This is a genomic window from Actinoplanes cyaneus (assembly GCF_016862095.1).
In the GTDB taxonomy this organism is placed as follows: Bacteria; Actinomycetota; Actinomycetes; order Mycobacteriales; family Micromonosporaceae; genus Actinoplanes; species Actinoplanes cyaneus.
Genome location: NZ_BOMH01000018.1, coordinates 224467 through 281527 on the forward strand (window position 1 = coordinate 224467; position 57061 = coordinate 281527).

The following is a 57061-nucleotide window of genomic DNA, read 5'->3' on the forward strand; positions in this document are numbered from 1 at the left end:
GTCACGCCAGAGCTTGGTCGGACCGTACCGGCCCGGCGACGGGTCGACCGCGTCCTTGTAACAGGTCACCACCCGGCCGGCGGCCTCCACGCGGACGTTCCAGTAGACGTTGTTCGCCCCCAGGAAGGCGCAGTGCGTGCCGCCACGGAACGCTCGCTCCACCACGTCGCGCATCGCGCCGGACCAGTACTCGTCGTGCCCGGAGAAGACCAGCCCCCGGTGCCGTTCCGGGTCGACCCGGCCCTCGTGCAGGTCGACGTTGGTGGCGTAGGTGACGTCGTAGCCGTTGCGCTCCAGCCACTGGGCGGCGGCGACGTCCATGGCGAACAGCTTGGGCCGGCCGCCGTTGGCGAACGGGCGGTTGAACGACACCCGGTACGCCCGGTTCTTGATGTCGCCCACCTTCCCGGGCGCGGCGTATCCGCGGTAGAGGTTGCGCCCGGTGCGCCCGTCCATCGGCCACATGTTGTACGCCGCGTACGTGTTGAACGGCAGCACCATCAGGAAGTCCGACCTGCGCTGATCCTCGCGCACCACGAATGGGGTGACGGCGCGATGCCCACCGGCGGTCTCGAAGACCGCCACATACACCCCCGACGTCCAAGACGCCGGGACGTGCAGGGTCCACGAGACCGGCCAGTCGCAGTCGACCAGCCCGGTCACCGGGTCCGGCTTCGGGACCGGGCGCGGCTGTCCGGGCAGCTCACCGCTGGAGGCGGCCGGGCGGCTCTTGCCGGCGCCGATCCGGAACACGGTGACGGTGAACGGCTGCGGGTCGGCGACGGTCACGTGGAAGCCGATCGTGCCACCGGCGTTCACCGAGGTCGCGGACGCGTACCCCTGGATCTCCCGGGCCCGGTCGGTGACGTTGACCGGCAGCCGCAGGACGTCCACCGCGGCCGGCTCCGCGCGCGGGGCAGGCCGCGAGCGCTCGAGCACGGCGGCGCGGGGCACGCTGTTCGCTTCGGCGGGAACTGACAGTCCCGCGACCACCGCTCCGGTGCCCAGAGCGAAGAACTTCAGCACGGTACGACGACCCGAGCGCGACAAACCGAGATACCTTCCCCGTGGCAGCCGCTCCTCACGGGGAGCCGACGACCGGCCCCGCCCGTGGCGGCGAGCCGAAAGCTAGCACAGGAAAGCAATAGGAAAGCCGGGCGTCGATCCGCCCTCAGAGACCGAAGTGGCGGGTTCCGGTGAGGCCGAGCAGCTCGGTCAGGCCGGTGACCCGCAGCTGCCGGTGCACGAACTCGCTCGGGTTGCGCAGCTGGAAGCCACAGCCGATGTCCCGGGCCGCGCGCTGCCCGGCGACCAGCGCGCCGATGCCGACCGAGTCCATGAAGGTGACATAGGTCAGGTCCACGATCAGCACGGTCGGGCGGTCGCGCTGCAGCGTCTCCAGGAGAGCCTCGCGCAGCGACGTGACGGTGGCCGAGTCCAGGCTGCCGCGCACCTCGACGACAGTGGCGCCGTCGGCCTGCCGCCGTGTCGTGATCACGGCCTCGCCCATTGGACCCCGCCCCACCGATCATCCGAGTCGGGCGATTTGCCCGATCTGAACACCGTACCCGCCGCGATGCAACCCTCGCAGGCTGCCGCGCGGTTTACCGGGGGCGCCGGACAAGCCGTACGCCAAGCCGGTTTTGCAAGTTGAGAGAGCGAAGTTGTCACATCGCGCCGATCACCTCAGTGCCCGGGTTGCGCCCGGATGAACCCGGGACGACGGTGATCTGACGCGTCGAAGGGGGAACGGCATGGCCAGGTCAGGATTGTTCGCGATCCGGGACGTCGGGTCGTTGATCCACGCGACCGCCGAGGAAGGCACCGAGCTCAAGAAGGCGGTCGGGGTCACCCAGCTCACCGCGATGGGCGTCGGCGCGATCATCGGCACCGGCATCTTCGTGGTGATCGGCAAGGGCTCCGGCATCGCCGGGCCGGCGGTCATCCTGTCCTTCGTGCTGGCCGCGGTGGCGTGCGTGTTCTCCGCGCTGTCCTACGCGGAGCTGTCGTCCTCGATCCCGGTCTCCGGCAGCGCGTACACCTACACCTACGCGACCATGGGTGAGATCGTCGCCTGGATCATCGGCTGGGACCTCATCCTGGAGTACGGCGTGTCCGTCGCCGGCATCGCGATCGGCTGGGGCGGCAACCTCAACGCGTTCCTCGACTCGGCGTTCGGCGTGGCTTTGCCGGACGCGATCGCCAAGTCCCCCGAGGACGGCGGCATCGTCAACCTGCCGGCCGTCTTCATCGTCCTCGCCATCACGTTGCTGCTCGTCCGGGGCGTGACCGAGAGTGCCCGGGCGAACCTGGTGATGGTCATCGTCAAGCTGGCCGTGCTGATCTTCTTCCTGGTGGTGGCGTTCGCGAACTTCAGCACCAAGAACTTCCACCCGTTCGCGCCGGCCGGCATGGACGGGGTGACGGCGGCCGCGGCGATCATCTTCTTCGCGTACATCGGGTTCGACGCGGTCTCCACCGGCAGCGAGGAGGCCCGGAACCCGGCCCGTGACCTGCCCTGGGCGATCATCGGCTCGCTCGCCATCTGCACGGTCTTCTACGTCCTCACCTCGGTCGGCGCGCTCGGCATCGCCAGCCCCGACCAGATGAAGGACAGCGACGCGCCGCTCGCCGCCGCGCTGGACCAGGGCGCCGGGATGAGCTGGGCGGCCGGGATCCTGGCGCTCGGCGCGGTCGTCGCGATCACCAGCGTGGTGCTGGTCATCTTCTACGGCCAGACCCGGATCTTCTTCGCGATGTGCCGGGACGGCCTGCTGCCGCGCCGGATGGCGAAGGTCAACCAGCGGTACGGCACCCCGGCGCGGCTGACCGTCACGCTCGGTGTGCTGATCGCGATCCTGGCCGCGCTGGTCCCGCTCGGCACCATCGTGGAACTGGTCAACATCGGCACGCTGTTCGCATTCGTGCTGGTCAACATCGGGGTGATCGTGCTGCGCCGGACCAAGCCGGACATGCCACGGCCGTACCGGGTGCCATGGTCGCCGGTCCTGCCGCTGCTCGGGGTGGCGTTCGCGATCTACCTGATGTCGGATCTTCCGCTGGACACCTGGATCCGGTTCGTGATCTGGCTGGCGGCCGGTCTGATCATCTACGGTCTGTACGGCTACAAGCACTCCCTCGTACGGCAGCGGGCCCGGGACGGGCAGTCATGACCGCGCCCGTCATCGTCGGGGTCGATCACAGCCCCGGCGCCGCCGGCGCCCTCGCCCTCGGCCGGTGGCTCGCCACGGCATCGGACGCCCCGCTGATCGTCGCGGTCGTCCACCCGGCCCCGTCCGCGATCGGCTCCGGCCGGGTCGACGCCGAGTGGGTCGCCGACCGCTACCGCGCCGCGGAGCGCATCCTCGACGAGGCGCGGTCCACCCTGGAGGATCCGCCCGGCGTCGACTACCGGGTCGTCGCGTCCACCTCGGCCGCGCACGGCCTGCACGACCTGGCCGAGCAGTCCGGCGCGGCGCTGCTGGTGGTCGGCTCCGGGGCGGCCGCGCCGGCCGCCCGGATCTTCGCCGGCAGCACCGCCGAGCGGCTGCTGGCCGGCAGCGTCTGCCCGGTCGCCGTCGCCCCGGCCGGTGGCGCGGCGCCGGGCGCGGCCGGCCGGATCGGCGTCGCCTATGTGGACACCCCGGACGGGCGGGCGGCGCTGGCCGCCGCGGCGGAGCTGGCCCGGCGGACCGGGAGCCCGTTGCTGCTGGTCACCGTAGTGGCCGGTGGGGACGCGGCACTGCCGTTCATGATCGGCGACGATGCCGAGCGGGCCTTTCTGGACACCGCCCGGGAGACGTACGAGGAGGCCCTGCGCAAGGCCGCCGCGAGCGTCCCCGACGTGCCGGTGACGTGCGAGCTGCGCTCCGGTGACGTGGTCGAGGAACTGGCCGCGCTCGACGATGTGGACCTGCTGTTCTGCGGGTCCCGCGGTTACGGCCCGGCGCGCCGGGTGCTACTCGGCGGCGTGTCGAGCCGGCTTCTGCGACGGGCGGGCCGTCCGCTCGTCGTGGTGCCGCGGGCCTGAGTTCCCGGCCGCCGTGACAGCCGGTGGCGGGCCTGCCTGTCCACCGGCGAACGTGGGCTCCTCCGCCGCCCGCTCGTCCCAGGCGGGCGGCGCCGGGTTGAGCTCGACCATCGGCACGTAGACCTGCGCGTCCACCGCCGCGGCCAGCAGCAGCGCCGCGACCATCGCGGTCGGCCGGTCCGCCGGGTCGCGGCGCAGGCAGCGGTAGCACAGGTCGAGCACCTCCGGCGGCAGCCCGTCCATGGCCGGCAGCGGCTCCGGGTCCCGGTAACGCTGGGCGTGGATCAGTTCGGTGGGTGACCTCGTGGTCCACGGCACCCGCCCGGCCAGGCAGTGGTAGAGCAGCGAGCCGAGCCCGAACATGTCACTGGCCGGGGTCGCCGGGAGCCCCTCGAAGCGCTCCGGGGCGACGTACGCCGGGGTGCCCATGACCGGGCCGTCCGGATCGGGCTCGGGCGCCCCGATCGAGGCCGCGATGCCGAAGTCCAGAACCTTGGCGCCGCTCGGGGTGAGCATCACGTTGGCCGGCTTGATGTCGCGGTGCACCACCTGCTCGGCGTGCGCGGCGGCGAGAGCGGCCGCCACCTCGGCGCAGATCCGCACCCCGATCCGCCAGTCGAGGCGGCCACCGGCCAGGTGCTGGCTGAGCGTCTGCCCCTCGACGAGCTCCATCACGATGTACGGCACGTCGGGCCGCCCGGGCGCCGGAGAGGTCCCGAAGTCGTGCACGCCGGCCACGTTCGGGTGCGCGAGCCGCGCCGCCGAGCGGGCCTCGGAGCGGATCAGCTCCACCCCGGCCTCGCCGAGCGTGCCCTCCACGGCCGGAGCCATGATCTTGACGGCGACCGGCCGGTCGAGGACCTGGTCGTGCCCACGCCAGACCTCGGACATGCCCCCCAGGCCGATCCGATGCACCAGCTGATAGCGCCCACCCAGCATCCGCACAAAGCTCCCCTCGCCGTGCAGCCCTCGATACCCCTGCACCTACAGGCACAAACGCACGAAAATGGCGGAACCGAGCCTTGTGGGCCCGGTTCCGCCATGTAAACGTCCGCTGCTGTACGCAAGCTCCCGACGCCTGATCAACGCTAGGGCACCGACCTCCGGTCCACGCACGGACCCCACCGAGAGTGACGATCCTTACAGCCTGAACCACGCCTGAGCAGGCATTAAGGTAGGCGCGAGCATCACGGAAAGCGATCAGACCCTTTCGGTACGGAGATCATGCGCCCCGTCCGCCCGGGTCGCCTCGTAGTAGATCCGGCGTCCGCCGTCCGGCAGATCGACCAGGCTCAGATACCGCAGCCCGTACGGCCGGTGCGGGCTGCCGACCGGTTCGTGCTCCTCGGCCACCAGCGGCGAGAACGTGCCGTCCGGCAGCCGGGTGCCGCGGGCCACGCCGGTCCGCTCCTCCCAGTTCTCCCCCGCCGTGGCGCGCCCGTCGTAGGCGACGGTGATCTCGTCCCCGTTCACCTGGACGGAGGACACCCGCACGCCGCGCGCGTCCCACCGGCCGGGCCGCGGGGCGAGCGCGGTCCGCCGCCTGGTCCAGTGCACACCGTCCGGGCTGGTTGCATACTCCGTGGTCATCCGGTCGGCGTCGTCCCACGACTCGAGCGGGTGCACCGACGCCCACAGGTGCCAGCCGTGCTCGTCGTGGTGCAGCACCGGGTCCTTCCAGCCGGCCGTCTCGTCCCCGGCGAGCACCGTCACCGGCTCGGCCGTGGCCAGTTCCTCCGGGGTGGCCGCCTCGAGCAGGTCGACCCGCCAGTGCTTGGTGCCGGGGGTGGCCGCGCTGACGTAGAGCCGCCACCGCCCCTCCGGCGTACGCACCAGGGCCGGCCGTTCCAGCGACTCCGCCCCGAACATGTCCTTGCCGATCTCGGCCACCACCGTGAAGCTCACCCCGTCGGCGGAGCGGGCGATCACGTTGGCGATGCCGCGGCCGGCCCCGATCGGCAGCCGCACCCGGTAGGCGAGGTAGACGTGGCCGTCCGCCACGATCGAGCTGGGCGCCCCGGACCACGCGCCCGGCTCGGTGCCCGGCGGCTCCACCACCACTGTGGCGTCTTCCCAGCTGGGCAGGGGCAGGGTGGCGGTTCCGACGGTCACTTGACCTCCTGTGGATCGATGTCGGCCCGGGCGTGCCGGTCGACGCTCAGCCAATCGTCGAACCGTTCGCCGGTGAGCTCGTGGAGCAGCGCGATGTCCGCGCTGAAGTGTGGCAGCAGCGCGGCCCGCTCGGCGGGCGTCGTGACCGGGCGTGTCCCCTTCTTGCGGTGCAGCAGGGTGAGCAGCGGCCCGCGGGCGGCCAGCCGCAGCGGCACCGGGAAGTGCTGACCGACGTTCCCGCCGGTCCGCAGCAGGCCGCGCAGCACGGCGTTGACCGCGTTGTCCTCGACGACGTGCCGGTTGACGTTCTCCTTCGGAATGGCGGTGAGCACGCCCGTGCGCACCCCGAGGAACGAGCAGACCCGGTCGAGCGTCGCGGCCGGCGCGTCCTTGAGCTCCTTGTACCGCAGCAGCAGCACCTGCTCGCGCGAGAACCTCTCGTAGAGGTGCTCGAGCTGCCGCCCGTAGAGCCCCAGCCCCAGGTAGTGCCAGAACTGCGCCCAGCCGGCCGCGATCCGCTCCGGTTCGGCACGGCAGGCGGCGAGGAAGTCGGCCTCCGGCTCCAGGCCGGCGTTCCACAGATGCGTCCAGTTCGAGTGCGCGCGGTCGACCGGGTCACGCAGCAGCAGGATGATCCGCACGTCCGGCGTCAGCTTCCGGATCCGGTCGTGGGACTCGAGATCGTGCAGGTAGAACGGGGTCGCCTCGCCGAGCCGCGCACCGGCCGGCGCCTTCGCGAACAGCGCCTCGTAGTCGTCGCGGCGCCAGATGTGCTCCTGATACGTCTGCACGTCGCCCGGGCCGCCGTGGCTCGGTGGCGGCCCGTCGGAAAGGAAGAACTTCGGCTCCTTGACCGGCGACAGGTAGAGATCGGGATGCCCCACGAGCGCGGCGTGCAGGGCGGTGGTGCCGGCTTTGGGCACGCCGGCTATCAGAAAGTCGGGAAGTGCCATGATTCCTCCTCACCGTCAAAGTGAGGTAAGCCTACAGAACTACTAGGGTTTCGCATCCCCGTCGGCTCATGTCACGCCGCCGGACCCGCCAGCCACCGCCGCCACCAGCGCGACCGGCGATACCGCGAGCACCGCCCCGGCGCGCAGATCACACACTCGCTGCCGGCCCGGTAATGCTCGTGCGCCGCGGCCGGATGCCCGCACACGCAGGAGACGTCGTCAGTCCTCATCACCCGTGAGAATACCCCCGCCATCTAGCCAATTCTCATTACACCGCGTAATCTCTGCATGCTCCTGGAACGCCTGCCAGCGCAAATGTCGTCACGATTCAGTGACTCACTGTAGTGACTGAACTTTTCTGCGATGGCGCGCGTACCGGGAAACGACACCGAATTCGCTTCACCCCGGGAGCGTGCACCATGTTCCGGCTCATCCAGCTGCACACCGAAGCAGGTGTGCCACGCATCGGCGTCGACCCCGACGGATACGTCAGCGCCCGCGCCGCCCTGGCCCGTTACCGCACCCAGCCCGCCACGTACTTCGCGGTCGGCCGCTTCGACCACGAGGGCACCCTCACCGAAGTGATCCTCGACCCCTCGTGCGGTCTCGACGGCGCCTGCCAGCGGCCCGCCTCGGTCATCCACGCCAAGACCTTCCAGCGGCTCTGCGAGGGCTGCGCCACCGGCATGGACGTGCTCACCGTCCCGCAGCTCGCCCGTCGCCTCGGCATCGCCTGCCGCCTCGCCCCGCCGATCGCCCGCCACCGGCAGAACACGCTCGGTGGCCTGCGCTCCCCCGCCGGCAACCGGATCGCCCGCGAGTTCGCCGACCACATCCACGACCCGGCCTGGCGCCGCGAGCTCTGCGGCGAGCTCGGCCAGACCCCCACCGCGCTCAACGGCCTGCTGATCGGCGCGGGGGCGCTCAGCCACCGCCAGGTCCTCGACCTGTACCCCGCGCTCTGCGCCCTCGGCGAGGAACTGCCCGACGGCGTCCGCGCCGACCTCTCCCGGGCGACGGCGCGCCCCCTCTCCCCGGCCGGCGTGGCAGGCCTGCGACTCGGTCTCGGCTGATCCACCCCCGCCGCGGGGCGGCTCGGTCCCCGGTCAATTCCGTTTTCCCGTACGACGATGAGCCGCCCGTCCGCAGGCGACACGACCGAGCCCCCTGCGTGCCGCACGCGATCTCCGCGCGGGCCGGGCACGCGGCGCGGTCCCGGTTCCGGCTGGTTCTCATGGGCGTTATCCGGGACGGATAACGCCCATGAGAACCAGCCGGGAGGGTGCGTCGCGGCAGGGCCGGGACCGGGGCGGGGCTCGCGTACGGCTGCCACGGCGGGGAGCCGCCGTGTCTTGATCTGGTCGCGCTACCGTCGACCGATGGTGAGCACGTTCGCGGAACTCGTGGACCGGGCCGGGGCGCTGGCCACGCCGGGGCGGCACGCGGTGCTGGGCATCGCCGGGCCGCCCGGCGCCGGCAAGACCACCCTCGCCCAGGCGCTGGTGGCGGCGCTGCCGCAGGCGTGGGTGGCGCACGTGCCGATGGACGGCTTCCACCTCGCCGACGTGGAGCTGGAGCGGCTCGGCCTGCGGGATCGCAAGGGCGCGCCGGAGACGTTCGACGCGTGGGGCTACGCCGCGCTGCTGCGGCGGTTCCTCGCGGGCGGGGACGAGATCGTTTATGCGCCGGCCTTCGAGCGCGACCTGGAGCAGCCGGTCGCGGGCGCCATCCCGGTGCCGTCAGCGGTCCGGCTGGTCGTCACCGAGGGAAACTATCTGCTGCTCGGCGAGGAGCGGTGGGCCGGTCTGCGGGACGTGTTCGCCGAGGTCTGGTACGCCGAGCTCGATCACGACGAGCGGCAGCGGCGGCTGATCGCGCGGCACGTCCGGTTCGGCAAGGAGCGGGACGCCGCGGTGGCCTGGGCGACGGGCACCGACGAGCGCAACGCCGCCCTGATCGCCACCACGCGCGGACGTGCGGATCTGATCGTGCCGTCGTCGCTGCTCGGTTCGCTCGGAGCTGATTCCGGACACGAGTTTTTGTCATGAGCCGGTGGCATGCTTGCTGGCATGTCAGTGGAAGAGGCGGTCGAGGCTTCGCCGGCGAAGCCGCGACGACGGCGGGCCGGCGCCCGGTTCGGGGTCATTCTGGTCACGGTGCTCGCGCTGCTGTTCGGCGTGCCGTGGGCCACGCTGGTGTGGTCGGGCAACGCCTGGCCGGCCCCGGTGTTCATCGTGGGCACGGCACTGTTCGTGGTGGCCGCGGCCGGTTTCCCGGTCCTGATGTTCCGCGGGCACGGGCGTCACGACGACCGCAGCTCGCGCATCGCCGACACCACGCTCGGCGTGATCTGGCAGCTCTTCGTCTGGTCCGTTCTCGGTCAGGCGCTCGGCCTGGTCCTCGCGCTGGCCGGGGTCGGCGGCCCGGTCCGCTCCCGGGTCGTCGCCGGGCTGGTCCTGCTCGTCTCGGTGGTCCTGCTGCTCTGGGGGCACCGCGAGGCCATGCGGGTCTCCCGGGTGCGCAACATCGACGTGACCATCCCCCGGCTCGGCCGCGGGCTCGACGGGCTGCGGGTCGTGCTGATCACCGACACGCACTACGGGCCGATCGATCGTTCGCGCTGGTCGCGCGGCGTGGTCGAGGTGATCAACTCGCTGAACCCGGACGTCGTGGCACACACCGGTGACATCGCCGACGGCGAGGTGCCGCAGCGGATCTCCCAGGCGTCGCCGCTCGGTGACGTGCGCGCGTCGATGGCCCGGGTCTACGTGACCGGCAACCACGAGTACATGAGCGGCGCCCAGGGCTGGGTGGAGTACATGTCGTCGCTGGGCTGGGAGGCGTTGCACAACCGGCACCTGGTCGTCTCCCGTGGCGGCGACTCGCTGATCGTGGCCGGCGTCGACGACCGGACGGCGGCGAGCTCCGGCGTCCCCGGCCACCACATGGACCACGAGGCGGCGCTCGCCGGCACCGACCCTGACCTGCCGGTCCTGCTCCTCGCGCACCAGCCGCAGCAGATCACCGGCGCGGTCGCGCACGGGATCGACCTGCAGCTCTCCGGGCACACGCACGGCGGGCAGATGTGGCCGTTCCACTACCTGGTCCGCATCGACCAGCCGGTGCTGCAGGGCCTGACCCGGCACTCCGGGCGGACCCAGCTCTACACCAGCCGGGGCACCGGCTTCTGGGGGCCGCCGTTCCGGATCTTCGCGCCGAGCGAGATCACGCTGCTGACCCTGTACGCGGAGAAGTAACCGCACGTCCGGCCCGCGCCGCCCGGCACGGCGACGCGGGCCGGCGCCATCGCCGAAGCTGCGCCCCGGGCCGGCATCGTCCTTCGAGCCGCGCCCCGCGCCGACGTCGTCCTCCGAGCTGCGTCCTGGCCGCCGTCCTCTTCGCGGCTCTGTCCCGGGCCGCGTCGTCCCCGGCGAGCGGAGACGGTGATCACTTCGGAGGCCGGGCCGGCCCGGCTGGGCGAGTTGCCGGGATTAAACCGGTTGAGCGGGATCGCCGGGACCGCACAGGATGGGGTACCGCCTCCTTCCCCATCGTCCAGAGGACTTCGTATGCGTCTGCTTCGCGACCTGTGGGTTACCTCCCGAAGTCGCACAGCGCTCGCCGCGTTCCTGATCGTGCTCGGCGCGGCCGGGTCGTCAGTGGCGCTGGCGCTGGCCGGGTCGGTGCTGGTCAACCGTTCCTACTCGCTGTTCGCCGTGCTGGCCGGCGCGCTCGGCGCGGCCGTGCTCAGCGACGTCTTCGTCGGCCTGGTCGCGGCCCGGCTGACCGCCGACTGGGCCGCCCGGGTCCGGCGTGGGCTCAACCGGGTCGCCTTCGGCCAGGACATCCCGACGCTGGAGAACACGCCCGTCGGCGAGCTGCTCGACCGGATCGACTCGGACGTCTACCAGGTCGCCTCCGAGCTGCGCGGCAGTGGCGTGCGCATCATGCAGTCGCTCGCGGTCGCCACGCTGTCGATCGTCACCGCGTTCTTCGTGTGGTGGCCGGCCGGCCTCGCGATGATCGGTGTCGTCGTCCTGCTCTTCCTCACCATGAACAAGCCGATCCAGCGCATCTCTCCCGTGCGCATCTCCGAGGAGGAGGCCTGGTCCGACCTGGCCGCCGTCATGGAGGAGGCCATCCATGGGCAGGACGACGTGCGGACGAGCCTGGCCCAGCCGTACGTGCGGCGCCTCTTCGCCGACCGTGCCCGGGAGGTGCTCGCCCGCGGGCGCCGGGTCTGGCGCGCCTCGGCGAAGATCACCATGTGGGCCGGGGCGATCACCCGTACCCTCATCGCCTCGCTCGTCGTGGTCGGCGCGTGGGCGCTGATCACCGGGCACATCGACGGCGCCCGCCTGACCGCGGTCTGGCTGCTCGCGCTCGGCTTCGGCGGCACCTTGGAGCAGGTCACCCGGATGGTGCCCGAGCTGCAGAACGCGCTCGGCGCATGGGGCCGCGTGCAGATGCTCGCCGCGACCCCGCAGGAGCCGGCCGACGGTGTGCCGCCGGTCGACGGTGACCTGGTCGTGCGGGACCTGACGTTCCGTTACGGCGAGGCGGACAGTGGACGGCCGCCGGCGTTGCGGGGCGTGAGCCTCACCTTCGCGCGCGGACGGTCGTACGCGCTGATCGGTCGCACCGGATCGGGCAAGTCGACCCTGGCCAAGGTGCTGACCCGGGCCGTCGACGTGCCGCGGGGAACGGTGTTCCTCGGTGGCGCCGACATCAACGACATCGGGGTCGAGGGGCTGCGCCGGTGGACCGCGATCGTGCCGCAGCGCACCGAGATCCTGGCCGGCACGCTCGCCGAGAACATCGCGCTCTTCGACGAGTCGCTGCAGCCGCGGGCCGGCGAGGCGATCGACGAGCTGGGCCTGTCGGCCTGGGTCGCCGGGCTGCCGGACGGCATCGACACCAGGCTCGGTGAGGGCGGCTACAAGCTCTCCGCCGGGCAGGAGCAGCTGGTGGCGTTCGCGCGGATCCTGGTCCGCGACCCGCAGGTGGTGATCCTCGACGAGGCCACCGCCCGGATGGACCCGGTCACCGAGTCGTGGGTGCAACGGGCCACCGACCGGCTGCTGCAGGGCCGGATCGGCGTGATCGTCGCGCACCGGTTGTCCTCGGTGCAGCGCTGCGACGAGGTCGTGGTGCTCGCCGACGGCCAGGTGCTCGAGGCCGGTCCGCTGCGCGAGTCGCGGCGGTTCGCGGAGCTGATGGCCAGCAGCAACCTGGCCGTCCCGGCGGCCGCGCCGGCATCGAACGCCGGCGGCGTGCTGGTCGAGGAGGACCGCGACTGGGACACCGCCGTGCAGGTCGAGCTCGGGCCCGACGCGCTGGGCAACCCGCTGCCGGCGGTCGAGCCGCCGCCGCTGCCGGAGCCGCCGCCGACCCGGACCATGCGGGAGATCGCCCGCCTGGCGACCAACGACGCGCGGTACGGCCTCGGCGCGGTCGCGCTGTTCTTCCTGATGGTCCTTTTCGGACTCGACGGCGCGGTGCTCCCGCTGCTCTGGGCGAACGTGGTCGACGGCGCCGGCAACCCGCTGCTGCCCGCGATCGGGATCGCCGCGGCGCTGCTGGCGCTGATCCCGACGCTCTACTACACCGGGGCCTGGTTCCCGGAGTGGTGGGTGCGGCAGATGCTGCGGATCAGCCTGCGCCTGGTCAACGGTCAGATCGGCCCGCGCCGGGTCAGCAAGCACACCCCGGCCGAGGTCGTCGCGCAGGGCGGTGACACCGAGCGGGTCGTGATGCTCGCCGACAACCTGATCGACAACGGCGTCGCCCTGCTCACCGTCGTCGCCATGACAGCGACCTCGCAGTCGCTGGTGCCGGCCATGTTCTTCCTCGGCACGATGCTGGTGTCCGGCCTGGCCGCGACACTGTTCGGGCCGCGGCTGGAGCAGGCCGCCCGCCGGACCGTCGCGGCCCGCGCGGCGTTCGCGACGTCGCTGGTGTCGTCGCTGTCGGCGGCGCGCACGGTCAAGCTGGCCGGCGCGACCGAGCCGGTCCTGGGTCACCTGGCCCGGCTCGACGCCAAGCGCAGCGAGCTGCAGTGGCGGGAGATCGCGATCCAGGTGTGGGCGCGGTCCACGCCGTCGATCGCGAGCGGGCTGCTGCCGATCGGGGTGTGGGCGCTCTACCTGAACGGGGGGCTCAGTGCGGCGGCGACGCTGATCGCGGTGGCGACCCTCGGGTCGGCCCGCTGGTTCGCGTGGACCACGGCGTCGCTGGTCTCGCACTTCCCGTCGGCCCGGGTGTGGACGACGCGGACGGTCGCCATGTCGGGCGCCGGGGAGTACTCCTCGGACGTGCCCGGGGTGGACATCTCGGCCGGCACGGCGCCGGACCCGCCGGCCCCCGCGCGCAATCCGCTGCGGTCACTGGAGCTGCGCGGCTTCAGCGCCGTCCACGAGAACGGCGCCCAGGGGGTACGCGACGTGGACCTGACCGTCGGCCGCGGCGAGCTCGTGCTGGTGGTCGGCCCGGTCGGGTCCGGCAAGTCCTCGCTGCTGCGCGCCCTCGCCGGGATCGTGCACCACACCGGTGACCTGCGCTGGAACGGCGAGCCGGTGCGCGACCCGGAACTGTTCCTGCGGCCGAACCAGGTGGGGTACGTGGCGCAGCTGCCCCGGGTCCTCTCCGGAACCGTCGCCGACAACATCCAGCTCGGTCACGAGGTGGACGCGGCCGACGCGGTCTCGGTGGCCCAGCTGGAGCACGACCTGACCGCCGCGGGTGGTGGGCTGCAGCTGCTGATCGGGCACAAGGGCACCCGCCTCTCCGGTGGCCAGCTGCAACGGCTGGCCCTGGCCCGGGCGCTGGCGCCGCGGACCGAGCTGCTGATCGCTGACGACGTGTCGTCGGCGCTGGACGTGACCACCGAGCTGGAGTTGTGGCGGGCGCTGCGGTCACACGGGGTGACGGTGGTCGGCTCGACCTCCAAACGGGCGGCGCTGGCCCAGGCCGACCGGGTGGTCGTGCTGATCGGCGGCAAGGTGGAGGACCAGGGCACCTGGCCGGAGCTGGAGGACCGCTGGAGTCATCTGGCCGGCTGAGGTCCTTCCGGTGGCGCGCCCCTTCCCCGGGGCGCGTCACCCTTCTTGGGGGCTGCCCGTCAGAACGTGGCGATCGGGTTGACCGGGCTGCCGGACGTGCCGGCGAACCGGACCGGCGCGACCGCCAGCTGGAAGTCCCACTGCCCGAGCTCGGCGGCGGTCGCCGCGCACGCCTCCAGGTCGCAGTTGTCGAGCAGCCACAGGCCCATCGCGACGAGCCCGACGGCGTGCACCGGCATCAGCACGCCGGCGTACCCCGACGGCTGGACGTCCTGCGGGGTGTCCGCGCCGATCAGTGCGACCTCGCGGTCCCGCAGCCAAGGCAGGCAGGACGCGTGCCACCCGGCCTGCGCGAGACCGCCGGGCGCGGCCGCCTCGTGCCGGGCACGGCCGTGACCGGTCCGCAGGAGCACCGCGTCACCGGCTCGCACCCGCACCCCTTGCCGGCGCTCGGCCTCCTCGATATCGCCGGGGAACACGCCCTGTCCCGGTTCCAGCCACGGCACGTCGCGGACCGCCGCGACGTCGAGCAGGACGCCACGCGTCACGATCCCGTTCGCCGCCGCGGTGACCGCCGCCCACGCCGAGCCGGTCTCGGCGCCGACCAGCGAGTGCGACCGCCCGTTGTACGTCGCACCGTCCCAGAAGAGGTGGCACGGCGAGTCGACGTGGGTGATCGTGTTGCCGTGGAACATCAGGCCGAGCCGCTCGTTCGAGAATCCCCAGCGCCGGTCGGCGTGGAACGCGGGCGGCATGTGCTCGGCACCCGGCATCTCGGCGGCGCACGGGCACACGGTCGTCGACCGTTCCATCTCCGCCGGGACGGTCACCTCCCACGCGCACGACACGCTCCGGCCGTGCCGGACGGCCCGCGCCGCTGCCAGCCGGACGTCGTCGGTGATGTGGTTCAGGGTGCCGCGCTCGTCGTCGTCGCCCCACCGCCCCCAGTTCGACAGCGTGTCGAAGTATCCGAGCACGTCGTCCTGCGTGGGCAGCGATCGTCGCGGCGTCATCGCGGCATCGGCTCCTCGGTCACGGGTGCGGTCGTCGCAGGCAGGGTATCCCGGGCCGCGCCCACCGAGGCGTGGGCCGGTGCTGACGGTGGTTGTCCGCCTCGAACTACCACCGTCAGCACCAGCCGACTGCTCACCGGACCGCCCGGGTGTGCTCTCAGGGCATTCCGGAGGAGCCGGGGACGAGTCTGAGACGGCGCTGAGAAAAATGCGTGGCACGCACATTTGCGGGGGACGCAAGTTTTGGTAGCGTGGATCGCATGGGACTCCGGGAGACCAAGAAGCAGGCCACCCGGACCGCGCTGAGCTGGGCGGCGGTCCGGCTCATCGCCGCGCGCGGATACGACAAAGTCCTGGTGGAGGACATCGCGGCGGCCGCCGGGGTGTCACCGCGGACGTTCAACAACTACTTCTCCAGCAAGGCCGAGGCGGTCGCGGCCCGGCACCACGACCGCTGCCTCGGCGTGGCAGCGTCGCTGCGTGAGCGGCCGGCCGGCGAGCCGCTCTGGGACGCGATCACCGAAGCCGTGCTGGCCCGGTTCACCCCCGGGCCGGAGGTCACCTCCCAGCCGCAGCCGGATCCGGACGACTGGGTGGCCGGCGTCCGCCTGATGGTCGCCGAGCCGGCCGTGCGCGCGGAGATCCTGCGCGCCGGCGCGGACGCGGAACGGGCGATCGGCGCCGCCGTCGCCGACCGCACCGGTCTCGACGTGGACGAAGACCTCTATCCGAAACTGGTCGCGGCGGCAGTGATGGCCGCCAACAACGTCGTCGTGCTGCAGTTCCTCACCACGGGCGGGAGCCGGGAGACGGTGCCCGCGCTGCTCGCCGAGGCGCTGCGGCAGATCAGGGCGGGGCTCCCCCAGCCCTGAGCCCCACGACGGGGCACCCGACAGTGAGTGTGCGCGGCCGCTCGGGCGCATCACTGTCCACATTGGACCATTAGCGCTGCCGTGCTCACGAGCCCGCCGCCCGCATCTGTGGCGCGCCCTCCGCCGGAGAACGCGCGGCTAACCACGTACCCAATAAGGAGTTTTGTCATGATTTCCGATGTTGTGATCGTCGGCGCGGGACCGAACGGCCTCATGCTCGCCTGCGAACTCGCCCTCACCGGACTGCGCCCGGTCGTGCTGGAGCGCCGCACCGGCCCCTCCACCGAGCAACGCGCGAACGGCCTGGTCGGCCAGGTCATTCCGATGCTGCACCGGCGCGGGCTCTACGAGCGGCTGACCGGCCACCCGGGCGCGCCCTCCCCCACGTCCGGTCATGTCTTCGCCGCGTTCCACCTGCGGCTGGACGAGCTCGCGGACAATCCGATGCACATCCTGCTGGCGTCGCAGCAGAAGATCGAGGCGATGCTCGGCGAGCGCGCCCGCGAGCTCGGCGTGCAGGTCCGCGGCGGGCACCAGCTGACCGCTCTGGATCAGAAGGACGACCGTGTGGTCGTGGACGTCGACGGTCCGGAGGGTCCCTACCGGGTGGAGACGCGATACCTGGTCGGCGCGGACGGCGGGCGCAGTGTCACCCGCAAACTGAGTGGCTTCGCCTTCCCCGGGGTCACCGATGACCGGTCGGTTTCCCGGACCGCCGCGGTGGACGTCCCGGAGGGGCTGCGTGATCCGGGGACCGGTGGCCTGCGCGTTCCGGGCTACGGGCTGATCCCGCCGTTCCGGCACCATCGCACCGAGCGCGGGGTGGTCGCCTGGGCGCCGTTCCCGGACGGGCGGAATCTGATCACCGCGTCGACGGACGCCCGGCCGCCCGGCGCCGAGCCGGTGACGTTCGCGGAGGTCATGGAGGCGGTGACCTACGTGCTCGGCGCCGAGGTTCCGCTTCTCCCGCCGACCGGGCCGGAGCCGCACACGCTGCGCCGGCTCTCCGGTGGCAACACGCGGATCGCGGACAGCTACCGCAAGGGGCGCGTCATCCTGCTCGGCGACGCGGCGCACGTGCATTCGGCGATGGGCGGCCCGGGGCTCAACCTCGGCCTGCAGGACGCGATCAACCTCGGCTGGAAGCTCGCCGCCGAGGTGCGCGGCCGGGCGCCGGAGGGGCTGCTCGACACGTACGAGTCGGAGCGTCGCCCGGTGGCCGAGCGCGTCATCATGCACACCCAGGCGCAGGCGTTGCTGGCCGGGCCCGGTCCCGCCGTGACGGCGCTACGCGCGCTCTTCGCGGAGTTGATGGAGGAGGAGGGGGTGGTGCGCCGGCTCGCGGCTCTGCTCGCCGGAACCGATTTCCGGTACGACCACTGCGGCCCGTTCGCACCCGATCTCGGCGCGCTGACCCACACCGGGCGTCCCCTGCTCGTCGACAACACCGGCGCGCTGGCCGGGACAGCAGCGCCGTGGCGCGACCGGGTCGACGTCGTCACCGCGCCGGGGGTGCCCGCCGTGCTGGTCCGCCCGGACAACTACCTCGCCTGGACCGACGGGTCGGCGGAAAGCTTGGAGACCGCGCTCAGCCGCTGGTTCGGGAGGCCGGCTCAGGAGACGATCTGAGCTTCGAGCTGCTTGACCACGCCGGTCACGGTGCCGGCCGGGATCGCGAAGCCGAGCCCCACGCTGCCGGTGCTGTCCCCGGAGGTGGCGATGGCCACGTTGATCCCGACGACCTGCCCGGACGTGTCGACCAGGGCACCGCCGGAGTTGCCCTGGTTGATCGCCGCGTCGGTCTGCAGCAGACCGGAGAGCTTCTCCTCACCGGTGTCCAGGCTGCGGTCCTTGGCGGAGACGATGCCGGAGGTCACGGTGCCCTCGAGGCCGAGCGGGGCGCCGAACGCCAGCACGGTGTCCCCCACGGCGACGCTGTCGTCGGTGCCGAACGTGACCGGGGTCAGCCCGGTGAGGCCGGTCGCCTGGACCAGCGCCAGGTCGTGCGTGGTGTCGGTGGCGACGACAGTGGCGGGCACCGTCCGGCCGTCGGCGAGGCGGACGCTGACCGTGCCGTCCGACGAGATCACGTGGTTGTTGGTGAGGATCAGCCCGTCCTCGCTGAGCACCACGCCGGAGCCGAGCGACGACTCGCGGGTGCTGTCGACGAGCACGGTCACGATGCTCGGCTGGACCTTGGCGACGATCGGGGCGAGCTCGTCGCCCTCGGTGACGGTGGTGGCGGCCACCGTGGTGCCGGAGGCGCTCGCCGCGGCCGTCGCCGAGCCGCCGCTCAGGTATTGCTCGGTGAGGAACGCGCCGGTGCTGCCGCCGGCGCCGATCAGCACGAGCACCGCGGCGCCGCCGGCGATCCGCCGCTTCCACCGCGGGTCACGTGGCGGCCGCACCATCACCGGAGGAATCGGGAACACGTGCGCCGGCGCCCGGTGGGACGCGACGGGAGAGGTGTGGTGCTCGTCGGCGTTGCGGTTCAGCAGATCGGTCATGCCACCAAAGGTGAACCTCGAAGATGTCTGGTCCCGATGAGCGCTCTGTGACTTCGCTGTGTGCGCCGGGTCCCCCGTACGGGTCGGTGCGGCGCCTCGCCCGTCCGGTTCGTCTCCTCTACGTTCTTCCGGTGGAATTCGGTCGTATCGCCCGTGTCACGGGTTCTGTTGTGCTGCTGCTCGGCTCGGTGACCGCCTGCTCCTCGGATGCCGACGCGATCTGGGTGGAGGGCCGCGTACTGCCGTCGGCGTCTCCCTCTCCCTCTCCCTCCGCCGCGGCGTCGCAGGCCGCGCCGTCCTCGCCGTCCTCACCGGCGCCCAGCTCGCCGGCGTCCGGCACGCCGTCGTCACGGCCGGCCGCCACGGGCGATCCGGATCGCTTCGTGGAGGCGGTCCGGCGGCAGCTGCCCGAGCTGGCCATGGACCGTCGCGACGAGGAGATCGCCGACCTGGGTTCCGAGGCGTGCGCGTCGTTGCGGACCGACGATCAGGACAACCTTTCCGCGTACGGCGTGACAGCCGCCCAGGCGCGGCAGCTCCGCGGCGTGGCCCGCGCCGACCTGTGCCCCTAGGGTTCCTACCGGTCGGCCGAAAGTAAGAGGGTTGCACAGCAGATCGGGACCCTCGGCAGATGCCGGGCACAGCCTCACCTGGGGAAGCTGTCATCACACAGCGAATCGGGGAGGTAACAATGACCGCACGAGGTGTGCTCACCGTGGTCGGCACTGCCGTCGGTGGCCTGATCGGCTGGTCGGAGACCGCACCGACCGCTGACCCGGCGAGCCTGCGCGCCCTCTTCGCCGACTTCGGCGTCGAGGTCGGCTCCGGCCCCGCCGACCTGGTGGAGGCGGTTCGCGCGTTCCAGCTCAGGATCGGCCTGCCCGCCGACGGCGAGGCCGGCCCGGAGACGGTCCATCTGCTGGCCCGCTACGCCGCGGACGCCCGCGAGCTGACCGAGTTCCGCCGGGCCGCCTGATCCCGCCGTCGTCGCCACCATCGTGGGACATCGCTGCGGCCCGGGCCGTACGGCTGGGTAGGTTGGGCGGCGATGAACGGCATGGAGCGGCGACCGGGCGAGCTGATCACCTACTACGACGACGCCACCGGGGAACGGACCGGGCTGACCGCGGCGGAGCTGGGCCGGTGGAGCGCGGCGACCGCGGAGCTGCTGACCGGCGAGTGCGGGCTGCGAGCGGGCAACCGGGCCGGGGTGCTGCTGCCGCCGCACTGGCAGACGGCGGTCGTGCTGCTCGGGGTGTGGGCCGCCGGGCTGGAGGTGTCGTTCCGCGGGTGGAGCACGGCCGGGCTGGTCAGTGGCGGGCCGGCGCTGGACGTGACCTTTGTGGAGCATCGCCGGGTGGGCAACTGGCTCGACGAGGTGCCACGGGCGCCGCATCAGTTCGTGCTCGGGGCGGCCGACGACGTACCGCACGGTTATCGTGATTTCCTGCCCGCGGTGCGGGCGCATCTGGGCGCCGAGCCGCCGGTGGACCGCGCCGGGAACGAGGCGGCGGCTGTTCCGGACGGCACGACCTTCTCGGAGTACGGTGCCACGGCCGCGGCGCTCGCCCGATCGCGCGGGATCGAGCGCGGTGACCGGGTGCTGATCGAGGCGGATGCGTCCGAGGAGCCGCTGATCTGGCTGCTGGCGCCGCTGACCGCCGGGGCGTCGATCGTGCTCTGCGCGAACCCGGACCGGTCGCGGCTCGACGATCGCATGACCATCGAGGGCGTGACCCGGCTGTACTGACGACGATCGTCTTCTACTGTGGACCGCATGGAGGTCTTCGATCAACTCGCCGAGAAGTATCAGGGCGAGCACAGCCATAATCCGTTCCAGGCCGCGCTGATCGAGAAGATCAGCGCGACCCTTCCGGCCGGCGCCTCGGTTCTCGACCTGGGCTGCGGCTCCGGCGTGCCGACTGCCAAGGTCCTGACCGAGTCCGGTCACCGTGTGGTGGGTGTGGACATCGCCGAGGGGATGCTGCGGCTGGCCCGTGAGCAGGTGCCCGCGGCCGAGTTCGTCCGGGCGAACTTCGCCGAGCTGCCCGACGACTTCGGCAAGTTCGAGGCGGTGACCGCGTTCTTCTCCCTGCTGATGTTGAGCAAGGCGGAGATCGAACGCACGCTAGACAAGGTCGCCGGGTGGCTCACGCCCGGTGGTCACTTCGCGATCGGCATGGTCAACTTCGATGCGGACAGCATCCCGATCGAGTTCATGGGCGTCCCGGTGACCGTTTCCGGTTACCTGGAGCCGGATCTGGCGGCGGTGCTGGAGGCGCACGGCTTCACCGTCCTGACCATCGAGACGGTCTTCTTCACCCCCACCGACGGCCCCCAGGAGAGCCAGATCTTCGCCCTGGCCCAGCTCCCGGAGTGACTCCCGGGCCGAGACGTTCGCCGGCGTCTCGGCCCTCGTCCCGCGGACCGTGGGCCTCACGGGGGCGGGGTCACTCGTCGAAGTCGACGACGACCTTCGGGGACGCGGCGGTGCTCTGGCAGGTCAGCACGAACCCGGCGGCCAGCTCGGCCGCCTCCAGCGCGAAGTTGCGCCGCATCGTCACGTCACCCTCGACCACCCGGGCGCGGCACGTCCCGCAGACCCCGCCCTTGCACGCGAACGGCAGATCGGGACGGGACCTCTGCAACCCGTCGAGCAGCGTGACACCGTCCTCGACGGTGACCGTGGTGGCGCGTCCGTCCAGGTGAACGGTGATCTCGCTGCTCGGCCCGCTCGCGGTGGCCTCCGGGCGGACCGGCTCGGGCGGCGCCTCGTCGACCCAGAACAGCTCACGGTGGATCCGCTCCGGCGCGACTCCGGCCCCGGCGAGCACCTCGGTCGCGTCGGTCACCATCCCGTACGGCCCGCACAGCCACCAGTGGTCGACCGCCGCCACGTCCAGCAGGTGCGGCAGCAGCGCCCGCAGCCGGGCCGCGTCGAGCCGCCCGGAGAGCAGGTCGGCCTCCCGCGGCTCGCGGGACAACACGTGCACGAGTTCCAGGCGGGCCGGATGGCGGTCCTTCAGGTCGGCGAGCTCCTCGGCGAACATCACGGTGTCGGTACGACGATTGCCATACAGCAGTGTCACCTCGGTGTCCGCCCGTCGCAGCAGGGACGCCGCGATGGAGAGCACCGGGGTGATCCCCGAGCCGGCCGCGATCAGCACGTGCCGCCCGCCGGCCGTCAGGTCCGGCGTGAACGTCCCGGACGGCGGGGCGACCTCGAGCTCGTCACCCGGACGCAGGTCACGCACGATCCAGCTGGAGATCACGCCGCCGGGCACCTCGCGCACCCCGATCCGGGGCGCGCCGCCGGCCGGGGCGCAGATCGAGTATGTCCGGCGCTCGTCGGCGCGCCGCACGGTCAGGGACTGCCCGGGCCGGAACGCGAACCGCTCGGTCAGCTCGGGCGGCACGGCCAGGGTGACCGCGACCGCGTCCGGGCAGAGCCGGTCGACCGCGGCGACCCGCAGCGTGTGAAACACGGCCTAGATCTCCTTCATGTGCTCGAACGGCTCCCGGCAGGCGGTGCATCGCCGCAGTTCACGGCAGGCGGTCGCACCGAACGCGGCGATCGCCTCGGTCCGCGCCGACCCGCACCGCGGGCACCGGATCGTGTCGTGGCGCGGCGACAGGGTGATCGGAATCGGTCCGGAGGCTCGGCGGGGCGCGGCTCCGGGTGGCGCGATGCCGGCCTCGGCGAGCTTGCGCCGGCCGCTGTCGGTGATCCAGTCGGTGGTCCACGCGGGCGCCAGGACGGTACGCACCTCGACCGCCCCGAACCCGGCCGACCGCAGCGCCGCCGCGATGTCCGCGCGGATCGTCTCCATGGCCGGGCAGCCCGAGTACGTCGGTGTGATCGTCACCGTCACCCCGTCGCCGTCCTGCCGGACCTCCCGCACGATGCCCAGCTCGGCGAGCGTGACCATGGGCAGTTCCGGGTCGGTGACCGTCCCGACGACCTGCTCGGCGATCACCACGCACCGCCGGGGACGGCCCGCGCCAGCTCCTGCATCTCGGCGAGGATCTCGGTCAGCGCCGCGGTGTGCTCGCCGTCGCGGCCCGTGGCGGGAACCTCCGGCAGCTCCGCGGGCTCCAGAGTGGCGGCCGTCAGCACCTCGGCCAGGACCGCGTCGAACTCGCCACGGATCACGGCCGGGTCGACGGCCACGCCGGCCAGGCGCAGCTCGACCTCGTGCGCCTGGAACAGCTCGCCGGCCAGGGGAAGCACGCCGGAGATCGCCGCCGCCATGCGTGCATGGGACAAGGGAGTGCCGTCCCCGATCCGGACCACCCACTGAGCCGCGTAGTCCCGGTGGTAGGTCAGCTCCTTGACCCCCTTGGCGGCGATCGCGGCCAGCATCGGATCCCGCGACCCGCTCAACCGGTCGAAGAGCGCCAGCCGCCACGTCGTGAACACCAGCAGCCGCGCCATGAGCTGCGCGAAGTCCGCGTCGTCGCGCTCGGCGAGCCGGACGTTGCGGAACTCGTGCGCCTCCCGCCGGTACGCGAGGTCGTCCTCGTCGCGCCCCGCCCCCTCGGCCGTCCCGGCCCTGGTGAGCAGCAGCCGCGCCTGCCCGAGCAGGTCGAGCCCGATGTTGGCGATCGCCAGCTCGTCCTCCAGCTCGGGCGCGCGGGTGACCCATTGCTGCAGCCGGTGCGACATGATCAGCGCGTCGTCGCCGAGCATCAGGCAGTACGCCGCGAGGTCGGCCCGGTCCACCCCGTCGGGCAGGTCGGCCGGCACCCCGGCCAACGGGTCGGTGAAGCCGGTCCCGTAGGCCCAGCGGGCATCGTCGGCGTGGTCGGTCAGCGCGCCGTACGCGTCGTCGAAGGCCATCAGATGTGCGGGACCGAGTCGGGAATGGCGTAGTACGTCGGGTGCCGGTAGACCTTGTCGGCGCTCGGCTCGAACAGCGCCGCCTTGTCGTCCGGGTCGCTGGCCACGACGTCGGAGGAGAGCACCACCCAGATGCTCACCCCCTCGTTGCGCCGGGTGTAGAGGTCACGCGCGTGCTGCACCGCCATCCGGTGGTCGGCCGCCCGCAGCGAGCCGACGTGCACGTGGTTCAGGCCGCGCTTGGCCCGCACGAACACCTCGAAGAGCGGCCATTCGTGCCGGATCTCGTCGCTCATCGTCCGCTCCCGTGTTTCGCCGCGTGTGCCGCGGCTGCCTCGCGCACCCACGCGCCGTCGCTGTCCGCCTGCCTGCGCCGCTCGATCCGCTGCCGGTTGAGCGGCCCGTCGCCGGTGATCACCCGCTTGAGCTCCGACCAGTCCGGCTCGCCGAAGTCGTAGTGCTCACGCTCGGCGTTCCACCGCAGCACGGGGTCGGGCAGGGTGACGCCGAGCGCCTCGGCCTGCGGCACCGACATGTCGACGAACCGCTGCCGCAGCTCGTCGTTGCTGTGCCGTTTGATCTTCCAGGCCATCGACTGCGCCGAGTTCGGCGAGTCGCCGTCGGGCGGGCCGAACATCATCAGCGACGGCCACCACCACCGGTTCACCGCGTCCTGGACCATCGCGCGCTGCCCGGCGGTGCCGCCCATCATGGTCATCAGCAGCTCGTAGCCCTGCCGCTGGTGGAAGGACTCCTCCTTGCAGATCCGGATCATGGCCCGGGCGTACGGCCCGAAGGAGCTCCGGCACAGCGGGACCTGGTTGCAGATCGCGGCGCCGTCGACGAGCCAGCCGATCACGCCGACGTCCGCGAAGGTCAGCGTCGGGTAGTTGAAGATCGACGAGTACTTCTGCCGGCCCTCGATGAGCCGTTTCGTCAGGTCACCCCGGTCGGCGCCGAGCGTCTCGGCCGCCGAGTAGAGGTAGAGCCCGTGCCCCGCCTCGTCCTGCACCTTGGCCAGCAGGATCGCCTTGCGTCGCAGCGTCGGGGCGCGCGTGATCCACTCCCCCTCGGGCTGCATGCCGATGATCTCGGAGTGCGCGTGCTGCGCGATCTGCCGGATCAGCGTCTGCCGGTACTTGTCCGGCATCCAGTCCCGCGGCTCGACCCGCTGGTCCTTGGCGATGGTCTCGGCGAAGGTCGACTCAGACATGGTGCCTGCTCTGCAGGGTGAAGAAGCGGCCCGCGACGAAGTAGTCGTCGGTCAGCGACGCGGTCGCCGCCGGGTTCGCCCCGGTCCCGTGCAGGTCGCTGAAGGCCGCGGTCTGGTTCACGAACACGCCACCGGTCAGGTTCTCCGACAGGTGCACGCCCGCGTCGAGCGCCGCCTCGCGGGCCGCGTCCAGCACCGCGGGCGAGGTCGAGTGCACCAGCGCGGTCAACGCCCCGTGCGCCCGTACCGTCTCGGTGAAGATCCGCAGACTGTGCTCGGTCGAGTCCGTCGTGATCAGGAAGGACACCGGACCGAACCATTCCCTGGTGTACGTCTTGTCGTCCGCCGAGTCGAGTCGCACGACCACCGGGGTCCTGATCGTCGCGCCGGGGAACTGCTCGTCGGCCACCGCCTCGGAGCCGTGCACCACGCCGGGCGCGCCGGCCGCCTCGGTGAGCCGGGCCAGCACGCCGTCGTTCACGATCGCCCCGAGTGTCCCGGCCGCCCGCTTCGGATCCCCGAGCAGCTTGCCGAGCGCGGCGGACAGGTCGGCGCCGAACTGCTCCGGCGTGCGGGCCCCGTCCTCGGTCGTGATGCCGTCGCGCGGGATCAGCAGGTTCTGCGGCGTCGTGCACATCTGCCCGCTGTACAGCGAGAGCGAGAACGCCAGGTTCCGCAGCAGCCCCTTGTAGTCATCGGTGGAGTCGAGCACGACCGTGTTGAGCCCGGCCTTCTCGGTGTAGACGACGGCCTGGCGCGCGTTCGCCTCCAGCCAGTCGCCGAACTCGCTGGAGCCGGTGAAGTCCACGATCCGTACGTCAGGATGGGTGGCGATCGTCGCGGCGATCCCGTCGCCCGGCTGCTCGGCGGCCAGGGTCACGACGTCGGGGTTGAGCCCGGCCTCGGCGAGCACCTCGCGGCAGATCTGCACGGTGATCGCGAGCGGCAGCACCGCGCCGGGGTGCGGCTTGACGATCACCGGGTTGCCGGTGACCAGGCTCGCGAACAGGCCGGGGTAACTGTTCCAGGTGGGGAACGTGGTGCAGCCGATCACCAGCGCGACGCCACGGCCGACGACAGTGCCGGTCTTGGTCATGCTGAGCGGGTCGCCGCCGCGCTGCGGCTTGGACCAGGACGCCTGCGCCGGCATGCGGGTGGTGGCCGCGAGAGCGTAGGCGATCGCTTCGAGCGCCCGATCCTGCGCGTGCGCGCCGCCGGCCTGGAAGGCCATCACGAACGCCTGGCCGGAGGTGTGCTGCACGGCGTGCGCCATCTCGAAGATCCGCGCGTTGATCCGCTTCAGGATCTCGGTGGCGATGCCGGCGCGACCCTCGGGACCGACGGCCCGCCAGCCCGAGATGGCGGCGCGGGCCGCGGCGACCAGGGCGAGCGGGTCGGCCTTCGGGTAGGAGACGGCGAGCTCGATCCCGTACGGCGAGTGCTCGGTCGACACGGTGCCGGACGCGCCGGGCACCTCGATCGGGAACGGCTTGCCGAGCAGGGCGGCGAAGGCACGCTCACCGGCGGGCGCGGCGTCCTCGCCGTAGACGGACTTGCTCGGCGACTCGGGGAACGCGGACCAGTAGTCGCGGGCTGCGGCTGCTGCGACGGCGCGCTCGAGTAGCTCACGGTGGGTGGCGTACAGGTCTGCGGGAGAGGTCACCTCACCGTTTTACCAACCCATCGGTCGGTTATTCAAGAGCCTAGAGTTTTTGGTCATGGACACCCCTCGCCGCCGCGGTCGCCCCGGGCACGACCTGGACGCGGTGCTGGCCGCCGCCGTCCGGCTCTTCAACACCCGCGGATACGACGCCACCAGCATGTTCGACGTGGCCGAGGCGCTGGGCATCACCAAGTCCACGCTCTACCACCACGTCAGCGGCAAGGAGCAACTGCTGTCGATGGCCGTGGACCGGGCCGTCGACGGGCTCTTCGAGGCGGCCGCCCACGTTCAAGACCTGCAAGGCCCCGCGACGGTACGTCTCCAGAAGCTCGTCGAGAGCAGCGTCCTCGTCCTCGCCGAGCGGCTGGAGTTCGTCACGCTCCTGCTGCGCGTGCGCGGCAACACACAGGTCGAGCAGCACGCCCTCGCCCGTCGCCGGGAGTTCGACACGCTCGCCACCGAACTCGTCAAACAGGCGCAGGCCGAGGGCGGCATCCGCGCCGACGTCGACCCGGCAACCGCGGCGCGCCTGCTCTTCGGCATGGTCAACTCACTGGTCGAGTGGTACCGCCCGGAACGCGGCCACCCGGAAGCCCTGGCCGCGACGGTGGTGCGGCTCGCTTTCGACGGACTTCGGACAATAGCCGTCACCGGTGATCAAGCCACACAAGAAGAACATTGAGTTAACCTTGCCCCGGGCGGGTCGAGATCCTGCGGGGGCACCCCGTCCGGGACCGGGTGTCACCGTCGCCAACGGCGTCGGCGGTGACACTCCCGCCCCCGGCCACCCGCCGAAGCCGAGCCGCCGCCGGCCATCCGTCGCAGCCGAGCCACGGCCGGCCACCCGCCGAAGCTTGAGCCAGCCGCGCCGACCACATGCCGAAACCCGGACCGCGGCCGACCCGGCGCCAGGCCAGGGCCACGGCGTCACACAGGCGGCGCCGACCGCCTGGACTCGGCCTCGCACCCGGCACCTTGCCCGGAGCGTCGCGTCGCCGGCCGCCGCACAGGATCCGCGCTTTCCGGCATTCATCTCCTTTTCAGCACCACCAATGGGAATTATCTTTTGGTGCGTCCCGATGCTTACATCAGCGTTTCGGGAGGGGGATAATCTAATGGTGGCGCAGATGTCGTTGTTCAGCCGGAGCGAGCTCGCGGGAATGCGGGATCGCACCCTGTCGCGCAACTATTCGGTGGAGCGCGAGGAGTTCCGGCGTGAGCATGAGCGGCATCGCGCTTGGGGTTTGCGTCAGCGTCATACACGGAAGCTGGTTCGGTCAGGATGGAGCGCTTCGGCGGCGTGGGCGGCTGTCACCGCTGGTGAGGATCAACTGCGGCAGGCCGTGCCAGCGGTCCCCGCTCCGCCGCAGACAGCGGATCCTGCCCCGCGCCCGCCGTTTTCGGTTGCTGCGCCCTCGGTAGAACGAGTTCCCGTTGGAACACCACCATCGCCGCAGCACGTGCCCGGCCCGCCGACACCCACCAGCCAGCAGCTTGCGCCCTGCGTGCCGACGCCCGCCGTCCCGCAGCTTGCGCCCAGCGCGCCCGCACCCGCACCCGCAACCGGCAGCCCGCAACTCGCGCCCAGCCCACCGGCACCCGCACCCGCCAGCCCGCAACTCGCGCCCAGCCCACCGGCACCCGCCAGCCCGCAGGTTGCGCCCAGCGCACCCGCACCCGCCAGCCCGCTACTCGCGCCCAGCTCGCAACTCGCGCCCGGCCGTGGGCGAGCTGGGCTTTTCATTGTTTTGGTGGGTTGGTGTGTGATGGTGGTCAAGGTGGCACTCGATAAGGTGGGATGCCGCCGGGTGCGCTGTGGTCACCGGGCGATGGTTCAGGTTAGAGCTATCATTCCTGCTGTTTGTTGCTGTGGACGGAAGGTGTCTGGCGGGCGTGGTCCACCGGGATTTCAGAGTGTCTTTCAACGCGTGGTTCAGTCTTTCTTCGAGCCACCTTACAACGCTTTCTTCACTACATGCCGAGTGAAGAGTTCTGAGGTGAGCAAGGTGACCGCTGGGGATCTGATTTGGCCACGAGTCAGTGGAGTTTGGGCCGGGCCGCGAGTGTGATCGGTACTCGTTCGCCGGTTCGCAGGGACTGGACCGCCGCGTCCGAGACGACTGAGGCGGCGTATCCGTCCCATGCGCCGGGGGCGTCGGGCATGTGACCGGCCACCCACTCGCGTAGTTCTACGTCGTAGGCCGGGCCGAACCGCTCGCGCCAGTCGGCGGGCACGGGGCTGGTCAGGTGCCCGGCTCGGCGTACCGTAATCGGGTTTTGATCTCCCAGCGCGGCGGTGCCGTTCTCACCCAGGATCTCGCCGCGGATGTCGTAGCCGTATCGGGCGTTGACGGAGATCTCGACGTCGACGAGCACCTCGTTGGCGAGTTCGAGCACCAGCAGCAGCGGGTCGGGGATGGCGCCCGCGTTGCGGCTGGCGCGGGGGCGCAGCACGCGGACCGCGGTGATCTCCGTGCCGAACATCCACCGCACCATGTCGATCTCGTGCACGGCGGTGTCGGTGATGATGTTCTCGGGGCGGTAGAAGTCCGGGACGGCGGCGTTGCGGTGTGCGCAGTGCATCATCAGTGGCGCGCCGATGGCGCCGCTGTCGAGGACCTTCTTCAGCGCCCGGTACGCCGCGTCGTAGCGCCGCATGTAGCCGACCTGGACCAGCCGGGTGCCGCGCGCGGCCTCCGCCTCGACGATGCGCAGGCACGCCTGGGGACTGGTGGCCAGCGGCTTCTCGCAGAACACGGGTTTGCCGGCCGCGATCGCCGCCAGCACGTACTCCTCGTGGGTGTCGCCCCAGGAGCAGACGACGACCGCGTCGACGTCCGCGGCGGCGATCACGGCGAGCCCGTCGGGGTGCACGGCGGCTCCGGTGGACGCTGCCACCAGGGCCGCCGCGCCGGCGTCCACGTCGGCGACGGCGGTGACCGTCACGCGAGAGATCACCGAGGTCAGCCGCCGGACATGATCGCGGCCGATCATGCCGGCGCCGACCACCCCGACCCGGGTCACTGGCGTTCCAGCTCGCGGGAGAGCTCGGCCAGTTCGTCGCCGCCGGCCATCTGGGTGGTCAGGTCCTCCAGCGTGACGGTGCCACGCGCGGCGTCGAGGACGGTCCCGCCCCGTTTGAGGATCACGAAGTGGTCCCCGACCAGGTACGCGTGCTGCGGGTTGTGGGTGATGAAGACGACCCCGAGCCCGGCGTCGCGGGCGGCGGCGATGTACTTGAGCACCACGCCGGACTGTTTCACGCCGAGCGCCGCGGTCGGCTCGTCGAGGATCAGCACCCGGGCGCCGAAGTAGACGGCCCGGGCGATCGCCACGCACTGCCGCTGACCGCCGGAGAGCGTGCCGATCGGCTGATCGATGTCGGCCACGGTGATGCCCATCTTGCGCAGTTCCTCGTCCGCGATCCGCCGCATGTCGCGGATCCGCATGCCGGCCAGCGGGTAGCGCCCGGCGACCAGCTCGGAGCCGAGGAAGAAGTTGCGCCAGACCGGCATCAGCGGGACCACGGCCAGGTCCTGGTAGACCGTGGCGATGCCGAGGTCCAGGGCTTCGCGCGGGGAGCCGAGCCGCCGTTCGACGCCGTCCACCGTCAGGGTGCCCGAGGTGTGCGGGTGCAACCCCGAGATGATCTTGATGAGGGTGGACTTGCCGGCGCCGTTGTCGCCGAGCACGCAGGTCACCTCCCCGGCCCGGACGTGCAGGTCCACCCCGTGCAGGGCGCGGATCGGACCGTAGTTCTTGCCCACGCCGGCCAGGTCGACGAGCTGCTCGCCGCGGCGCAGCCCACGGTCGGCGTGCTCGGACAGGGTGTCGGTCACGACGGCCGTCCTTTCGTCGCGAGACGCTTCACGTACGTGTTGACCAGCACCGCCAGCAGGAGCATCACGCCGAGGAACGCCTTGAACCAGTTGGGGTCCCAGCCGGCGTACACGATGCCCAGGCTCGTCATCCCGAAGATGAACGCACCGATCGCGGCGCCGATCGCGTTGCCGAAACCGCCGGTCAGCAGCGTGCCGCCGACGACCGCCGCGATGATGTAGAGGAACTCGTTGCCCACGCCGTTGCCGGCCTGCAGCGTGTTGAAGCGGTAGAGCGAGTGCATGCCCACGAACCAGCCGAGGAACGACACGGTCATGAACAGGCCGATCTTGGTGCGGACCACCGGGACGCCGACCGCCCGCGCGCTGTCGGCGGAGCCGCCGACGGCATAGATCCAGTTGCCGACCCGGGCCCGCTGCAGGGTCCAGGCCGCCAGAGCGACGAACAGGATCCACCACAGTACGGTGATCCAGACCGTCGCCGAGCCGAGCGTGAAACTGGACGCGAACACCTTCTGGAGCGAGGCGAAACCGTCGATCGCGCTGATGTCGCTGCTCGAGACCGAGCCTGTGACCAGCTTGGTCACGCCCAGGTTCGCGCCCTGGAGCACGAAGAACGTGCCGAGCGTGATCAGGAAGCTGGGGATGCCGGTGCGCATCACGAGCCAGCCGTTCAGGAACCCGACGGCCAGGCAGAACGCCAGCGACAGCACGGCGCCGACCCACAGGTTGACCCCGAAGTACCAGCAGAACATCGAGTTGACCAGGCCGGCGCTGATCGGCATCACCCCGGCCGACAGGTCGAACTCGCCGCCGATCATCAGCAGCCCCACGCCGACCGCGACGATCCCGATCGTCGACGACTGGTAAAGCACCGTGAAGAACGACGCCGACGACCGGAACGACGGCGCGACCAGCAGGAAGAACACGAAGATCGCCACGGCGGCGGCGAGCGCGCCCACCTCCGGACGCGCCAGCAGCGCACCCAGCCGGACCGGCCGGGTGCGCGTCCGTGGCTCGGCGGTGGCGACGGTCATCGGGTGTTCTTCTCGGTGAACGGCAGGATCTTGTCGATGTTGGCGCTGTCGACGAAGGACGGGCCGGTCAGCACCGGCTTGCCGCCGCCGAGGTCGTTGCCGTTCTTCAGGTAGAGGTAGAGCGAGCTGACCGCCATGTAGCCCTGCGCGTACGGCTGCTGGTCGATCGCGAACTCGACCGAGCCGTCCTTGATCCGCTTGGCCATCTCCTGGTTCAGGTCGAACGTGACGATCTTGGCGGGCGAGGACGCCTGCTGCTTGGCGTTGATCGCGTCGAGGGCTACCGGCGCGCCGAGCGTCACCACGTAGTCGATCGACTTGTCCTGCGCCAGCTTGGCCTGCAGGGTCGTCGTCACGGCGCTGTCGTCGGCACCGTTCACCTGCAGGTTCTCGGTGCCGGGAACAGCGCTCTTGACGCCGGCGCAGCGGGCCTCCAGGGACACCGAGCCGGTCTGGTGGATCACGCAGAGCGGGTGCTTGGCGCCCGCCGCGGCGATCCGCTGGCCGACGCTGGTGCCGGCCACGGTCTCGTCGGAGCCGAAGTACATCAGCGCGCCGAGCTTCTGGTACTGGTCGATGCCGGCGTTGAGCCCGACGACCGGGATGCCCGCCGTGGTGGCCGACTTGACCGCCCCGGCCAGCGCGTCCGGCGTCACCAGCGTGGTCGCGATGCCGTTGACCTTGGCGTCGACCGCGCTCTGGATCAGCTGGGCCTGCTTGCCGGCGTCCGGGTCGTTCGAGTACTTCAGGGTGACACCCTCGTCCTTGGCGGCCTGCTCGGCGCCGGCGCGCACCTTGTCCCAGAACGTGTCACCGGGCGTCTCGTGCGTGACGAAGGCGACCGTGTAGCCGGAGCTGCCCGCGGCGTTGCCGCCACCGGAGGTGTCCGAGTTCGTCTCCTGCCGGCCTCCGTCGCTGCATGCGGCGAGGGAGAGGACCGCCACCGCTGCGGCGGCGAGGAAAGGCCTCATGCGAAATCTCCAGTCTCTTCGAGATATCTGCGCGTTCGCGTGGCGATCGGCAGAGGAAGATCAAAGTCAACCGGGTACATATCCTGCTCCACCACGACGAACAGGTCCGCATCGAGGTCGGCGAGGGCGCCCAGGACGGCCGGGACGTCGGGCGCGCCGGCCGGCGGGGCGACGCTCACCCCGAGCGCGACGGCCTGCCCGAACGCCAGGTCCTCGGCCTCGGCGCGGGCGGCCAGGGCCGGGTCCATCTGCTTGAGGTGGACGTAACCGACGCGCTCCGGGTACCCGTGGATCAGTCCCAGCACGTCCGCCCGCCGGTACGCCAGGTGCCCGGTGTCCAGGCACAACGACACGAACCGCGGGTCGGTCCCGTCGAGCAGCCGCTCCACCTGGCGCTGGTTCTCCACCTGGTAGTCGGCGTGCGGATGGAAGCGCAGGCTCAGCCCGTACTCCTCGGCGAGCAGCCGGCCCAGCGTGTTCGTGTTGTCCAGCAGCGCCCGCCACTGCTCCGGCCCGAGCTCGGACGCCTCCAGGTACCCGCCGGTCGCGTCGTCGCGGTAGCCCGGAACCGGCACGAACACGATGTTCCGCCCGCCGGCGGCCAGGGTCAGCTCGGCGACGCGACGGGTCTCGGCGACCACCTCGCGGAAGTTGCGGTGCGGTCCGCCGACCCCGCCGACCGTGCCGGCCGCGCAACGCAGCCCGCGCGCGTCCAGCTCCTCCGCCAGCTCGGCGGGATCGGTCGGGAGGTAGCCGTACGGTCCGAGCTCCAGCCAGCGGTAACCGGCCACGGCCAGCTCGTCCAGGAACCGTGACCAGGGCGTCTGCCGGGGATCGTCGGCGTACCAGACGCCCCAAGAGTCGGGGCAGCTGCCAAGCTTCAGACGGCGCATCTCACTGACCTCCGGGTCGCAGGTGGTGGCGCTGGTCACGCTTGCCCTCGACGTAACCGGTGCGGGCGTGCCGGGTGCTGGGCAGGGTCGCCACCTCGGCCACCGGGACGTCCCACCAAGACTCGGAGGACAGGCCGCCGGCGAGCGGGTCGGTCTCGATGTGCACCACGGTGAGGGTGTCCGCGTCGCGGGCGCGTTTCAGGCCGTCGGCGAGGTCGGCTGTCGTCCGGCAGCGGATCACGGCCGCGCCCAGGCTCTCGGCGTTGGCGGCCAGGTCGACCGGGAGCAGCGCGCCGTCGTAGTCGCCGGTCTGCGCGCTCCGGAACCGGTAGCTCGTGCCGAACCGCTGGGAGCCGACCTGCTCGGAGAGCGCGCCGATCGAGGCGAAGCCGTGGTTCTGCACCAGCACCACGATGAGCTTCACCCCCTCGGCGATCGCGGTGACGATCTCCTGCGCCATCATCAGGTAGGAGCCGTCGCCGACCAGCGCGTACACCTCGCGGGACGGGTCGGCCAGCTTGATCCCGAGCGCGCCGGCGATCTCGAAGCCCATGCACGAGTAGCCGTACTCCACGCAGTACTGCTTCGGGTCCCGCGCCCGCCACAGCCGCTGCAGGTCACCGGGCATGCTGCCGGCCGCCTGGACCACCACGTCACGGGCGCCGCACGCGTCGTTCACGACACCGATCACCGCCTCCTGGGTCGGCAATTCACCCCCCTTCCTGCGGTACGCACGGTCGACCGTCGCGTTCCACGCGGCGACGTCGTCGTGGAAGTCACCGGTGAAGCGCCGCCCGTGCAGCGCCGGGCGCAACGCCTGCAACCCGGCCCGGGCGTCCGCGACGAGCGGGATCGCGGCGAGTTTGCCGGCGTCGAAGGAGGTCACGTTGAGGTTCACGAAGCGCACCTGCGGATGGCGGAACGCGGTGCGCGACGCCGTGGTGAAGTCCGAGTACCGGGTGCCGATGCCCAGCACCACGTCGGCGTGCCCGGCGAGCCGGTTCGCGACGGGACTGCCGGTCGCCCCGATCCCGCCGACCGCGAACGGATGATCCCAGCTGAGCGCGCCCTTGCCGGCCTGCGTGTCGGCGACCGGGATGCCGGTCTCCCGCGCGAACCGGTCGAGCTGTGCGGACGCCTCGGAGTAGACCACTCCCCCACCGGCGACGATCAGCGGACGGCGGGCGCCGCGGATCGCCGCCGCGGCGCGCTCCACCGCCAGCGGGTCGGGCGCCGGACGGGTCACGTGCCAGACGCGTTCGGCGAAGAGTTCGTCCGGGAACTCGTACGCCTCGGCCTGGAGATCCTGCGGGAGACAGACGGTAACCGCGCCGGTCTCGGCCGGGTCGGTCAGCACCCGCATGGCGCCGAGCAGGGCCTGCGGCAGCTGCTCCGGCCGCCACACCCGGTCGAAGAACCGCGACAGCGGGCGGAACGCGTCGTTGACCGACACGTCGCCGGCGCGCGGGTCCTCCAGTTCCTGCAGCACCGGCGTGGCGACGCGGGTGGCGAAGACGTCCGAGGGCAGGAGCAGCGCCGGGATCCGGTTGACCGTCGCGAGGGCCGCGCCGGTGAGCATGTTGGTGGAGCCCGGGCCGATCGACGCGGTGCAGGCCATCGTGGACAGCCGGTTGCGCATCCGGGCGTAGCCCACAGCGGTGTGCACCATGGCCTGCTCGTTGCGGGCCAGGCGGTACGGCATCTCCGGTGAGCCGCTGCGCTGCGCCTGCAGCAGCGCCTGACCGATTCCGGCCACGTTGCCGTGCCCGAAGATGCCGAGGAACCCGGCGACGGCCCGCTGCCGGATCCCGTCGCGCTCGGTGAACTGGTTGGCCAGGAACCGCACTGTCGCCTGCGCGACGGTCAGCCGGTACGTCACGTTCGCCTCCGCTCGCGGGCCGTGGTGAGCGGCAGCCGTGGGTCGATCTGCTGGACCGCCCAGCCGCCACGGACCCAGCCGTGTGCCGGGTCGTCCCGGATCAGCCAGCGCCGCTCGCCGGGGCCGGCCATGACGTTCAGGTAGTAGAGGTCGTAGCCCGGCGCGGCCATCGACGGGCCGTGCCAGCCGTACGGGATCAGCACGACGTCCCCGCTGCGCACCTCCGCGCAGACGTCGATCGGCCGGTCCGCCTGGCCGTAGACGCGCTGGTAGCCGCAGCCCGGCTGCCCGGACGGCGACGGGGCCACCTCGAAGTAGTAGATCTCCTCGAGGCGGCACTCGTCGTCGCTCTGCTCGTCGTGCTTGTGCGGCGGGTACGACGACCAGTTGCCGCCGGGCGTGAGCACCTCGACCGCGATCAGCGCGTCCGCCTCGAACGACTCGGGCGTGCAGAAGTTGTTCACCTGGCGGCTCGCCGGCCCGGCGCCGCGCAGCTCGACCGGCACGTCCTCGGCCGCGCCGTACCGAAAGGGCAGCTGACGGCTCGCGCGGGCGGCGGGCAGCGCGAACCGTCCACCGTTCGGCGCCCGCAGGGTGATCTCGGCGCCGCACGGCAGGTAGGCGAAATCGGTCACTCGGGAGAAGACCGACCGCCGCCCGGTGAGCGTCAGCCGCTCGTCGTCACAGGCCACGTCGCAGCCCCCGGAGAGCGGCAGGACCAGCATCTCGTCGCCGCCCGTGCCGAACCTGACCCGCCCGCCGACCGGCAGCCGGACGACGCGCAGGCCGCTGTGCGCCCAGCCGGCGTTCTCCGGGTTGACCACCACGTCGAACGGACGCTCGGCGGTCGAGCCGCGCGGCACCACCGGGTTGACCCGGGCCTCAGCCATGACCGGCTCGGATCAGGTCCCGGACCTCGGGCTCGGTGGGCATGGCGTCGGCGCAGGCCAGCCGGGAGGCGACGAGAGCGCCCGCGGCGTTGGCGAACCGGATCGTCTCCGGGAGATCCCAGCCGGAGAGCAGGCCGTGGCAGAGCGCGCCGCCGAAGGCGTCGCCCGCGCCCAGCCCGTTCACGACCTTCACCTCCAAGGCTTGCGCGTACGCCGTCGCGCCGCGCGTGTAAGCCCGCACCCCGCCCGGCCCCTGTTTGATCACGGCGAGCTCGACGCCGTGGTCCAGGAGCGCGGCGGCGGCCCGCTCCGGGTCCCGGGTGCCGACCGCGATCTCCACCTCGTCGAGGTTGCCGACGGCCACCGTGGCGTGGCGCAGCGCCTCGGCGTACCAGGGTCGCGGGTTCTCGGTCCAGAACATGGGTCGCCAGTCGAGGTCGACGACGGTGATGCCGGATCTGTCGCGCCGTCGCAGCGCGGTGAGGGTCGCCTCGCGGGACGGCTCGGCGCTCAGCCCCGTGCCGGTGACCCAGAAGACGGCCGCCGCCCGGATCGCCCCGTGATCCAATTCGGACGGGAAGATCATCAGATCCGGGGCCTTGGGGTATCGGTAGAAGTAGAGCGGAAAGTGATCAGGTGGGAAGATCTCGCAGAAGGTCACCGGCGTCGGCAGCCCGGCAACCGTCCCGACGAACGAGTCGTCGACCCCGAACCCGCGCAGCGCCACCCGCAGGTATTCACCGAACGGATCCGCGCCGACCCGGGTGATCACCGCCGCCCGCCGCCCGTACCGGGCCGCCGCGACCGCCACGTTGGACGGGCTGCCGCCGAGGAACTTCGCGAACGTCCGCACCTCCCCGAGCGGCACGCTGGCCTGCTCCGGATAGAGGTCGACGCCGATGCGCCCCATCGTCAGGACCTCATGGACAGGCATGGTCGTCCCTCCGGTCGTTCAGACACGGACGCGATGAACCGGGCCCGTCAGCACCTGGTGCTCATCCGGCGACGCTGAGTAGACCTGGTTTACATGCAATGACTCCGACTGCGTCCACGTCAATAGCTGGGGAGAAACGACGAGGGGGTACGGCGTGACGCCGTACCCCCTGATCGGATGGTGAAGCTACGAGGCGGGACGCCACATCCGGAAGAACGGGGTGCCGTCCGGCAGCAGGATCGCGAACGGGTCCATGTCGGTGTAGCCGTAGCGCCGGTACAACCGCACGTTGTTCTCGTTCGTGGCCTCCAGGTACGCCGGCAGGCCCTGCGCGTCCAGAATGTCGTGGACGTTCTTCATCAGCTTGCCGCCCAGGCCGTGGCCCTGCAGGTCCGGCCGGACGGCGAGGAACTGCAGGTGCCAGTGCTGGTCGGTGGGGTGGTTCTTCTCGAACAGCTCACCCAGCGCGCCGAAACGCTCCAGGTGCTCGCCGGCGAACGCGGTCAGCCGCTCCATGTAGCCCGGGAACTCGGGCAGCGGGTCGACCCGGTCGTACCACACGGCGGCGGCCGCGTACCCACCGTCCGGGTGGTCGATGACCTCGACCTTGCCGTGGCTGAAGGCGTACTCGGTCTCCAGCGTGAAGAACTCGGCCATGATGCGCTCGCGGTCCTCGGGGACCGGCACCAGGTACGCGTCGGCGTCCAGGTGGTCGAACGAGCGCGAGATCAGCGCGCCGATCGCGGCGAGCTCGTCCGCGCGGGCCGGCCGGATGGTGAACTCGGTCATCAGCGGTGCCCTCCGTGGCTCGGGTCGTTCGCCTCGTTCAGGGCCGCGGCGAACCCGCCGCCGCCGGTGCTGGTCGCGCTGCTCGCGCCCAGGCCGATCCCGGCGTACACCTGCGGGTTGGAGCTCTTCAGGAACAGGCCCCAGATGATGCCGAGGATCAGCACCACACCGAACGACGACGGCACGACGATCGCCGTGGTGCTGCCCGGCTCGACGCCCAGCAGCGTGGCGATGTTGTCCAGGGCCAGGTAGGACACGATGACCAGCAGGACCGCGCCGACCACCGGGGCGACGACGCGGTGCATCACGTCCTCGCCCTCCGGGTTGCGGGCGAAGTAGCCGATGACCGCGAACGCGGTGAGCGTGATCAGCAGCAGGACGCCGAGGCCACCACCGGTGCCGCCCCAGAAGAAGAGCTGGACCAGCGGGTCCCAGCCGGCGACCGCGTAGGCCACGATCACGACGAGGCCGACCGCGGACTGGGCGAGCGAGCCGTTCTTGGGCGCGCCGGTGCCCGGCACGGTCCGGCCGAACAGGCGCGGGAGCACGCCCTCCCGGCCGAGCGAGAACATGTACCGCGAGATGATGTTGTGGAACGAGATCATCGCGGCGATGAGCGAGGTCAGGAACAGGATGTGGCCCAGGTGCAGCGCGATGCTGCCGAGCGGGCCGGAGGCCAGGTTGAAGAAGAGCTCGGGGCCCTCCTCGCCGGCCCGGGCGACGACCTTGTCGGCGCCGGCCGCGGAGATCATCGCCCAGGACGCGAACGCGTAGAGGACGGCGATCAGCGCGATCGCGATGTAGGTGGCCCGCGGCACGGTGCGCTTCGGGTCGCGCGACTCCTCGGAGAAGACCACCGACTGCTCGAAGCCGACGAAGCCGGTGATCGCCATGACCAGCAGCGCGCCGGCGCCGGCCCCGGTCAGCTGGGACACGTCGACCGGTGCGGACGAGGCCTGGAAACCGTCGGAGAGGATCTCGGCGATGCTGAAGACCACGGTCAGCGCGATCTCGGCGACCAGCAGGGTGGCGAGGACCTTGCCGTTGACCGCGACGTCGCGCACGCCCAGGATGGCGACCATCGCCCAGGCGACCAGGCCGAACGCCCACCACGGGGCGTCGATGCCGAACCAGTCGACGAAGAGCGGCTGGGCGATCGCGCCGAAACCGCCGTACGAGGCGACCTGGAACATGTTGTAGGCGAGCAGTGCGACCCAGGAGGCGCCGACGCCGACCGGGCGGCCGAGGCCCCGGGAGACGTACGCGTAGAAGGCGCCCGCGTTGGAGATGTGCCGCGCCATCGCGACGTAGCCGACCGAGAAGATCGCCAGGACCAGCGCGACCGCGATGAACGCGATCGAGATGCCGGTCAGGCCGGTGACCGCGAGACCGGTGGGCACCACGCCGGCGACCACGGTCAGCGGGGCGGCCGCGGACATCACGAAGAAGACGACGGCGGCGACGCCGAGCCGGTTACGGGCCAGCGCGTTGGAGAGCTGACTCTCCGAGGGTTGGGTTGCGGTCGAAGACACGCGAATCTCCATAGTTATGAGGGGTGAGGGGGCAAAGCGAAAGGTCAGGCGCGGCGTGCCATCACGGCATCGCCGACAGCGGCCTCGGCGTGCGCCACGAGTTGCTGCAGCATCGCCGGGAACAGCCGGCGGAACTGGTCGAACAGGCGGGCCCGGTCCCGGGCGTTGAGGGTGGCGAGCACGTGCTGGTCCAGGCCGGTGGCCAGGATCAGGCCGGCCAGCAACAGGTCGGCCACGTCGAGCTGCTCGTCGCGGGAGACCTTGGTGCGGATGCGGGTGGCGGGCCAGCCTGCGGTCATCGAGTCGGCCGGCACGAACGAGATCTTGGTCCCGAGCAGGCCGCGCTTCTCCTGCCGCTTGATCAGGCCGCCCCGGGCGAGGCGGCGCTCGACCAGGTCGGTGGCGATGCCGGTGGAGAGGTAGGCGACCCAGTTGCGCACCCCGTGCTGGCCGGCCTCCCGCCGGAGTTGCTCCAGCAGGGCGGTGGTGGCGGCATCCCCGGTCGGGCGCTCGTCGATGACGATCAGCTCGGTCTCGACCAGATCGATGCGGCGCCACAACATGAGCTCGCCCAGCAACGCGGCACCGAGACCGAGCCCGAGCGTCGCCGGGGACAGCAGCGATTTGCCCCGGATCGTGTCGTGCGCGGTCAGGTAGAGATCATCCGCGGGCGGTAGCTGCGGCGGTGACGCCACGGCTCGTTCTCCTTTCGACGCTATGGGAATGCCCGCGCAAATCACCGTGCGTAATCAAGGTGAGAAACCACGAAGCAATGACGTTGCGCTCCCCGTAGCGCGACCGCGTGTAGCCTGCCAAACGCGATCGTTTCTCGCAACGTCCAGATGCGACAAATGTCGAATCCACCGTGGACGAAGTTGATCACACTGCCAGCCAGCGATTTCGAGCGTCGATCAATAACCCGGCGGGACCTGGGGTGTCAACGCCGGCTTAACGACTCAGAAATCTCGATCGACGTCGAAGCACGAGTTGATCACAGTGGCGGAGCGTCACTATTCAAGATCGAATACTACTCAGAGTAAGTTTCCCTGCGGATAGTTGAAGGATCAAGTTTCTTGGCGTACGGTGGTGGTCAGTTAGTTGAAGTTTCAACGGAGGTCACCGTGCGGATCCCCACCCTGTTCCTCAGCCACGGCGCGCCGCCCCTGGTGGACGACCCCACCTGGGTCGCGCAGCTGCGTGATCTGGCCGCCGCCCTGCCCCGCCCGAAAGCCATCCTGATGGCCTCCGCGCACTGGGAGTCGGCCCCGTTGATGCTCGGCGCGACCGACACCGTGCCCCTTGTGTACGACTTCGGAGGGTTCGCCCAGCGTTACTATGAGGTGCAATACCGCGCCCCAGGTGCCCCGGTTCTAGCGGACCAGGTCGCCGCGCTGATGCCCGACGGCGAGACCGTGGCCCGGACCCGTCGTGGTCTTGATCACGGTGCTTATGTCCCCCTCACGGTGATGTACCCCGAAGCGGACATTCCGGTCCTGCAGATGTCGCTGCCGACCCTCGAACCCGACCGGCTCCTGGAGCTCGGCGCCCGCCTCGCGCCGCTGCGTGACGAAGGTGTGCTGATCGTCGGGTCCGGCTTCACCACGCATGGTCTGCCGTTCCTTCGCGACTGGAGCCCTAACGCGGCGGCCCCCGGCTGGTCCCGCGAGTTCGACGCGTGGGCCTCCGAGACCCTCGCCCGCGGTGCCGTCGACGAGCTGGCGGACTTCCGGGCCGTCGCGCCCGGGATGCCGTATGCGCATCCCACCATCGAGCACTTCGCCCCGATGTTCCTGACACTCGGCGCCTCCGGCACCCCGGACAAGGCTCCCGAGCAGCCCATCGACGGCTTCTGGATGGGCCTCGCCAAGCGCTCCTTCGTCACCGCCTGACCCCGCAGCTCCCCTCCCGGCTGGTGCTCACCGTCGTCACGAGCACTCCACGACCACGGTCAGCACCAGCTGACGCGGGGCGCAGAGCCGAGCGCGCCGGACCGATCAACCTCTCCCCTGGTCCGGCGCGCTCCACCATTTCCGGCGCCGCGGTAGCTTCACGCCGTACCGTCGGAATCGGGGTCAGAGGGACCCACAGCGACCGGGACCTGCTGCGACAGGGTGACCCACAGGGATCTTCCAGGGAGTTCCGGGCATTCTTTGCAGGAACTTTGGGGATCCTTTGAGCATGCTTGAGGTCACCGCGCTCGGCTGGACCCTGACGATAGGTGTCATCGTCGCCCTGCTCGCCCTCGATTTGACCTTGGGGGTGGTGCGTCCGCACGTCGTCGGCTTCCGCGAGGCCGCGGGGTGGTCGATCTTCTACATCGCCGTCGCGATCGCCTTCGGGCTGGTCTTCGCGAACGTCGCCGGTTGGGGTTTCGGCACTGAGTACTTCGCCGGCTACATCGTCGAGAAGAGCCTGTCCGTCGACAATCTCTTCGTCTTCGTGATCATCATGAGCACGTTCGCCGTGCCGGAGCGCTACCAGCAGGAGGTGCTCACCTTCGGGATCATCATCGCCCTGGTCCTGCGGGTCATCTTCATCGCGCTCGGGGCGACGCTGCTCAACCTGTTCTCGTTCATGTTCCTGATCTTCGGGCTGATCCTGATCTACACCGCCGTGCAGCTCTTCCGGCACCGCGACGAGGACCCCAGCATCGAGGACAACGCCCTGGTCAAAGCCGGTCGGCGGCTGCTGCCGGTGACCGAGGACTACGTCGACGGCAAGATGATCACCCGCATCGACGGCAAGCGCATGGTCACCCCGCTGTTCCTGGTCCTGCTCGCGATCGGCAGCACGGACATCCTGTTCGCCCTCGACTCGATCCCCGCCGTGTTCGGCGTGACCGAGGAGGCGTACATCGTCTTCGTCGCCAACGCGTTCGCCCTGCTCGGCCTCCGTGCGCTGTTCTTCCTGGTCAAGGGCCTGCTCGACCGCCTGGTCTACCTGTCCACCGGGCTCGCCGTGATCCTCGCCTTCATCGGCGTGAAGCTGGTGCTGCACTGGGCGCACAAGGACCTGAGCGACTCGGTGCCGGAGGTCGGCACCCCGGTCTCCCTCGCGGTGATCATCGGGATCCTGGTCGTGACGACGGTGGCCAGCCTGATCAAATCCGGTCGCAATCCGTCGCTGAAGGCCCACGCCGGCAGCCTCCGGTCGAACCCGGAGCGCGAGCACCAGGAGTAACGCCACCCACAACTGACCGCCACCTGACCGGGCGGCGACTTGGCAGCCGAGCCTGACGCTGTCCGATCAAGCCGCGGCCCCGACGGCCGAGCCTGAACATCGTCTCAGCAGGAGCGACCCGCCGGCCGAGCAAGAGCCGCCGCCTGACCGGGCGGCGACCCGCAGGTCAGCCTGAACATGGAACCGCCCCCGGCACGCATCGCGCCGGGGGCGGTCACGGGTCGGCCCGCGAGGCCCGGGGACGGTCCGGGCCGATCGCGGGAACCCAGCGGGTCGGCCCTACGACCCGCGGTCCAGTGTGGATCACCGGCAGCGCGTCCGCCGACCGGCTCAGATCCCGAACACCTTCAAGATCCTCATGTCCCAGCTCCGCCGTGGTCCTTGCCGCCGCTCCCGCGGGGACCCCTGCGGGGTTCGCTGGCCGCTGGCGCGTCCAGAACGCGAACCCCTCCGGGCGATCTCCGCGGGTGGGCACGGTCAAGGCAGAAACCGCTCGCCGGCGTCGCGGCCGACCGGTTGCTCAGCGATGCCGCGATGCCGCTTGGGCGTTCGGCGCTTCGGCGCTTCGGCGCTCGGGCGCTCGGGCGCTCGGGCGCTCGGGCGCTCGGGCGCTCGGGCGCTCGGACCGTTCTTAGTGCTGCGGGCCGCTGAGCCCGACCGACTGGAGAGCGTGCTGGTAGCGACGCTCGGCGTCCTGCTGGTTGAGGATGGCCTCGATCTCGCGGGTCTCCTCGGCGGTGTGCCGGCCCAGGACGAGGTCCAGCTCGGTCCGCTCGGCGGCGGTACGGAACGCGGCGAGCTCGGAGGTGAGCTGACGGTGGGCGCGGCGCTCGGCGATGCGGTTGGAGATCGTCGTACGGATTTCACGAATGAACGGCATGGCGCACTCCTTAACGGATAGTGACGGAGAAAGCCTCGTCGCTTCCGGCTACAACATTGCCGGACCATCGCGTCATCCCCAAATCAACCAGGTAAAACTTGGAAGATGAAAGTGACCGCCGCCACCGTATCGCGGTAACCCAGCTCACTCTCCGTCGCCAACCCGCTGGTCAGCAACCCCTCGTGATCTCCAACACCGGCCGAGCGGGAACGGGGCTCCGCCGTGCCACAGCTCCGGCGCGCGTCACCCTCCCAGCTGGTGCTCATGGTCGTTATGAGGCATGAATAACGACCATGAGCACCAGCCGGACAGCGCGACGCGCGCCGGGACCGTGAGTTGCGGCGGCGCCGCGCCGCGCCGAACCGTCACCGCGCACCGCGCCACGCACCGCGCGCCGCGCGCCGCGCGCCGCGCCGGACCGTCACCGCAGCGCAGCGCAGCCGTCAGGCAACGCCGCGCCGGGCCGCGCCGCGCCACGCCACGCCGAACTGTCACGGCGTCGCGGCGTCACCGTAGGGGGTGGGGCTGGAGTGCTGTGGTTGTACACGGGCGTGGGCGGAGAGGGATCACGGCGGAGCTCAGGCCGGCGACGTCGGCTCCGGGAACGGCCCGCCGTCGACCGCCTGCAATCGCGACGACAACTGCGTGCGCGAGCGAACCCCCAGCTTGCGGTACACCCGGGTCAGCGTCGCCTCGACCGTCTTCACGCTCAGGTAGAGCCGGCTCGCGATCTCCCGGTTGCTGGCGCCGTCGCGCACCAGCTGGGCGATCCGCAGCTCGGTCGAGGTCAGGCCCTGCTCGGGGGCGAGGCTGCCCTCGGTGCGGGCGAGGGCGCGTTCGGTCTCCTCGGCCCATGGGCGGGCGTCGGCGGACATGAAGATCGCCAGCGCGGCGCCGATCAGCAGGCGCGCGGCGGCGTATCGGCGGCGGCGGCGTTCCGCTCCCCCGGCGACGAGCAGCGCGTGACCCTGCTCGACGGGCTGGCGCAACTGCTCGAACAGCTGCGCCGCCGCCGTCGACAGCTCCACCGCGGAGTCGGCCTGCCCGCTCTCGGAGTGCACGACAGCGGTGGCCCGGTCCAGGTACCCGGCCAGCGCGGGACTGCTGCCGAGCCGCTCCGCGGCCTTGCGCGCGTGTGCCAGGGTCTCCGCCGCCTCCACGTGCTCGCCGAGTGCGGCGAGACCGACGGCCAGGTCGGCGTGCCAGCGGACGATCATCGGGTCGGAGTTGCCGGCTTCGGCTTCCAGGTCGCGCAGCCGGCGCAGCGCCGCGACCCCGGCGCGGGTTTCCCCCGAGCGCAGCCCGGCCTGCCCCAGCGCGTGCAGGTTCCGCCGCAGGTAGAGGTTGTCGCCCTCCTGTTCGGACGCGCGGATGCCGCGCCGCGCGAACCCGGCGGCCGCGGCCAGGCTGCCCCCGGCCAGTTCCGCCACGGCGGCGGTGTACCACGTCGGCCCCGGGCTGAGGCCGGCGTCCTGCGCGGCCTGGACGGCACGATGGGCGTACCGCAAGGCCTCCCGGCAGCGTCCGGCGCGCGTCGCCACCTCGGAGAGGCTGCGCAGCACCTCGACGCGGGCCTCGCCGATCCGGTCGTGCTCGGCGACCGCGAGCAACCGCAGCAGTTCGGCGCGCGCCTCGTCGAGCCGGTCGTCGATCAGGGCGAAACGGGCGGCCATGTAGTGCGGGCCGTAGTGCAGCCAGTCCGGCGCCGGGGACGCCGGCAGGGCGAGCGCGCGGGCGAGCGAGTCACGCCATTCCGGCTCGCCGCGCATCCGCTGGATCTGGGCGAGCCCGCTGAGCGCCATCGCCTCGCTGGTCGTGTCGCCGGCGCGGTGCGCGATCGCCGCGGTGCTCAGCGCCTCCGCGGCGGCCCGGTCCGGCTCGCCGGTGATCATGGCCTGCCAGATGAGCCGCAGCCGGACCGGCGCGAGCAGTGCCGGATCGTCCCCCGCCTCGGCCAGGGCCGCCGCGAACATCTCGCCCATCTCGCCGAGGGCCTGACCGGCAAGATCGATCAGAACCACCCTGGCGCGTACGCGGTGACCGGCCGGAGCGTCAGCGGCGATCACCGCCTCGGCGGCGCGTCCGGCCAGCGCCGGGGAACCACCGGTGAGCGCCGTCCGGGCGGCGGCGACCAGCCAGTCCAGCCGCTCGGCGGTCAGCTGGTGCGGCGCGCGGTCAGCGGCCAGCAGGTAGAACTCGGCGGCGGTCCGGTCCGCGCCGCGCGCCACGCACTGGTTCGCCGCGCCCGCCAGCCGCCGGGCGACCGTCGCGTCCGGCCGGGCGCTGCGCAGCGCGCGATGGCGTAACGCGTCGAGCGGGTCGAGCGCCGCCCCGGCGAGCGCGGCGTGCGTGGCGGCCCGGTCGCCGGCCGCTGTCTCCTCGACGAGGACCTGCCCGATCAGCGGCGGCGTGAACCGGATCGCCTCCCCGGTCACCTCGACCACCCCGGCCGCGGCGGCCAGCCGCAGCTCCCGGTCGGCGTCGTCGCGCCCGGCGCGCAGCAGCAGCGTGACCGTCGGATCGGTGGCCAGCGCCGCCACCAGCAGCGTCGCCCGGACCTCCGCTCCCAGGCCGCTCAGCAGCTCACGGGCCAGGTCGCGGGCGGCCTCGGGCAGCGGCGCGGGACGCCAGGCCGGCCCGTCGGCGCTGGTGCTGCCGAGGGCGAGGGCCAGGAACGGGTTGCCGGCGCTGGCCCGGTGCAGGCGGCTCGCGGTGCGGCAGGGCAGGCCACGGGCCTCCAGTACGGCGGTGAGGTCGTCCGGGGTGAGCGGCGGCACGGCGATCTCGGTGACCGGCGCCGGGACGAGCCGGGCGGCGCGGCGGTGACCGGCGCGGTCCGGGCGGCGTTCGGCGGCGACGGCTCTGATCCGCGGGCCGGGGCGGCGGCGCATGGCGAACGCGATCAGCGCGGCCGACTCCGGGTCGAGCCACTGCGCGTCGTCGAGGACGAGCAGCACCGCCGAGCCGCGGGCGCTCTGCGTGAGCAGGGCCGGGAGCAGCAGGCGGCGGGCCAGGGCCGGCCCTCCGGTGCGGGGTGGCCGGCCCTGGCGGAGGGCGGCGAGCGCGGTGCGGGCGGCGGGCGCGAGGGAGGCCACCACGTCGGGCGGGACCTGCCGGACGAGGTCGGCGATCCCGGCGTACGCCAAGGTCCGCTCGCCCCGGGCGGGCCGCAGGCGGAGGATCAGCTCGCCCCGGGCCGCGGCCTGCTCGGTGACGGCGTCCAGCAGGGCGCTCTTCCCGATCCCGGGCGGGCCGTAGAGAGTCACCCCGCCACCAGCGGCGAGGCGCACGTCGATGTCAGCGAGCAACGCCGCCCGGCCGAGCAGTGCCGGCGAGTCGCGCAGCAAGCGCCACCCCCTAGGTCTGAGCTGGGCTCAGCCTAGGGAGCGGTAGCCGTATGCATCAATGCGTACTTCATCACTTGCTCTGCGAGGTCACCGAGGTGGCGGTCACGGCGCCGTCGGTGCCGGTCGCGCCTTTGACGGTGACCGAGTCGCCGGCCTTGACGTCGGTGAGCTTGCCCTTCTTGGCGGTCGCCACCGTCGTCCTGCCGTCGGTGTTGACCGTGATGACCGTGCCGTCCGCGGTCTGCACGTAGATCGTCGTGCCGCTGACCAGCTTGACCGTGCCGGTGGTGTCGGCCGCGGCGGCGGTGGTCCCGCTGCCGGTGCCGGTGCCCGTCCCGGTGCCGCCACCACCGAAGTTGCCGCCGCCCGGGAAGCCGCTGGCGCTCAGCCCGCCCGGGAAGTTCCCGCCGGCGCCCCGCGTGCCGCCGCCCGGGAAACCGGAGGTGGCGGTCGTGGACGTGCCCCACTGCTTCTGGGAGTAGACGCCGCCGAGGAAGCCTCCCATCAGCAGCACGGCCACGCCCAGCCCGATCGTGCCCTTGTTCCACCACTTCTTCGGCGCGACCGCCGCGAGCTCCTTGGCCAGGCCCTCGTGGTCGGCGTCGTCGGGCTCGACCGGCTCGGCGGGCGCCGGCACGGCCGGCAGGACCGCGGTCTCGTCGTTCATCCGGTTCACTTGTCAGTCCTCACTCGTAGCGCAGCGCGTCGATGGGACGCAGGCGGGCGGCGCGGGCGGCGGGCAGGCCGCCGAAGAACAGCCCGATCGCGACGGACACCCCGACGGCGAGCCCGATCGAGCTGGGCACGATCACCGGTTTGACGCCGACGATCGTGAAGTGGCTGCCGATCAGGGCGGCGGCCACGCCGAGGGCGCCACCGAGCACGCTCAGCAGGGTCGCCTCGATCAGGAACTGGGTCAGGATCACCCGGCGGGGCGCCCCGAGTGCCTTGCGGATGCCGATCTCCCGGGTCCGTTCGGTGACCGTGACCAGCATGATGTTGGTGATGCCGATGCCGCCGACCAGCAGGCTGATCGCGGCGACAGCGCCGAGCAGCGTGGTGAACGTGTCAGCGGTCTCGGTCTGGGTCTCCAGCAGCGAGGAGGCGTTCTGGATGCGGTACGGCGTGCTGCTCGTGCCGCTGCCGCTCCGGGATGAGGACGTCGCCGACTTCACGTTGAGCTGCTGGTTGAGGATCGTGGAGACCTCGCTCTGCACGGCGTCGACCTTGTCCGGGTCCTTCGCCTCGACGATGATCGAGGTCAGCGAGCCGTAACCGGCGAGGACCTGCTGGACCGCGGTGAGCGGGGCGACCGCTGTGTCGTTGGAGTCCTGGAAGCCGGTGGAGCTCTTCTCCTTCAGCACGCCGACCACGGTGAACAGCGCGCCGCTCACGGTGACCTGCTTGTCGATCGGGTCGACCCCGGGGAACAGCTCCTCGGCGACGGTCTGCCCGATCACCACGACCCGGCGGCCCTGGGTGACGTCGTCGGTGGTGAACGACGCGCCCTTCTCGACCGGGGTGCTGGACGCGCCGAACCAGTCCGGCGTGGTGCCGACGAAGGTGCTGACCGCGTGGTCGGTGCCCTCGTACGTCATCGTCGCCGACGACGCGCTCACCACCGGGGACACCGACTTGATGTCCGGGGCGAGTTCCTCGTCGATCAGCGCGTCGGCCATCTTCTTGGTGAGGGCCGTGGAGCTGGATCCGCCCCGGCCGGTGCTCATCACCGTGATGGTGTTCGTGCCGAGCGCCTCGATCCGGTCGCTGATCGCCTTGGCCGAGCCGTTGCCGACCGCGACCAGCAGGATCACCGCCGCGACGCCGATCAGGATGCCGAGCATGGTGAGCGCCGAGCGCAGCTTGTTGGCGGAGAGCCCGCGCAGCGAGAACCTGACTACCTCGAGGAAGTTCATGCGCTGTGCCGCCCGACCGGCGGGGCGTAGGACGACGCCGGCCCGTACGTGGTCCCGGTCGTGGTCCGGGCCGCGGCGCCGTGCCCGGCCGCGAGATGACCGTTGGTGACCGACTGCACCTTGGCGTGCGCGGCGGCCGCCCCGACCGGCGGGAGCTCGATCGGGGACTGCCGGTTGTCGGTCACGATCGCGCCGTCGACCAGGCGGATCAGCCGCTTGGCGCGGGCGCCGACCTCGTCCTCGTGCGTGATGATCACGATGGTCCGGCCGGCCGCGCTCAGGTCGTCGAAGACTTGGAGCACGTCGTCGGTGGACTTGCTGTCGAGGTTGCCGGTGGGCTCGTCGGCGAGCAGCAGGGCCGGCTCGGTGACCAGGGCGCGGGCCACCGCGACGCGCTGCTGCTGACCACCGGAGAGCTGGTTCGGCTCGTGGTCGGCGCGGTCGGCGAGACCGACGATGTCGAGCGCCGCCATCGCACGCCTGCGGCGCTCCCGGGGCTTGACCCCGGCGTAGGCGAGCGGGAGCTCCACGTTGGCCACCGCGGACGTACGCGGAATGAGGTTGAATGCCTGGAAGATGAACCCGATGAGCCGGTTCCGGGCGAGCGCCAGCTGGCTGTCGGACAGGGTGCCGACCTCGACGCCGTCCAGCTTGTAGGAGCCGAACGTCGGGATGTCCAGCGCGCCGAGGATGTTCATCAGGGTCGACTTGCCGGAACCGGACGAGCCCATGATCGCCACGTAGTCGCCGCGGTGCACGGTCATCGACACTCCGCGCAGGGCGTGCACGGTGGCCTCGCCCGTACCGTAGATCTTCTTGAGGTCCTGGACCTCGAGGACGGGCCGGCTCATCGTCCGCCACCGCCGCCGAAGTTGCCGCCACCACCGAAGTTCCCGCCGCCACCGAGGTTGCCGGCGCCACCGCCCGGGAATCCGCCGCCACCGGTGGTGCCGCTGCCGGTGCCGGTCGAGGTGGTCTTGACGACGACCTGCTCACCGGCGGTCAGACCGGAGGTGATCTCGGTGGCCGAGTCGCCCTCCAGGCCGATCTCCACCGAGCGCGTCTCCTGCGTGCCGTTGGCCACCACGGTCACCGTGTGCCGGTTGCCGGCCGTGGTGATCGCGGCCGAGTTGACGGCGACGACGTTCTCCTTGGAGCCGGTGGTGACCACGACCGAGACGGTCTGGCCGACCTTCGCGCCGGTCGGCACCTTGTCCAGGGTGAGCGTCACGCCGTAGGTGACGACGCTGTTCGACGTCGAGCCGGACGGGTCGATCGCGGTGACCTTCGCCGTCTCGCTGGTGCCGCTGAGCGCGTTCCAGGTGACGGTGGCTGCCTGCTTCTCCTTGAGCTTGGTGGCGTCCGCCTCGGCGAAGCTCGCGGCGACCTGCATCGTGGTCAGGTCGGCGATCTCGACGAAGCCGGTCGACGTGGAGGACGACGACGTGGCCGAGGAGGCCGAGCCACCGCCCTGCGAGCCGCCGCCGGAGGAGCCGCTCGACGACGACGAGCCGGAGGCCGAGCTGCCGACCGTTCCGCTGATCGCGGTCACGGTGCCGGCCATCGGCGCTTTCAGCACCGCGCCGTCGACACCGGCCTGCGCGTCCTCGACGGCGAGCTCGGCCGAGTCGACCGAGTTCTGCGCGTCGGTGGTGTCGGAGCCGGCGGCCTCGGCGCGGTCCAGCGAGTCGTTCGCGGCGTCGAGGTTGGCCTGTGCCTCGGCGAGCGTGCGCTTCGCCGCTGCCGGGTCGACCTTCGCCAGGACCTGGCCCTTCTTGACCTTGTCACCGACCTTCACGTCGATCTCGGTGACCGTGCCGCTGGTCTCGAAGCTGGCGCTCGCGGTGCTCGCGCTCTCCACGGTGCCGCTCGCGGTCACGGTCTTGGTGACCGTGCCCTGCTGGACGGAGACCGTGCGCTCGGAGGCGACGGCGGCCGTTCCCCCCTTGTCGGAGGAGGAGAAGGTCTCGTACACCGTGATGGCCCCGGCGACGAGAACGACGCCGATCACGGCGTTGACCACCAGCGAGGGGTGGCGGCTCCACGGGCGAAGTCTCATGGTGTTTCCCGCCGCGGGTGAGCAGAGCGTACGTTCATGGCGCACACTCTCGGGGTGCGGCCTCGGAGGAGATTCGGCGCAACCTCGGAGCCAGCTTTGAATCTCTACGCCGCGTCACCGATCGCCGGCAGCAGAACCCGGAACGTCGCGCCGCCGCCGGGCGTCTCGTGCAGCTCGATCCACCCGCCGTGGCCGTGCACTATCGCCGCCACGATGGCCAGGCCCAGCCCGGATCCGCCGCCCCTGGCCCGGTTGCGGCTCTGGTCCGCCCGATACAGCCGCTCGAAGATCCGCGGTGCGTGCTCCGGCGGGACGCCCGGCCCATCGTCCTCCACCTCGAGCACCGCCACCGGCAACCCGTCACCGACGGTCACCGGGCCGGAGCAGGCCGCCGCGGCGCCGGGCGGCCCGGCGAGCTGATGGCCGACCCGGACCGTGACCCGGGTGCCGGCCGGCGTGTGGTTGAGCGCGTTGGCGACCAGATTCGTCGCCACCTGCCGCAGCCCGTGGTCGTCGCCGAGCACGGTGGCCGGCTCGAACGTCTCCTCGTCGTCGCTGAGCCCGCCGAGCAGCACCTTGCGGCCGGGGACCCGGGCGTGCGCGTCGCGGATCGTGTCCGCGGCGATCTCCAGCAGGTCGATCCGGCGCAGCTCGCGGGTGCGTTGCTGGTCGAGGCGGGCCAGCATCAGCAGGTCCTCGACGAGCACGCCCATCCGGCCAGCCTCGGCCTCGATCCGGCTCATCGTCTCGTCCAGCATCGGGCCGGCCGGGGCGCCGCCGCGCCGGTAGAGCTCGGCGAACCCGCGGATCGAGGTGAGCGGGGTGCGCAACTCGTGCGAGGCGTCCGCGACGAACTGGCGCAGCCGCTGCTCAGAGGCGGTGCGCGCGGTCGCCTCGGTCTCGATCCGGGCGAGCATCGAGTTGAGCGCCCGCCCGAGGCGGCCCGGTTCGGTGTGCGGGTCGGCGCCGGGCACCCGCAGGGACAGGTCGCCGCCGGAGATGTCGGCGGCCGCGTGCTCCATCTCGGTCAGCGGGCGCAGGCCGAGCCGGACCACCCAGGCCGCGCCGAGCCCGAGCAGGGCCAGGATCAGCAGCAGCACGCCGGCATCGATGAGCAGCAGCTGGTCGGTGGTCTGCCGGACCTCGTCGAGCGACGAGCCGAACAGGGCATAACCTCCGGTGTCGGCGACCGGGACGGCGATCACGCGCCAGTCGGTGTCGTCCGGGCTGGTGAGCGTGTACGGCTTCGCGGTCGCCGCGTGCGCCGCCACCTCGGCGAGCGGCGGGACGGCCGGACGGGTCTCGTCGACCGGGGTGGTGCGTCCCGGGTCGAGGGTGCCGTCGGCGAGATAGAGGTACGAGATCTGGTCCGGCCCCACCCGGAAGAACCGGCTCCGCGGGACGAAGTTGCCCTCCGGCTGCTGCGTGGCGAAGCGCGTCATGCCGGTGAGCTGCTGGTCGATCCGGTCCTGCAGGTAGTCCCGGATCAGCAGGACGCCGGCGACGTTCGCGGCGATCAGCGCGACCGCGGCCAGGATGCCGACCACCAGGACGAGGCGGGACCGTAACGTCCAGTGCCGCCAGGGCAGCCGGCGCGGGATCACTCGTCGCCGCCGCGTGGCAGCCTGAGCGCGTACCCCACCCCCCGGACGGTGTGGATCAGCGCCGGCTCGGTCTTGTCGATCTTCCGGCGCAGGTAGTAGACGTACGACTCGACGATCCGCCCGTCCCCGCCGAAGTCGTACTTCCACACCCGGTCCAGGATCTGTGCCTTGGACACCACTCGACCGGCGTTGATCATCAGGTAGCGGAGCAGGTTGAACTCCGTCGGCGACAGCTCGATCAGACGGCCCGCCCGGCGCACCTCGTGGGCGTCGGAGTCCAATTCCAGGTCGGCGTACCGGAGCACCCCGGTGTCCGGTGCCGGTTCCTCCGGCCGGCTGCGCCGCAGGATCGCGCGGATTCGTAGCACGACCTCCTCGAGGCTGAACGGCTTGGTGACGTAGTCGTCGGCGCCGGCCGAGAGCCCCAGGATCCGGTCCTCGACCGCGTCACGGGCGGTCAGGAACAGCACCGGGATCCGGGACCCGGCGGCGCGCAGCCGCCGGGCGACCTCGAACCCGTCCACATCCGGCAGCATCACGTCGAGCACGATCAGGTCGGGCTCGAACTCGGCCACCGCCACCAGGGCGGAGTGCCCGGTCTCGGCGACCCGGACGTCGAACGCGACGAGCCGCAGCGTCTGGCTGAGCAGCGCCGAGATGTTCGGCTCGTCGTCCACGACGAGGACGCGGGTGGCCCGCGCCGGCGTGTCGGCGACGGTCATGGAGTTACGGGTTCCGGAAAGCACCGCAAAGACTTATCAACGTTTTCTTTGAACCAGCTATGAGAGAGCTGTCTGTTCATGGCGGTCTGTCACCAGGAACGGGACACCGCGTCACCCTCCACCAGCCCGGAGGTGATCTCGGTGTACTGGTCACCGCGGAGGCCGATCTGCACCTTCACCTCGGCGCCGTCCTTCTGCACGACCGCGGACGTCCCCGAGACGTCGTGCACCGCGGTGCTGGGCACCCGCAGCACGTCGGTCTTGCTGCCGGTGGTCACCTTCACCTGCGCGCTCTGCCCGACCAGCAGGTCCTTGGGCGCGTCGACGAAGGAGAGCACCACGCCGAACGTGGTGAGCGTGCCGTCGCTGGTGCCGACCGGGTCGACCACCACGAGGGTGGCGTCGAAGGTCTCGCCCGGCTTGTCGGCCAGGGTGATCACCGCCTTCTGCTTGACCGCCAGGTGATCCGCGTCGGCCTCCGGGAAGTCGGCGCTGATCTGCATGTCGTAGATGTCGGCCAGGCTGATGAACGTCGAGCCGGAGCTCACCTGGCTGCCGACCTTGCCGCCGACCGAGAGGATCCGGCCGGCGATCGGCGCGGTGATGGTGGCGCCCTCCAGGGCGTCCTCCTTCTCCTCGAGCGTGACCTGGGCGGAGTTGACCCGCTGTTGCGCGCTCAGGATGGCGTCGGTACCGCTGTTCTGGCCGCCGCCCTGCTGGCCGCCGCTGCCGCTGGTCGTCCCGGAGCACGAACCGGTGCCCGAGCCGGATCCGGAGCCGGTCGTGGTCCTGCCGCCGGGGGCGCTCGTGCTGGTCGTGGTCTTCGTGGGACTGGTCTTCGTGGGACTGGTCGTCGCGGTCCTGGTGGCGGTTGCCGTCGGCCTGGCCGTCACGGTCGCGCTCGGCGACGGCGACACCGACACGCCGGGAGAGGCGCTCGCCCGCAGCTCGTACGCCGCGGCCGCGTTGCAGCCCGTGCTCGCCGTCGAGGTCGTCGAGGCGGCGTCCTCCGCCTTGGTCAGCGCGTCCTCGGCGGCGTCGAGCGCGTCCTGCGCGTCGTCGACCGCCTGCCGCGCGTCGTCGTCGTCCACCGTGGCGAGGACCTGACCGGCGGTCACCGTCGTCCCCGCCCGGACCTTGACCGTCTCCACGGTGCCGTCCACGGCGAACGACAGGCTGCGCGTCTGTGCCGCGGCCAGCGTTCCGGTGGTGGCCACCTCGGTGGTGACCGCGCCCTTGTCCACCCCGACGGTCTCGGCCGCCTTCGACTCCTCGGCGCCGTCAGCGGTCAGCGCCCGCACCACGCCGAGGGCGACCAGTGCGAGAACGACGACCGAGACGCCGAGCCAGATCCAACGCCGGCGACCGGCCAGTGCTACTCCCATGGTCAGCGAGTGTGGCGGGCGGTCCTCGCCGCGGGCTCGGCCCCGCCTCGGAGTTCGCTCGGAACGCCGGGGGCGGCTCAAAGGCAATTCCTAGGCGGATCCGATGTGCCGCATAGGAAGACCGGGTTCCCTTTGCTGTCGTGCCCGCCCGATGCAAAAGGAGGCGGGCCCGTGTCGATGAGGAGACGCTTGTGCCCGTGATCAAGTCGAAGGTGGCCCGCCGGGTCGCTGCGTGCGCGGCGGTGGCGTTCGTTTCGGTCGCCTTCACCGCGGCCTGCGGCGACAAGGACGACAGCAGCGCGGCCGGCGGCACGACCGGGCAGAACGGCGGCGGCGGCAACGCGGCGTTCGCGGCGTACACCGACTGCCTCTCGAAGAACGGCGTGACGATCACGATGCCCTCCGGTGGCCCCGGCGGCAACGGCATGCGGCCCTCCGGCGGCAGCTTCTCCGGCGGCACGCGGCCCTCCGGCCAGCCCCGGCCCTCCGGCAGCTTCGGCGGCCGCAACGGCGGCTTCCCCGGCGGCGGCGGCTTCCAGAAGCCCGCCGACGTCGACGACGCGACCTGGCAGAAGGCGCAGGAGGCGTGCGCGTCGGTCCGCCCGAGCTTCGGCGGTGGCAACGGCCGCGGCAACGGCGGCAACGGCGCGAACGCGGCCTACACCGACTGCCTCGAGAAGAACGGCGTCACCGACACCGCGAACCTGAACACGTCCGACGCCACCACCCAGAAGGCGATCGAGACCTGCAAGGTCCTGCAGCCGACCGCCACCGCCACCTCCTGAAACACCCCTGACCACCGTGCCGGCGTCGTTCGCCCCCCGTCGTAGCGACGCCGGCACGGTCACTTTCCCTCGTACGGGGGGATCGCCGCACCACCGGGGCCGGCACTCCCTTGCGGAGCACCGGCCCTGGCCGTTCCCGATCAGGACAGCGGGCAGGAGTTGCGGTAGTCGGAGACGAGCAGGCCGCTCGGTCCCGGGCAGATGAACTGGTCGTAACGGGTGTCGTTGTCGACGAACCGCTTCATCCAGGAGACCGCCTCCACGGCTGTCGTCGTGTTCACCGTCTGCGGGAAGAAGTGGCTCTGCCCCGCCAGCTCCAGGTAAGCCTTCTCCGCTGAGCTCGGGATCGTCGTGTAGAACGGGATCGAGTGGCTGGCGACGGGCGCGACCGTGTCCGCCTGCCCGCCGACGATCAGCGTCGGGACCCGGATGTCGGTCCACACCTTGTCGGTGTTCCACGGCGCCAGCGGCACCGCGGCCTGCAGCGACGGCCGGGAGCTGGCCGCTTCCAGGCTTCCGCCGCCACCCATCGAGTGCCCGGCGACGGCGAGCCGGCTCGCGTCCACCCGGCTGCGCACCGAGCTGCGCTGAGTCAGGTAGTCCAGCGCGGCCAGCAACTGGTCGCCGCGGGAGTCCGGCTGGTCCAGCGTGGTGAGTGTCTCGATGCCGATCACCACGAAGCCGTGCGAGGCCAGGCGCGGGCCGAGCCAGGAGATGCTCGACCAGTACGCGGTGAAGCCGGGCGAGATCGCGATCGCGCCGAAGGTCCCGTCCGCGGTGCTGGTCGGGTAGTAGATGACGCCGCCGCCGAAGCCGGACACGCTGAGCCGGGAGACGTTCACCTGCGAGACGGCGTAGGGTCCGCTGTTCGCCTGCAGCCGGGCCAGCGTCGGGGCCGGGCCACGCTCGTACGGGTTGGCGGCGGCGTGCGCGGCGGTCGCGCCGAGCGGCGCCGACAACGCGAGGGCGGCGGCCGCCGTGACCAGCAGTCTCTTCCATGATCGGTGCACGTCGAACACTCCTTCACCTGGGGGGACGGATCGACGTGGGCCAGTCTGCGCAGCGCGTTCACCGCCACGCATCGGCGAAACCACCGGCCTTGCGTTCATCCCGCCGCAACATCCCGGAAATTTCATCCTCTGCACGACATCGACGTCCTTCTTTCGCTTTGCGTCGTCCCGCGCAACACTTCCGACATGTTTCATGCACCTTTAGTGCAAGAAGTTGAACGCCTGCTCGGGTCCGCTGCCGCCGGCCGGGGCGGCGCCCTCCAGCTGTGCGGCGCCCCCGGCTCGGGCCGCAGCACGCTGCTGCGCGAGGCCGCCGCCCGCGCCGAGGGCTGGACGGTCCACGCACTCCCCGGTCACGCCGCCGAGCGCTCGCTGCCGCTCGCCGCTCTGCACCGGCTCCTCCCGGTCAGCGCCGGCGAAACCCTGCTCGACCAGCTGCGTACGGCGTCGGAGCATCGCCCCGTACTGCTCCTCCTGGACGACGCGCACCTGCTGGACGCGCCGTCCGCCCGGGCCGTCGCCCACGCGGCCCGCCGCGTGGGCACCGACCGCATCGCGTTCCTGGCCGCCGGCCCACCCGGTCTCGAGCTCTTCCCCGCACGTCACCTCGGGCCGCTGCCGGACGAGGAGTGCCGTGCCCTGCTGAGCGTCCACGCCCCGGACCTCACCGGCGACGTGGCCGTCACGCTGATCGAGCTCTCCGGCGGGAATCCGGCCGCCCTGACCGACCTGGCCCGCTCCCTGTCGCCGGAGCAGCGCCGCGGATACGCACCGCTGCCGGACACCCTGCCCCCGGACAGCCCGCTCCGGCACCGCCTGCACGCCGAACTGGCCGGCCTCCCGGCGGTCACCAGGGACCTGCTCCGGCTGGCCGCCTGCGATCCGCCGCCCCCGCTCCCCGTCCTGCTCGCCCACTGTCGCCTCGACGATCTCGCGCCGGCCGAGCAGGCGGGGCTGATCACCGTCGACGACGACCGGGTCAGCTTCGGATCACCGATCGCCCGCGCGGTGGCGTACCGGGAGATGGTCGCCGCCGCGCGCCGGACGGCACACCTCGCGCTGGCGGAGTCCTCGGCGGCGCACGGCCGCGGCCTGGACGCCCTGCTGCACCGGGCGGCCGCCACCGGCGGCGAGGATCCCGCCCT

The 57061-nt window shown here is 71.6% G+C and carries 50 protein-coding genes and 1 pseudogene (2 of these 51 running past the window's edge); 17 read left to right on the top strand and 34 right to left on the bottom strand.

Going from position 1 to position 57061, the window contains the following annotated elements; translation table 11 throughout:
* Both Acy02nite_RS13465 and Acy02nite_RS13470 read right to left on the bottom strand, forming a co-directional pair.
* On the bottom strand, positions 1–1026 hold the 5' portion of the coding sequence (locus Acy02nite_RS13465; protein WP_203740417.1) for a N,N-dimethylformamidase beta subunit family domain-containing protein. 417 nt of this gene lie to the left of the window's left edge; only the first 1026 of its 1443 coding nucleotides appear in the window; its start codon is at positions 1024–1026; its stop codon lies off the left edge, out of view.
* A gap of 145 nt (positions 1027–1171) precedes the next feature.
* Positions 1172–1498, bottom strand: a complete 327-nt coding sequence (locus tag Acy02nite_RS13470; protein ID WP_239174721.1) for an STAS domain-containing protein — start codon at positions 1496–1498, stop codon at positions 1172–1174.
* A 256-nt stretch (positions 1499–1754) separates the two neighbouring features.
* On the opposite strand from Acy02nite_RS13470, the gene Acy02nite_RS13475 reads away from it, so the two are divergent.
* Positions 1755–3173 carry an amino acid permease gene (locus Acy02nite_RS13475; protein ID WP_203740421.1) on the top strand — a complete coding sequence of 473 codons (1419 nt, stop codon included), beginning with the start codon at positions 1755–1757 and terminating at the stop codon, positions 3171–3173.
* Positions 3170–4030 carry a universal stress protein gene (locus tag Acy02nite_RS13480; RefSeq protein ID WP_203740423.1) on the top strand — a complete coding sequence of 287 codons (861 nt, stop codon included), beginning with the start codon at positions 3170–3172 and terminating at the stop codon, positions 4028–4030. The genes Acy02nite_RS13475 and Acy02nite_RS13480 overlap by 4 nt, the downstream gene beginning before the upstream one ends.
* Here the strand turns inward: Acy02nite_RS13480 and Acy02nite_RS13485 are convergent.
* From Acy02nite_RS13485 to Acy02nite_RS13495, 3 genes are all read right to left on the bottom strand, one after another.
* Complete coding sequence (locus tag Acy02nite_RS13485; protein WP_203740425.1) at positions 3959–4975, bottom strand: serine/threonine-protein kinase; 1017 nt, start codon at positions 4973–4975, stop codon at positions 3959–3961. The two genes, Acy02nite_RS13480 and Acy02nite_RS13485, sit on opposite strands and share 72 nt — an antisense overlap.
* 255 nt (positions 4976–5230) lie before the next feature.
* Positions 5231–6142: a glycoside hydrolase family protein gene (locus Acy02nite_RS13490; RefSeq protein WP_203740427.1), complete on the bottom strand. Its 912-nt coding sequence runs from the start codon at positions 6140–6142 to the stop codon at positions 5231–5233.
* Complete coding sequence (locus tag Acy02nite_RS13495; protein WP_203740429.1) at positions 6139–7095, bottom strand: sulfotransferase family protein; 957 nt, start codon at positions 7093–7095, stop codon at positions 6139–6141. Before Acy02nite_RS13495 ends, Acy02nite_RS13490 begins: the two co-directional genes overlap by 4 nt.
* 419 nt (positions 7096–7514) lie before the next feature.
* Here Acy02nite_RS13495 and Acy02nite_RS13500 point away from each other — a divergent pair, with 419 nt between their 5' ends.
* The 4 genes from Acy02nite_RS13500 to Acy02nite_RS13515 all read left to right on the top strand — a co-directional run bounded on the left by Acy02nite_RS13500 (position 7515) and on the right by Acy02nite_RS13515 (position 14156).
* Positions 7515–8168 carry a hypothetical protein gene (locus Acy02nite_RS13500; RefSeq protein ID WP_203740431.1) on the top strand — a complete coding sequence of 218 codons (654 nt, stop codon included), beginning with the start codon at positions 7515–7517 and terminating at the stop codon, positions 8166–8168.
* Between the two features lie 306 nt (positions 8169–8474).
* The gene (locus Acy02nite_RS13505) at positions 8475–9143 is read left to right on the top strand and encodes a nucleoside/nucleotide kinase family protein (RefSeq protein ID WP_203740433.1); all 669 of its coding nucleotides are present in this window, start codon (positions 8475–8477) and stop codon (positions 9141–9143) included.
* A 21-nt stretch (positions 9144–9164) separates the two neighbouring features.
* Positions 9165–10352, top strand: coding sequence for a metallophosphoesterase (locus tag Acy02nite_RS13510; RefSeq protein WP_203740434.1), 1188 nt, complete (start codon positions 9165–9167; stop codon positions 10350–10352).
* A gap of 312 nt (positions 10353–10664) precedes the next feature.
* The gene (locus tag Acy02nite_RS13515) at positions 10665–14156 is read left to right on the top strand and encodes an ATP-binding cassette domain-containing protein (protein ID WP_203740436.1); all 3492 of its coding nucleotides are present in this window, start codon (positions 10665–10667) and stop codon (positions 14154–14156) included.
* Between the two features lie 59 nt (positions 14157–14215).
* On the opposite strand, the gene Acy02nite_RS13520 is transcribed toward Acy02nite_RS13515, so the two are convergent.
* Positions 14216–15169, bottom strand: a complete 954-nt coding sequence (locus Acy02nite_RS13520) for a cyclase family protein (protein ID WP_239174724.1) — start codon at positions 15167–15169, stop codon at positions 14216–14218.
* 260 nt (positions 15170–15429) lie between these two features.
* On the opposite strand from Acy02nite_RS13520, the gene Acy02nite_RS13525 reads away from it, so the two are divergent.
* Complete coding sequence (locus Acy02nite_RS13525; protein WP_203740438.1) at positions 15430–16041, top strand: TetR/AcrR family transcriptional regulator; 612 nt, start codon at positions 15430–15432, stop codon at positions 16039–16041.
* Between the two features lie 168 nt (positions 16042–16209).
* On the top strand, positions 16210–17670 hold the full coding sequence (locus Acy02nite_RS13530) for an FAD-dependent monooxygenase (protein ID WP_239174726.1): 1461 nt from the start codon (positions 16210–16212) through the stop codon (positions 17668–17670).
* Here Acy02nite_RS13530 and Acy02nite_RS13535 read toward each other — a convergent pair.
* Positions 17655–18548 (bottom strand): S1C family serine protease, encoded by an 894-nt coding sequence (locus tag Acy02nite_RS13535; protein ID WP_203740440.1) that lies wholly within the window; start codon positions 18546–18548, stop codon positions 17655–17657. The genes Acy02nite_RS13530 and Acy02nite_RS13535 overlap by 16 nt on opposite strands.
* Positions 18549–18679: 131 nt before the next feature.
* On the opposite strand from Acy02nite_RS13535, the gene Acy02nite_RS13540 reads away from it, so the two are divergent.
* From Acy02nite_RS13540 to Acy02nite_RS13555, 4 genes are all read left to right on the top strand, one after another.
* Positions 18680–19120, top strand: a complete 441-nt coding sequence (locus tag Acy02nite_RS13540; protein WP_203740442.1) for a hypothetical protein — start codon at positions 18680–18682, stop codon at positions 19118–19120.
* A 119-nt stretch (positions 19121–19239) separates the two neighbouring features.
* Positions 19240–19524, top strand: coding sequence for a peptidoglycan-binding protein (locus Acy02nite_RS13545; RefSeq protein ID WP_203740444.1), 285 nt, complete (start codon positions 19240–19242; stop codon positions 19522–19524).
* Between the two features lie 72 nt (positions 19525–19596).
* Complete coding sequence (locus tag Acy02nite_RS13550) at positions 19597–20298, top strand: TIGR03089 family protein (protein ID WP_203740446.1); 702 nt, start codon at positions 19597–19599, stop codon at positions 20296–20298.
* 27 nt (positions 20299–20325) lie between these two features.
* A complete protein-coding gene (locus tag Acy02nite_RS13555; RefSeq protein WP_203740448.1) occupies positions 20326–20928 on the top strand; it encodes a class I SAM-dependent DNA methyltransferase in 603 nt (200 codons plus the stop codon).
* A 70-nt stretch (positions 20929–20998) separates the two neighbouring features.
* Here the strand turns inward: Acy02nite_RS13555 and paaE are convergent, their stop codons facing one another.
* The 6 genes from paaE to paaN are packed head-to-tail and all read right to left on the bottom strand — an operon-like array spanning position 20999 to position 26264.
* Positions 20999–22033: a 1,2-phenylacetyl-CoA epoxidase subunit PaaE gene (paaE, locus tag Acy02nite_RS13560; protein WP_203740450.1), complete on the bottom strand. Its 1035-nt coding sequence runs from the start codon at positions 22031–22033 to the stop codon at positions 20999–21001.
* A 3-nt stretch (positions 22034–22036) separates the two neighbouring features.
* Complete coding sequence (gene paaD, locus Acy02nite_RS13565) at positions 22037–22528, bottom strand: 1,2-phenylacetyl-CoA epoxidase subunit PaaD (RefSeq protein ID WP_425548264.1); 492 nt, start codon at positions 22526–22528, stop codon at positions 22037–22039.
* Positions 22522–23388 carry a 1,2-phenylacetyl-CoA epoxidase subunit PaaC gene (gene paaC / locus Acy02nite_RS13570; protein ID WP_203740454.1) on the bottom strand — a complete coding sequence of 289 codons (867 nt, stop codon included), beginning with the start codon at positions 23386–23388 and terminating at the stop codon, positions 22522–22524. Before paaC ends, paaD begins: the two co-directional genes overlap by 7 nt.
* The gene (gene paaB / locus Acy02nite_RS13575) at positions 23388–23684 is read right to left on the bottom strand and encodes a 1,2-phenylacetyl-CoA epoxidase subunit PaaB (protein ID WP_203740456.1); all 297 of its coding nucleotides are present in this window, start codon (positions 23682–23684) and stop codon (positions 23388–23390) included. The genes paaC and paaB overlap by 1 nt, the downstream gene beginning before the upstream one ends.
* Positions 23681–24601, bottom strand: a complete 921-nt coding sequence (paaA, locus tag Acy02nite_RS13580; RefSeq protein WP_203740458.1) for a 1,2-phenylacetyl-CoA epoxidase subunit PaaA — start codon at positions 24599–24601, stop codon at positions 23681–23683. Before paaA ends, paaB begins: the two co-directional genes overlap by 4 nt.
* On the bottom strand, positions 24594–26264 hold the full coding sequence (gene paaN, locus Acy02nite_RS13585; RefSeq protein WP_203740461.1) for a phenylacetic acid degradation protein PaaN: 1671 nt from the start codon (positions 26262–26264) through the stop codon (positions 24594–24596). Before paaN ends, paaA begins: the two co-directional genes overlap by 8 nt.
* A 55-nt stretch (positions 26265–26319) precedes the next feature.
* On the opposite strand from paaN, the gene Acy02nite_RS13590 reads away from it, so the two are divergent.
* Complete coding sequence (locus Acy02nite_RS13590) at positions 26320–26946, top strand: TetR/AcrR family transcriptional regulator (protein WP_203740463.1); 627 nt, start codon at positions 26320–26322, stop codon at positions 26944–26946.
* A gap of 1355 nt (positions 26947–28301) precedes the next feature.
* Here the strand turns inward: Acy02nite_RS13590 and Acy02nite_RS13595 are convergent.
* The 11 genes from Acy02nite_RS13595 to Acy02nite_RS13645 form a co-directional block, all read right to left on the bottom strand.
* Positions 28302–29288: a Gfo/Idh/MocA family oxidoreductase gene (locus Acy02nite_RS13595; RefSeq protein WP_203740464.1), complete on the bottom strand. Its 987-nt coding sequence runs from the start codon at positions 29286–29288 to the stop codon at positions 28302–28304.
* Positions 29285–30103: an ATP-binding cassette domain-containing protein gene (locus Acy02nite_RS13600; RefSeq protein WP_203740467.1), complete on the bottom strand. Its 819-nt coding sequence runs from the start codon at positions 30101–30103 to the stop codon at positions 29285–29287. Before Acy02nite_RS13600 ends, Acy02nite_RS13595 begins: the two co-directional genes overlap by 4 nt.
* Positions 30100–31140 carry an ABC transporter permease gene (locus tag Acy02nite_RS13605; protein ID WP_203740469.1) on the bottom strand — a complete coding sequence of 347 codons (1041 nt, stop codon included), beginning with the start codon at positions 31138–31140 and terminating at the stop codon, positions 30100–30102. Before Acy02nite_RS13605 ends, Acy02nite_RS13600 begins: the two co-directional genes overlap by 4 nt.
* Complete coding sequence (locus tag Acy02nite_RS13610; RefSeq protein WP_203740471.1) at positions 31137–32111, bottom strand: sugar ABC transporter substrate-binding protein; 975 nt, start codon at positions 32109–32111, stop codon at positions 31137–31139. Before Acy02nite_RS13610 ends, Acy02nite_RS13605 begins: the two co-directional genes overlap by 4 nt.
* A complete protein-coding gene (locus tag Acy02nite_RS13615) occupies positions 32108–33004 on the bottom strand; it encodes a TIM barrel protein (protein WP_203740473.1) in 897 nt (298 codons plus the stop codon). The genes Acy02nite_RS13610 and Acy02nite_RS13615 overlap by 4 nt, the downstream gene beginning before the upstream one ends.
* Before the next feature lies 1 nt (position 33005).
* On the bottom strand, positions 33006–34883 hold the full coding sequence (iolD, locus tag Acy02nite_RS13620) for a 3D-(3,5/4)-trihydroxycyclohexane-1,2-dione acylhydrolase (decyclizing) (RefSeq protein WP_203740475.1): 1878 nt from the start codon (positions 34881–34883) through the stop codon (positions 33006–33008).
* Positions 34880–35773, bottom strand: coding sequence for a 5-deoxy-glucuronate isomerase (gene iolB / locus Acy02nite_RS13625; RefSeq protein ID WP_203740477.1), 894 nt, complete (start codon positions 35771–35773; stop codon positions 34880–34882). Before iolB ends, iolD begins: the two co-directional genes overlap by 4 nt.
* Entirely contained in the window at positions 35766–36707 is a 942-nt protein-coding gene (gene iolC / locus Acy02nite_RS13630) for a 5-dehydro-2-deoxygluconokinase (RefSeq protein WP_203740478.1), read from the bottom strand. Before iolC ends, iolB begins: the two co-directional genes overlap by 8 nt.
* A 186-nt stretch (positions 36708–36893) precedes the next feature.
* Positions 36894–37496, bottom strand: a complete 603-nt coding sequence (locus Acy02nite_RS13635; RefSeq protein ID WP_203740480.1) for a GNAT family N-acetyltransferase — start codon at positions 37494–37496, stop codon at positions 36894–36896.
* A complete protein-coding gene (locus tag Acy02nite_RS13640) occupies positions 37496–39028 on the bottom strand; it encodes an APC family permease (protein WP_203740482.1) in 1533 nt (510 codons plus the stop codon). The genes Acy02nite_RS13635 and Acy02nite_RS13640 overlap by 1 nt, the downstream gene beginning before the upstream one ends.
* 44 nt (positions 39029–39072) lie before the next feature.
* Positions 39073–39723 (bottom strand): GOLPH3/VPS74 family protein, encoded by a 651-nt coding sequence (locus tag Acy02nite_RS13645; RefSeq protein ID WP_203740484.1) that lies wholly within the window; start codon positions 39721–39723, stop codon positions 39073–39075.
* 426 nt (positions 39724–40149) lie between these two features.
* Here Acy02nite_RS13645 and Acy02nite_RS13650 point away from each other — a divergent pair, with 426 nt between their 5' ends.
* Together Acy02nite_RS13650 and Acy02nite_RS13655 are read left to right on the top strand one after the other, a co-directional pair.
* The gene (locus Acy02nite_RS13650) at positions 40150–40917 is read left to right on the top strand and encodes a dioxygenase family protein (RefSeq protein ID WP_203740486.1); all 768 of its coding nucleotides are present in this window, start codon (positions 40150–40152) and stop codon (positions 40915–40917) included.
* A 289-nt stretch (positions 40918–41206) separates the two neighbouring features.
* Positions 41207–42208, top strand: coding sequence for a TerC family protein (locus Acy02nite_RS13655; protein ID WP_203740489.1), 1002 nt, complete (start codon positions 41207–41209; stop codon positions 42206–42208).
* 631 nt (positions 42209–42839) lie between these two features.
* Here the strand turns inward: Acy02nite_RS13655 and Acy02nite_RS13660 are convergent.
* The 9 genes and pseudogenes from Acy02nite_RS13660 to Acy02nite_RS13700 form a co-directional block, all read right to left on the bottom strand.
* Positions 42840–43088 (bottom strand): hypothetical protein, encoded by a 249-nt coding sequence (locus tag Acy02nite_RS13660; protein WP_203740491.1) that lies wholly within the window; start codon positions 43086–43088, stop codon positions 42840–42842.
* Positions 43089–43666: 578 nt separating this feature from the next.
* Positions 43667–46435 carry a helix-turn-helix transcriptional regulator gene (locus Acy02nite_RS13665; RefSeq protein WP_203740493.1) on the bottom strand — a complete coding sequence of 923 codons (2769 nt, stop codon included), beginning with the start codon at positions 46433–46435 and terminating at the stop codon, positions 43667–43669.
* 70 nt (positions 46436–46505) lie between these two features.
* On the bottom strand, positions 46506–47102 hold the full coding sequence (locus tag Acy02nite_RS13670) for a hypothetical protein (RefSeq protein ID WP_203740495.1): 597 nt from the start codon (positions 47100–47102) through the stop codon (positions 46506–46508).
* A 19-nt stretch (positions 47103–47121) separates the two neighbouring features.
* Positions 47122–48351, bottom strand: a complete 1230-nt coding sequence (locus Acy02nite_RS13675; RefSeq protein WP_203740497.1) for an ABC transporter permease — start codon at positions 48349–48351, stop codon at positions 47122–47124.
* 155 nt (positions 48352–48506) lie between these two features.
* Positions 48507–49202: pseudogene (locus Acy02nite_RS13680) on the bottom strand (ABC transporter ATP-binding protein); the annotation flags it as partial.
* Positions 49199–50410, bottom strand: a complete 1212-nt coding sequence (locus tag Acy02nite_RS13685; RefSeq protein WP_203740501.1) for an efflux RND transporter periplasmic adaptor subunit — start codon at positions 50408–50410, stop codon at positions 49199–49201. The gene Acy02nite_RS13685 and the pseudogene Acy02nite_RS13680, both read right to left, overlap by 4 nt.
* Before the next feature lie 104 nt (positions 50411–50514).
* Positions 50515–52014, bottom strand: a complete 1500-nt coding sequence (locus Acy02nite_RS13690; RefSeq protein ID WP_239174729.1) for a sensor histidine kinase — start codon at positions 52012–52014, stop codon at positions 50515–50517.
* A complete protein-coding gene (locus Acy02nite_RS13695) occupies positions 52011–52736 on the bottom strand; it encodes a response regulator transcription factor (protein WP_203740503.1) in 726 nt (241 codons plus the stop codon). The genes Acy02nite_RS13690 and Acy02nite_RS13695 overlap by 4 nt, the downstream gene beginning before the upstream one ends.
* Positions 52737–52825: 89 nt before the next feature.
* A complete protein-coding gene (locus tag Acy02nite_RS13700; RefSeq protein ID WP_203740505.1) occupies positions 52826–54121 on the bottom strand; it encodes an efflux RND transporter periplasmic adaptor subunit in 1296 nt (431 codons plus the stop codon).
* Positions 54122–54312: 191 nt separating this feature from the next.
* On the opposite strand from Acy02nite_RS13700, the gene Acy02nite_RS13705 reads away from it, so the two are divergent.
* Positions 54313–54906: a hypothetical protein gene (locus Acy02nite_RS13705; RefSeq protein ID WP_203740508.1), complete on the top strand. Its 594-nt coding sequence runs from the start codon at positions 54313–54315 to the stop codon at positions 54904–54906.
* 140 nt (positions 54907–55046) lie between these two features.
* Here the strand turns inward: Acy02nite_RS13705 and Acy02nite_RS13710 are convergent, their stop codons facing one another.
* Positions 55047–55916, bottom strand: coding sequence for an alpha/beta hydrolase family protein (locus tag Acy02nite_RS13710; protein ID WP_203740510.1), 870 nt, complete (start codon positions 55914–55916; stop codon positions 55047–55049).
* Between the two features lie 204 nt (positions 55917–56120).
* Here Acy02nite_RS13710 and Acy02nite_RS13715 point away from each other — a divergent pair, with 204 nt between their 5' ends.
* Positions 56121–57061, top strand: partial view of a helix-turn-helix transcriptional regulator gene (locus Acy02nite_RS13715; protein WP_203740512.1) — the 5' end (the start) only. It continues 1663 nt past the right edge of the window; only the first 941 of its 2604 coding nucleotides appear in the window; its start codon is at positions 56121–56123; its stop codon lies off the right edge, out of view.

Excerpts from the sequence above, each read along its gene's own strand:
- Acy02nite_RS13660 (WP_203740491.1), bottom strand. The coding sequence starts at position 43,088 with ATGCCGTTCATTCGTGAAATCCGTACGACGATCTCCAACCGCATCGCC.
- paaA (WP_203740458.1), bottom strand. The coding sequence starts at position 24,601 with ATGTCTGAGTCGACCTTCGCCGAGACCATCGCCAAGGACCAGCGGGTC.
- Acy02nite_RS13655 (WP_203740489.1), top strand. The coding sequence starts at position 41,207 with ATGCTTGAGGTCACCGCGCTCGGCTGGACCCTGACGATAGGTGTCATC.
- Acy02nite_RS13500 (WP_203740431.1), top strand. The coding sequence starts at position 7,515 with ATGTTCCGGCTCATCCAGCTGCACACCGAAGCAGGTGTGCCACGCATC.
- Acy02nite_RS13545 (WP_203740444.1), top strand. The coding sequence starts at position 19,240 with ATGACCGCACGAGGTGTGCTCACCGTGGTCGGCACTGCCGTCGGTGGC.
- Acy02nite_RS13495 (WP_203740429.1), bottom strand. The coding sequence starts at position 7,095 with ATGGCACTTCCCGACTTTCTGATAGCCGGCGTGCCCAAAGCCGGCACC.
- paaB (WP_203740456.1), bottom strand. The coding sequence starts at position 23,684 with ATGAGCGACGAGATCCGGCACGAATGGCCGCTCTTCGAGGTGTTCGTG.
- Acy02nite_RS13675 (WP_203740497.1), bottom strand. The coding sequence starts at position 48,351 with ATGAACTTCCTCGAGGTAGTCAGGTTCTCGCTGCGCGGGCTCTCCGCC.
- Acy02nite_RS13555 (WP_203740448.1), top strand. The coding sequence starts at position 20,326 with ATGGAGGTCTTCGATCAACTCGCCGAGAAGTATCAGGGCGAGCACAGC.
- Acy02nite_RS13515 (WP_203740436.1), top strand. The coding sequence starts at position 10,665 with ATGCGTCTGCTTCGCGACCTGTGGGTTACCTCCCGAAGTCGCACAGCG.
- Acy02nite_RS13510 (WP_203740434.1), top strand. The coding sequence starts at position 9,165 with ATGTCAGTGGAAGAGGCGGTCGAGGCTTCGCCGGCGAAGCCGCGACGA.
- Acy02nite_RS13685 (WP_203740501.1), bottom strand. The coding sequence starts at position 50,410 with ATGAGACTTCGCCCGTGGAGCCGCCACCCCTCGCTGGTGGTCAACGCC.
- Acy02nite_RS13610 (WP_203740471.1), bottom strand. The coding sequence starts at position 32,111 with ATGAGGCCTTTCCTCGCCGCCGCAGCGGTGGCGGTCCTCTCCCTCGCC.
- Acy02nite_RS13670 (WP_203740495.1), bottom strand. The coding sequence starts at position 47,102 with ATGAACGACGAGACCGCGGTCCTGCCGGCCGTGCCGGCGCCCGCCGAG.
- paaC (WP_203740454.1), bottom strand. The coding sequence starts at position 23,388 with ATGGCCTTCGACGACGCGTACGGCGCGCTGACCGACCACGCCGACGAT.
- Acy02nite_RS13700 (WP_203740505.1), bottom strand. The coding sequence starts at position 54,121 with ATGGGAGTAGCACTGGCCGGTCGCCGGCGTTGGATCTGGCTCGGCGTC.
- iolB (WP_203740477.1), bottom strand. The coding sequence starts at position 35,773 with ATGGCTGAGGCCCGGGTCAACCCGGTGGTGCCGCGCGGCTCGACCGCC.
- Acy02nite_RS13480 (WP_203740423.1), top strand. The coding sequence starts at position 3,170 with ATGACCGCGCCCGTCATCGTCGGGGTCGATCACAGCCCCGGCGCCGCC.
- Acy02nite_RS13530 (WP_239174726.1), top strand. The coding sequence starts at position 16,210 with ATGATTTCCGATGTTGTGATCGTCGGCGCGGGACCGAACGGCCTCATG.
- Acy02nite_RS13635 (WP_203740480.1), bottom strand. The coding sequence starts at position 37,496 with ATGACCGAGTTCACCATCCGGCCGGCCCGCGCGGACGAGCTCGCCGCG.
- Acy02nite_RS13520 (WP_239174724.1), bottom strand. The coding sequence starts at position 15,169 with ATGACGCCGCGACGATCGCTGCCCACGCAGGACGACGTGCTCGGATAC.
- Acy02nite_RS13525 (WP_203740438.1), top strand. The coding sequence starts at position 15,430 with ATGGGACTCCGGGAGACCAAGAAGCAGGCCACCCGGACCGCGCTGAGC.
- Acy02nite_RS13590 (WP_203740463.1), top strand. The coding sequence starts at position 26,320 with ATGGACACCCCTCGCCGCCGCGGTCGCCCCGGGCACGACCTGGACGCG.
- Acy02nite_RS13475 (WP_203740421.1), top strand. The coding sequence starts at position 1,755 with ATGGCCAGGTCAGGATTGTTCGCGATCCGGGACGTCGGGTCGTTGATC.
- Acy02nite_RS13695 (WP_203740503.1), bottom strand. The coding sequence starts at position 52,736 with ATGACCGTCGCCGACACGCCGGCGCGGGCCACCCGCGTCCTCGTCGTG.
- Acy02nite_RS13550 (WP_203740446.1), top strand. The coding sequence starts at position 19,597 with ATGAACGGCATGGAGCGGCGACCGGGCGAGCTGATCACCTACTACGAC.
- Acy02nite_RS13535 (WP_203740440.1), bottom strand. The coding sequence starts at position 18,548 with ATGACCGATCTGCTGAACCGCAACGCCGACGAGCACCACACCTCTCCC.
- Acy02nite_RS13605 (WP_203740469.1), bottom strand. The coding sequence starts at position 31,140 with ATGACCGTCGCCACCGCCGAGCCACGGACGCGCACCCGGCCGGTCCGG.
- Acy02nite_RS13615 (WP_203740473.1), bottom strand. The coding sequence starts at position 33,004 with ATGCGCCGTCTGAAGCTTGGCAGCTGCCCCGACTCTTGGGGCGTCTGG.
- iolC (WP_203740478.1), bottom strand. The coding sequence starts at position 36,707 with ATGCCTGTCCATGAGGTCCTGACGATGGGGCGCATCGGCGTCGACCTC.
- Acy02nite_RS13505 (WP_203740433.1), top strand. The coding sequence starts at position 8,475 with ATGGTGAGCACGTTCGCGGAACTCGTGGACCGGGCCGGGGCGCTGGCC.